Origin of the sequence: Amycolatopsis sp. NPDC049252 (genome assembly GCF_043197175.1) — a bacterium.
Taxonomy (GTDB): Bacteria; Actinomycetota; Actinomycetes; order Mycobacteriales; family Pseudonocardiaceae; genus Amycolatopsis.
The window spans coordinates 1-56,227 of sequence record NZ_JBICSQ010000016.1 but is presented as its reverse complement, the minus strand read 5'-3'; the positions used below and the strand labels follow the sequence as shown (position 1 = coordinate 56,227).

Below are 56,227 nucleotides of genomic sequence, written 5' to 3'. Positions count from 1 at the left end.
GCCGGCTGCGGTACCGAAGGGAAGACCTCCACCGAAGCCGGCAACGGCCCCAGGGCAGCAGGCGAAACGTGCTTTCCGAGCGACATCACGACGTGCCAGTCCGCGGCGAACGCCTCGACGCACGCGCGGTAGACGTCGAGCTGGTCGTTGTACGCCGTCCCGAACGACACCAGCAGCACCGGCCTCCCGGACGACGGCGGCTGCCACGAACGGTCGGCCAGCCGGGCCGGGTCCAGGCAGGGCCCGACGAACCGGACGTGCGGGCCGACGCGGTCCGCGTGCGGCTGCATCGCCCGGGGGATGAGCGACAGGACTCGCTCCGGGTGCCCGAGCCACGTCCACGGGTCCTCGAAGATCCCGTTCGCACGCAACCAGGAGGTGAACGCGGCGGCGTAGTCCACACCGGACGGTGACGCCTTGATCGGGCCCATCACCTCGGCCATGTCCTCGTCGTAGCCTTCCCAGGCGACCAGCGTCGGCGACAGCTGCACGGCGGGGACGCCGTACCGCCGCCCGAGCACCGGCGCGCCCAGCCCGCCGATGTCGTACAGCAGCAGGTCGGGGCGGTCTTCGTCGAAGACCGACGTCAGCCGCGGGTGGACGGCGATCGCCTCGTCGAGGAAGACGCGCATCGCGTCGGCCGGGTCGTCCGGCCAGACCGCCGCCTCGCCGAGCGGGAAGATCGTCGGGTGGTCGACCACCGTCGCGCCGGTCGGCGACACCAGCCCGGCCAGCGGCGAGCCGACGACGTAGGACACGCGGTGCCCGCGGCGCACCAGCTCACTGATGACGCCCAGCGACGGGTAGACGTGGCTGGGCGCGCTGCAGCCGACCATGACGATGTGTTTGCGCGGCATGAGTCTCCTTCAGGAGGAAGGGCAGACGGCGCGCAGATGAGGGGGACCGGCCCGGTACGCGGGCGGTCCGGCGGTCACGCCGTCTCAGGCGCGGCGGAGGCGGACGAAGTAGATCACGACCGGCACCGTACGGGATGTCCGATTCGGCGCGCCACCCGATTTCCTCCTTTCGTAGGGCATTCGCCGACGGGCAACCGTTTGCGGTACCTGCGGCCCGGAGGCGGGTCTAGGGTTCACCCGCTTTCGTCGGAGCTGAAAAGGGAGAAAACAGTGAGACGTGCCGTAATCGCCGCGGTGGCCGCCGCCGCGCTGGCGTCCGCGCTCGTGGCCGCACCGGCCGCGACCGCCGCGCCCGCGAGCCCGGCCAAGGCGACGATCGCCTGGGGGCCATGTACCGATCCGACGCTGGTGGCCGCCGGCGCCGAATGCGGGTACCTGGCGGTCCCGCTCGACTACTCCAAGCCGAACGGTGAGCAGGTCCAGCTCGCCGTCAGCCGCGTCAAGCACAAGGTCGCGGACGCGCAGTACCAGGGCGTCATGCTGACCAACCCGGGCGGGCCCGGCGGGTCCGGCCTGCTGCTGGCCACCCGCGGCCCGAGGGTGCCGAACCACGCGGGCGACGCCTACGACTGGATCGGCTTCGACCCGCGCGGGGTCGGCTCGAGCAAGCCCGCGCTGTCGTGCGACCCGAACTACATGACCTACGACCGGCCGGAGTACGTGCCGGTGACGCCGCAGCTCGAGCGGACCTGGCTGAACAAGGCCAAGGGCTACGCCGACGCGTGCGCCAAGAACAACTCGCACGCGCTGCTGCAGAACATGAAGACGACCGACACGGTCAAGGACATGGACTCCATCCGGAAGGCGCTCGGCCAGAAGCAGCTGAACTTCTACGGCTACTCCTACGGCACCTACCTCGGCCAGGTCTACGGCACGCTGTTCCCGCAGAACGTGCGCCGGATGGTCCTCGACTCGACCGTCGACCCGCGCGGGGTCTGGTACGGCGACAACCTGGACCAGGACGTCGCCTTCGACGTCAACATCCGGATCTGGTTCGGCTGGCTCGCCCAGCACGACGACGTCTACCACCTCGGCAAGACGCAGCCGGCGGTGCAGCACCTGGTGAACGAGCAGCTGCTGAAGCTGGCGCTGCACCCCGCGGGCGGGGTCATCGGCTCGGACGAGCTGATCGACGTCATCCAGCAGGCGTCCTACTACCAGCTGCGCTGGACCCTGCTCGGCGACGCGCTGTCGAAGTTCGTCAACAACGGTGACGTCGCGACGATGAAGTCGCTGTTCGAGGCGTTCGGCGGCCTCGGCGACGACAACGGCTACGCGGTGTACCTCGCCGTCCAGTGCTCGGACGTCCAGTGGCCGAAGAGCTGGAACCAGTGGCAGGCCGACAACTGGAAGACCTTCGCCAAGGCGCCGTACTTCACCTGGCAGAACGCCTGGTACAACGCGCCGTGCCTGTACTGGCCGGCGAAGCCGGGCACGCCGACGAAGGTCGACGGCCACGGGGTGCAGAGCGTGCTGATGATCGACGAGACCCTGGACGCGGCGACGCCGTTCCCGGGCAGCCTCGAGGTCCGCAGCCGCTTCCCCGGCGCGTCGCTGATCGCCGAGCCGGGCGGCACGAGCCACGCGATCACCCCGCGCGGCAACGCGTGCGTCGACAACAAGATCGCCGACTACCTGGCGACGGGCGCGCTCCCGGCCCGCAAGCCGGGCCGCACGGCCGACGTCGAGTGCGCCCCGCTGCCCCAGCCGACGCCCCCGGCGCCGGCACCGGCCGCATCCGCGAAGGCGGACACCCAGGGGCTGGTTTCGGGCCGGTTCGCCGGCTGACCTGCGTGAACCCTGCATGACGGGGTGTCGGGCCCAGTGCCCGGCACCCCGTTTTTCGTGCTTTCCGGCGCCGGGGGCTTTGTTCTTGCGCGGACTTTGTGTTACAAAGTGCGTACTGACTTTGCGATGCAAAGTCCACGAACGAAGGGAGAGCGCCATGACCGGGGGACCGGCGTTCACACTCCACGGACTGACCAAGCGGTTCGGCCAGCTCACGGCCGTCGACGGGGTGACGGTCGAGGTCACGCGCGGGGAGGTCGTCGCATTGCTCGGGCCGAACGGCGCGGGCAAGTCGACCACCGTCGACCTGCTGCTGGGCCTGACCAAGCCGGACGCGGGGGAGGTCACCGTCGCCGGCGGCACCCCGCGCGAGGCCGTCGACCGGGGGCTGCTCGGTGCGATGATGCAGAACGGCGCGCTGCTGCACGACGCCACGGTCGGCGAAATCGTCGACCTGGTCGTCTCGACGCACACGAAGCCGCTGCCGGCCGCCGAGGTGATCGCCCGGGCCGGGCTCGGGAACCTCGTGAAGCGCCGCTGCGGCAAGCTGTCCGGCGGTGAACGGCAGCGCGTCCGGTTCGCCCTCGCTCTCGCCGGCGACCCGCAGCTGCTCGTGCTCGACGAGCCCACCGCCGCGATGGACGTCGACGGGCGGCGCTCCTTCTGGACGTCCATCCGCGAGTTCGCCGGCACCGGCCGCACCGTGCTCTTCGCGACGCACTACCTCGCCGAGGCCGAGGACTACGCCGACCGCGTCGTGCTGATGCGCCACGGCAAGGTCGTCGCCGACGGCCCGGTCGCCGAGGTCCGGGCCGCGGTGTCCGGGCGGGTGCTGAAGGCCGTCGTGCCCGGCGCCGTCGAGGACGACCTGGCCGCGCTCCCGGGCGTGACCGGCGTGCAGATCCGTGCCGGCCGCGCCGAGCTGGCCTGCGCCGACTCCGACGCCGCCATCCGCGCCCTGCTCGCCGCGCACCCGCAGGCCGCCGACATCGAAATCACCGCGCTCGGCCTCGAGGAGGCCTTCCTGGCGCTGACCGCCGACGAGACCGAAGGGGCAGCCGCGTGAACACCACCTACCTGAGCCTGGAGATCAAGCGGATCATCCGGAGCCCGCAGTTCACGATCTTCACCATCGGCATGCCGGTGGCCATGTTCCTGCTGTTCGGCTCGATCTTCGGCAAGCTGATCACGCCGAACGGCCTCCCGGCGGACGTCCAGACCATGATCAACCTCGCCGCGTACGGCGCGAGCGGCGGCGCGCTGTTCACCGGCACGAGAGTGGCGCAGGAACGCACCGACGGCTGGCAGCGGCAACTGCGCCTGACGCCGATGCGCGGGCCCGGCTACCTGGTCGTCAAGATCATCTCGGCCATGGCGGTGGCCCTTCCGGTGCTCCTGGTGGTGTTCGCCGCCGGCCTGGCGACGGGGGTGCAGATGACCGCGGCGCAGTGGGGGCTCGTGCTGGTGTCGCTGTGGCTCGGGACGCTCCCGTTCGCCGTGCTCGGCCTGGCCATCGGCCTGTTCGGCAAGGGCGACACGGTCGGCGCGGTCACCGGCGCGCTGATGATGCCGCTGGGCATGCTCGGCGGCCTGTGGATCCCGCTGTACGTCCTCCCGGACTGGATGGCCACGCTCGCCCACTTCTTCCCGACGTTCTGGCTCGGCCACGTGGGACTGGAACCCTTGGCCCACGCGGGCGGCACGGGCACGGCGGTGCTGGTGCTCGCGGGCTGGCTGATCGTCCCGGCCCTGATCGTGGTGCGCCGGTTCCGGCTGGACACGGCGCGGCTGTGAATGCGTGTTAACTTCCGTGCAGTACTGAGGGGTCTGCGCGGGCGGAGGGCGGAACAGGTGGACGACGAACCGTTGTCGGCGGAGGAGTCGCTGAACCTGATCGCCCAGCAGAACCGGCGGATGCGCCGGGAACTGGGCGGGGGCCCGGCGCGGATGCTCGCGGCCTGGGCTCTCGCCTGGATCGTCGGCTGGGGGTTCACGTACTTCGCGACGCAGACCGAGAGCGTCCCCGGCTGGGTCGGCGGGGTCGTCGTCGCGGTGCTGTTCGTCTTCGCGATCACCTACACCGGCTACGTCAGCGCCCGGGCCGGCCGGGGGATCCGCGGCCCCTCGCGGACCACCGGCGCGATGTACGGCTACAGCTGGGCGCTCTCCTCGATCGGGCTGAGCGTGATCGACATCCGGATCACCAGCTTCGGCTCGCTGTCCTCCGATCAGGTGTCGCTCCTGTGGTCCGGCACCTGGCTGCTGCTGACCGGCGTCCAGTACCTCGCCGGCGGCATGCTCTGGCAGGACAGGCTGATGTACGGGCTCGGCGGCTGGATGATCGTCTCCGCCGGGCTCAGCGTGCTGGTCGGGTTCCCGGCCAACTTCCTCGTGCTGGCGATCTGCGGCGGTGGTGGGTTCCTGCTCGCCGCGATCGTGTACTTCGTGCGCGAGAAACGCGGGCGCCGATGAACGACCTGCCTCAGCTCGACCCCGTCATCCACGCCCAGGCGCGGCTGCGGGTCACGGTCGCGCTCGCCGGGTTGCACGCGAGTGACCAGATCACCTTTCCGCGGTTGCAGCAGCTGCTCGACATGACGGCCGGCAACCTTTCGACGCACCTGCGCAAGCTCGAGGACGCCGAGTACGTCGAGATCACCAAGGCCTACGAACACCGCACGCCCGTCACCCTGGTCCGGCTGACCGCCGCCGGGCGGGCCGCGTTCGAGAGCTACACCAAGGCGCTGCACCAGCTGCTGGACGCCACCGGCGGGGACTGACGTGGGCCGCTGGGTGATCCACCTCGACCTGGACGCCTTCTACGCCTCGGCCGAGCAGCTCACCCGGCCGACGCTGGCCGGGCGTCCGGTGCTGGTCGGCGGCGCGGGGCCACGCGGTGTCGTCGCGGGCGCGAGTTACGAGTCCCGCGCGTTCGGCATCCACTCGGCCATGCCGATGGCGCAGGCGCGGCGGCTGCTCCCGGCGAACGGCGTGATCGTGCCGCCGCGGTTCCGGGTGTACGAGCGGCTCAGCCAGGAGGTGTTCGCCGTCGTCACGGCGGCGGCGCCGGTGCTGGAGCGGATCTCGCTGGACGAGGCCTTCGCGGAACCGCCTTCGCTCGTCGGGGCGTCGCTCTCCGCGGTCACGGAGTTCTGCGCTTCGCTGCGCGCCCGCATTCGCGAGGAGACGGGGTTGGTCGCGTCGATCGGCGCGGGCAACGGCAAGCAGATCGCGAAGATCGCCTCCGACGAGGCCAAGCCGGATGGGCTGCTGGTCGTGCCGCAGGGCACCGAACGCGAGTTCCTGGCGCCGCTGCCGGTCCGCGCGTTGTGGGGGATCGGCCCGGTCGCCGAGGGGAAGCTGCGGTTCATCGGCGTCCAGACCCTCGGGCAGCTGGCGGCACTGTCCGAAAAGGACGCCGTCGCGACGCTCGGCGGCGTGGTCGGGCGCGACCTGCGCCGCCTGGCCACCGGTTTCGACGACCGCCCGGTGGCCGACCGCGGCGAGACCAAGCAGGTCAGCGCCGAGACGACGTTCGACGTCGACATCAAGGACCTGGCGACGTTGCGCGAACAAGTGCGGCGGATCGCGGTGGGTGCGCACCAGCGGCTGGTGAAGGCCGAGCGCGTGGCCCGGACGGTGGTGATCAAGCTGCGGCACACCGACATGCACACGGTGACCCGGTCCGAGACGATCTCGGCGCCGACGGACGACCTGGCCGAGCTGTCCGCGACGGCGGAACGGCTCCTGCTGGACCCGGCGGAGTTCGGCGGCATCCGCCTGGCGGGCGTCGCCTACAGCGGCCTTTCGGTACCGCACCAGGACGCGCTGTTCACCCTGGCCGCCCCCGCGGCGGCCCCGGCGTCGACGGTGGTTTCCGCCGCCCCGGCCACCCCGGCACCGCCGCCTTCGACGTGGCGCCAGGGCGACGACGTCGTCCACGAGGAGCACGGCACAGGCTGGGTCCAAGGGGCCGGCCACGGCCGCGTCACGGTCCGCTTCGAGCACCGCTCCTCGGGTCCGGGCGCCGCCCGCACCTTCCCCCAGGACGACCCGGCCCTGCGCCGCGGCGACCCCGGCGACTGCCTGCGTTAAAGCCGTGAATGTCGCATTGAGGGACTCTAAGTCCCTCAATGCGACATTCACGGACCTTGGACCTACTCGGCTGAGCAGCCTTGGAGTTTGGCGACTTCTTGGCCGGCTAGCAGGAACGCGCCGACGCCGTAGGCGGCGGTGTCAGAGGGTTTCGCGGTGGCGGGGCGGTCGCCGACGTTTTGGACGTAGCCCACCAGGCCGCTCGGCTGCAGGGCCTTCGTCGACAGCGCCGTCCACGCCTTGTCGACCACCGGGCGGTAGTGCCTGGCGTCGAGGATGCCCGCGTTGACGCCCCAGCCGATGCCGAACGCGAAGAACGCCGTGCCACTGCTTTCCGGGCCGCCGTGGTCGAACGGGTTCAGCAGGTCCGAGTTCCAGAAACCGTCACGCCGCTGCAGCAGGGACAACGAGAACGCCATCTTCTGGTACACGCGCAGGTATTCCGGGCGGTGCGGGTCGGTGGCGGGCAGGGCCTGCAGCACCTTCGTCAGCGCCGCCAGGGCCCAGCCGTTGCCGCGGGACCAGAAGACGCCCGAGCCGGTGAACCGCGCGTCGCGGTACCACAGGCCGGTGAACTCGTTGAACAGCTTGTGCTCCGACGTCCGGAACAGCTGGTCCATCGCGTCCACATAGGACGGATCATGGTCGATGACGCTCATCCGCGCGAACGACGGCATCGCCATGTTCAGCGCGTCGACGTAGTTCCAGTAGTCCTTGTGCCCGGCGTTCACCGAAGCGACCTCGTCGCGAATCCGCGTGCGGATCGAGTCGAGCGGGATCTCCGGGTGGAAGTACGTGTAGAGGTCGAGGTACGCCTCGCCGGCGGCTTGGTCGTCCGGGAAGAACGGCCGGTTCGGGTCCTGCGGCAGCTGGTAGTTCGCCGCCTGCGCCCAGGGGAGCGTCTTGTGGTTGGACTGGCCGGTGGTCCGGACCAGCGCCAGGTTGCCGACGTGGAACGTCGCGTTCTGCCAGTCGATCGCGTCGAGGTTCGTGCCGTTGGCGACCCAGTAGTTGCCGGCGGAGACCATCTGGTCCGCGACGGCGCAGTCCGCGGCGGCCGCGGTGGCGGCCGGCGCCGTCAGCAGCCCGCCGGTCAGCGCCACGGCCGCGAGCGCGCCGAAGCCACGAATTCCTGGGAAACGCATGGAAGCGTCCTCCTCAGCAGGTCATGGCGGCGGGTGGGTCGCAGCGAGTGTTCAGGTTTCCCGGTGGACGTGTCAAGGTGCCGGTGAGCGGTACGGCGCAACGGTTTCCAGCAACCGGCGCGACGCGGATTCGGCCCCGTCGGCGTTCTTCGCCAGCACCAGGGTGAGCACGCGGGAGTGGGCGACGAGCTCCAGCGGCTCGCCGTGCGCCCGCAGTGCCGCGACGACCGGTACTTGCAGCTGCGCGATGAGCGCGTTGCCGGAAGCGCGGATCAAGGCCGCGTGGAACTCCGCGTCGGCGTCGTGGAAGGCCGCGGTGTCCTGGCGTTCCACCGCGTCCGCCATCCGTTCGTAGGCCGCGGCCATCGCCGAGAGCTGGCCCGGACGCCGGTGGTGCGCGGCCAGCCGGGCCGCCTGCGGCTCGATGGTCAGCCGCAGCTCCAGCAGCTCGTGCAGGTGCTCGCGGCCGTCGGGCCCGTTGACGCGCCACGCGATGACGTCGGGGTCGATCGCGTCCCACGCCTCCGGTGGCAGTGTCCACGTGCCGACGCGCGGCCGCGCGGTCACCATGCCCTTCGACTCCAGCACGCGCAGCGCTTCGCGGACCACCGTCCGGGAGGCGGAGAAGCGGCGTCCGAGCTCCTCGGGGACGAGCGGCTGCCCGTCCCCGAGGACGCCTTCGACGATGAGCCTGCCCAGCTCGTCCACTATCCGGGCGTGGAGGTTCACCGCTACTCGGGCAGGCCGACGCGGCGCTCTCCGCTGCGCAGCTGCTGCAGCACGACCGCGATCACCAGCAGGGCGCCGTGCGCGACGTTCTGCCAGAACGGGTTGATGCCCAGCCCGGACATGCCGTTGTCCAGCACGCCCAGGATGATCACCGCGAGCACGGTGGAGATGATCGACCCGCGCCCGCCCTTGAGCATCGTGCCGCCCAGCGCGGCGCCGGTGACGGCCTGCAGCTCCAGGCCCTCGGACCCGGACACCGGCTGGCCCGAGCCGGTGCGCGCGGTGATCAGGACGCCCGCGACCGCCGCGACCACACCGGCCAGCGCGTAGACGCCGATGATGTACCGGTTGATGTTGATGCCGGCCAGCCGCGCGGCGGTGTCGTTGCCGCCGATGGCGTAGACGTTGCGGCCGATGTCGGTGTACTTCAGCAGGAAGTGCAGCGCCGCCGCGACGATCAGGAACACCCACACCAGCGAAGGCAGGCCGGCGATCGCGCCCTTGGCCAGGAAGATGAACAGGTCGTCGCCGCCGGTGTAGCCCTGCGACTTGCCGTCCGAGATGACCTGCGCGATGCCCTTGTAGGTGGCGAGCATGGCCAGCGTCGCGACCACCGGGTTGACCCGGCCGAAGATGATGATCATGCCGTTGACCAGGCCGCAGAGGATGCCGACGCCGACCGCGGCGAGGATGCCGACCTCCGCGTTGCCGCTGGAGGTGAACACCATCGCCGAGACGACCGAGGCGAGCCCGGCCATCGAGCCGACCGAGATGTCCAGTGCGCCCAGGATGATCACCAGGGTCTGCACCAGCGCGAGCAGCCCCATGATGGTGATCGCGCTGCCGATCAGCAGCAGGTTGTTGGTGCGCAGGAAGTTGTCGTTCAGGATGCTCAGCAGGATGATCAACGCGATCAGCGTGATGATCAGGCTCGAGTTCTGCACGCCGATGCCGGTCAGCACCCGGCGTACCACCGAAGGCTGCTGCGGCGCGGCCGGCTCCGAGGACATCGCTTTCTCCTGTGTCGGGGTACTCATGCGCCGACCTCGCTGACGCTCAGTTCGGCCTGAGCGGCGAGCGCTGTGTTGAATGATTCGTTCGCAAGCTCACTCATGCGCCGATCTCCTGCTGCTCTTCTACTGCGGGTTCGGTTTCGGGGATGGCGAGGGTCAGCACGGCTTCCTCGGTCGCGTCGGCACTGGCGATCTCGCCGGCCAGCCGCCCGGCGCGCATCACGAGGATGCGGTCGGCCAGCGTCAGCACCTCGGGCAGGTCGGACGAGATGACCAGCAGCGCGATGCCCTCCGCCGCGAGGCCGTCGATGATCCGGTAGATCTCGGCCTTCGCGCCGACGTCGACCCCTCGGGTCGGCTCGTCGAGGATGAGCAGCTTCGGCCGCCGCGCGAGCCACCGCGCGAGAACGGCCTTCTGCTGATTGCCGCCGGAGAGCTTGCGGATCTCCTGCTCCATCGACGGCGTCCGCACGCGCAGCTCGCGGAGGTACTCCTCGACGAGCGCACGCTCCTTCGCACGCTTCACGACGCGGAAGCGGCGAAGGCGGTCGAGCACGGAAATGGAGATGTTGTCGCGGACGGACCGCTGCATCAGCAACGCGTCCGTCTTGCGTTCTTCGGGCGCGAAGCCGATGCCCGCCTTGACGGCGACGCCGGGATTGCCCGCGCGCAGCCGTTTCCCGGCCAGTTCGACGGTCCCGGAACGGATCGGCAGGTCACCGACGATCGCGCGGGCCAGCTCGGAGCGCCCGGCGCCGACCAGCCCGGCCAGGCAGACGACCTCGCCCGCGCGGACCTGCAGCGAGATGCCGGTGACGTCGTCGGTGGTGACGTCGTCCAGCTTCAGCACGACTTCGCCGGTGTCCTGCGTGACGCGGCGTTCGAGCGCCGACAGGTCGCGGCCGATCATCATCCGGACCAGGCTGGCCTCGTCGGTCTCCGCGGCCTGCTGGACGCCGACGAGCTTCCCGTCGCGCAGCACCGCGACGCGGTCGGCGAGCCGGAAGATCTCCTTCATCCGGTGCGAGACGTAGACGACCGCGACGCCGTTGTCGCGCAGCCGTCCGATCAGCCGGAACAGCGCGTCCACCTCGTGCTCGGACAGCGACGACGTCGGCTCGTCGAAGGCGATCACCTTCGGCGGGGTGGCCGCGGTGAGCACCCGGAGGATCTCGACGATCTGCCGTTGCGCGGCCGAGAGCGCGACGCCGAGCGTCGCCGGGTTGAGCACGCCTTCGAAGCCGTACTCGGCCAGCGCGTCCTGCGTCGCCTTCAGCAGCGTGCGGCGGTTGAAGACCCGCGCCTTGGCCGGGAGTTCGCCGACGAAGACGTTCTCCGCGACGGAGACGTGCGGGATGATCTCGGGTTCCTGGTAGATCACGCGCACCCCGGCGGCCATCGCCGCGCGCGGGGTGTCGAAGGTGACCTCGGTGCCGTCGAGCAGCAGGCGGCCGTCGTCGGGGCCCTGGTCGCCGGAGAGCACACGCAGGAGCGTCGACTTGCCGGCGCCGTTCTCGCCCATCAGCGCGAGCACCTCGCCGGAGCGGAACTCCAGGGAGACGTCGTCGAGGGCGGTGACCCCGGAGAAGCGCTTGCCGATGCCCTCGACGGCGAGCGCGGGAGCAGAGCTGGACATGATCGCCCTTCGAGCGGTGGAACCCGCGGGCGGCGCGAACCGCACCGCCCGCGGGAGTTCGGTCAGGTGCAGTTGACGCCGGCCTGCTTGTAGTTGTCCTTGTTGACGATCGTGGTCTTCGCGATCGTCTCCGCGGGCAGCGCCTTGCCGTTCTTCACCTTGTCCACCAGCACCTGGATCGCCGAGCGGCCGACCTCGGCGCCGGAGATGTAGAGCGCGGACTTGTTGCCGGTGTCCTTGCCGGCCGCCCAGTCCTTGCAGGTGAGGTACGCGCCGAGGCCGACACCGATGATGTTGTTCGCCTGCACGCCGGAGTTGGCCAGCGCGGTCACGACACCGGTCTCGTTCTCGTCGTTGCAGCCCCAGACGACCCAGTGCTTGACGCCCGGATTGGAGCCGATCACCGCGCCGGCGCGGTTCTGCGCGTCGACCGGCGAGTTGTCCGTGCCGACGTTGATCACCTGGACGCCCGGGTCGCCGGCCTTCGCGAACGCCGCCTTGGCGGCGTTGACGCGGTCGGTGCAGACGGTGAGGTCCTGCTTGAAGGCGCTGATGATCTTCGTGTCGGCGGCGGCCCAGCCGGCGGCCTTGAACAGCTTCCCGGCCTCGGTGCCGACCGAGTCGCCCATCTGGCTGCCGTTGAAGCCGACGAACGGGGCCGGCGCGCCGGTGCCGTCCTTGATGATGTCGTCGGAGGCGATGATCGGGATGCCCGCGCCCTTCGCCTTGTCGATCACCTGCGGGCCGATGGCCTGGTCGGGGACGACGATGGCGACGCCGTTGGCGCCTTGGGCGACCGCGGCGTCCAGCTCGGTGATCGCCTTGTTCGCGTCCTGGCCGAGGTTGACGACCTTGAGCTCGACGCCGAGCTCCTTCGCCTTCTCCTGCGCCCCCTGCGCCTGCTCGACGAAGTACTGCTGGTCGCCCTGTTTCTGCAGGTAGTACAGGGTGATCTTGCCGTTGGCCGGCGCCTGCTGCGAGGCGGGTGCTTCAGTCTTGCCGGAGGAGCAGGCGGCCAACATGACACCAGCAATCAAACAACAACCAACAACGCTCCAGGTCCGTGACCTGTGCGGGTATGTGGACATCGAGTGCTCCCATGGGGGCCGTGGATGAGTGTTGCGGGCGCGTGAACGCCGTGTGACTGGTATTACAAGACACTCGTTCGTGGGACGTCAAGAAGGTTCTGCCAGGCAGTTAGCGGAGCGAGATCTACTCTGCGTGATCGACCAGCTCCGAGGACTACGCCATTTATCGTATTATTTAGCGTCCAACCTGGGCGTTGACCGGTTTCTGTCTTGTGCGAGTGTGCTGATCGGTGTTGTCGACTGTTGCGCTGGTTCCTGTGTATCGGCGCCCGCGTAATGCCGGATTCGCCCGACTGGGAGGATGGCCCGACGACCACCACTTGGGGGACCGATGTCGCGTACGAGCCGCCGCGCCGCCGCGCTCGCCGGCGCCGCCGTCCTGCTGGCCGCCTGCAGCAACCCGCCGCAGCAGGGTCCGGCGCCGACGCCGTTTCCGGAGTCTTCGGCCGCGCCGAGCGCCGCGCCGGCACCCGACGGCTCGTTCACGGTCGTCGCGACCGGGGACGTCCTGATCCACCCGGCGCTGTCGGACCAGGCCGAGGCCGACGGGCACGGCAAGTTCGACTACCGTCCGTTGCTGGCCGGGATCAAGCCGCTCGTCTCCGGCGCGGACCTCGGCATCTGCCACCTCGAGACGCCGCTGGCGCCGGAGGGTGGGCCCTACAGCGGGTACCCGTCGTTCAGCGCACCGCCGGAGATCGCGGCCGCGATCAAGGACACCGGCTACGACACCTGCTCGACGGCGTCCAACCACACGATCGACCAGGGCGCCGACGGCGTGAAGCGGACGCTGGACGCCCTCGACGCGAACGGCCTGAAGCACACCGGCTCGGCCCGGTCGGCGGCCGAGGCGGCGAAACCGCTGATCCTGGACGTCCACGGCGTCAAGGTCGCGCAGATCTCCTACGCGTTCGGCTTCAACGGCATCAAGGTGCCGTCCGGGAAACCGTGGCTGGCCAACCAGATCGACGTCGACGACGTGCTGGCGGCGGCGCGCAAGGCGCGGGAGGCCGGGGCCCAGGTCGTGATCGCGAGCCTGCACTGGGGCGTCGAGTACCAGCACGACGCGACGGCCGAGCAGCGCAGCCAGGCCAAGAAGCTGCTGGGGTCGGCCGACATCGACCTGATCGTCGGCCACCACGCGCACGTGGTGCAGCCGTTCGAGAAGGTGGGGGACAAGTGGGTGGCCTACGGCCTCGGCAACAGCGTCGCCCGCCACTCCGACCCGCGCGGTGACACGGAGGAGGGCACGGCGGCCCGGTTCCGCTTCGTCCGCGACGGCGACCGCTGGAAGGTCGACAAGGCCGAGTACGTCCCGACCCTGATCAAGCTGGACACCCCGATCCGCCTTCTCGACTTGTCGACATCCCCAGCGTCAGCGCAGGTCACCAAGGCCCTGTCCGACACGGACAAGAACGTCCTGGCCCTAGGAGCCGACAAGGACGGCCTCACCCGCCCCAGCAAGTAGCCGTACCCGAACGGACGACACGCGTACCCGGACGGACGACATGCGTACTTGCGCGGACGACACGCGTACGCAGCCGGACGACACGCCGGGCTGGGCACGTGCCCGCCGTGTCGTCCGTCCAGGTACGCGTGTCGTCCAGTCCGGTACGCGTGTCGTCCGTTCGGGTACGGGTCAGTGGGTGCGGGTGGTGACCAGGCGGGCCAGGGTCGTGAGTTCGGCGGCCGGGCGGGGGGCCGGGTTCACCGCGGACAGGTCGCGCAGCGCCTTGGCCAGCAGGGCCTCCGCTTGGGCTTGGCTCCACTGGCGGCCGCCGGCCTCGTCGACGAGGGAAGCCGCGCGGGCCAGCGAAGCCTCGTCGAGCGGGTCCTGCCCGGCGTAGAGGCGGAACAGCTCGGCGCCGGCGGGCGTGCCGGAGCACAGGGCCGTCACCACCGGCAGGGACTTCTTGCGGTTCTGCAGGTCCGAGAACACCGGCTTGCCGGTGACGGCCGGGTCGCCCCAGATGCCGAGCAGGTCGTCGATGTGCTGGAACGCCAGGCCGATCGACCGGCCGAACGCGCCGAACCGCTCCGCGACGTCCGGCTCGCTGCCCGCCGACAACGCCCCGAGCGCGCACGCCGCGCCCAGCAGCGCCGCCGTCTTGCCCTCCGCCATCCGGACGCACTCGCCGGGGGTGACGTCGTCGCGCTGCTCGAAGTCGAGGTCCGCGGCCTGGCCGTCGAGCAGGTCGAGCACCCCGGCCGACAGCAGCCGGGTGCTCGGCGGCCCGCTCGGCGCGAGGAGCTCGAACGCCAGTGACAGCAACGCGTCCCCAGCGAGCACCGCGGCGCCGGTGCCGAACACCGTCCACGCCGTCGGGCGGTGCCGCCGGGTCGTGTCGCCGTCCATGACGTCGTCGTGCAGCAGCGAGAAGTTGTGCACCAGCTCGACCGCGACGGCGGCGGCGACCGCGTTCGCGGGGTCACCGCCCGCCGCCTCCGCGCACAGCAGCACCAGCGCCGGCCGCAGTGTCTTGCCGCCGTCGGCCTGGATCGGCTCGCCGTTCTCGTCCCACCAGCCGTAGTGGTACCCGGCGATCCGGCGCATCGACTCCGGCAGCCGCTCGGCCGCCGTCCGCGTCGCCGGGTCGACGAGTCCCTTGCTCCAGGCCAGGACGTCGGTGAGCGAGCGGGCCGCGGTGCGCGTGTCCAAGGTCGTCATCAGCGCCCGACCTCGACGTCGCCGAGCACGCCGAGCGCGTCCGGCACCAGCACGGCCGCCGAGTGGTACGCGCTGACCAGGTACGACGTCACCGCGCGCTCGTTGATGCCGAGGAACCGCACGTTCAGGCCCGGCTGGTACTCGTCCGGCAGCGACGCCGGCCGCAGCCCGATCACGCCGGCGTCGTCCTCGCCGGTCCGCATCCCGATGATCGACGTCGTCCCGGCCTCGGTGACCGGGATCTTGTCGCTCGGCAGGATCGGCACACCGCGCCACGCCGTGACGCGCTTGCCGTCGAGGATCTTCGTCGCCGGGTAGATCCCGCGGGCGGTGCACTCGCGGCCGAACGCCGCGATCGCGCGCGGGTGCGCCAGGAAGAACCGGGTCTTGCGGCGCCGGGTCAGCAGGTCGTCCAGGTCGTCCGGGGTGGGCGGGCCGGTGCGGGTGGTGATCCGCTGCTTGAGGTCCGCGTTGTGCAGCAACCCGAATTCGGTGCTGTTGATCAGCTCGTGCTCCTGCCGCTCCCGCAACGCCTCCACGGTGAGCCGCAGCTGCTGCTCCAGCTGGTTCATCGGCTGGTTGTAGAGGTCCGTGACGCGGTTGCTGACGCGCAGGATCGTCTGCGCGACGGCGAGGTCGTACTCCCGCGGCGAAGGGTCGTAGTCGACGTAGGTGCCGGCGAGGATCGGCTCGCCGTCGTGGCCCGCGGACAGGTCGATGCTCGCCTCGCCCCGGGCGTTCTGGGGTTTCCGCTCCTGCCGTGACGTCTCGGCGACGTGCGCCCGCAGCGACTCGGAACGGCCGTTGAGCCGGGCGTACGCGGCCGCCGGGAGGATCAGCGCGATGACGCGGGTCTTGGCGCGGGCGGTGAACTTCCACGTCGCGTCGTCGCGGGCGAGCAGGTCGGCGCCGAAGTGGTCGCCGTCGGTGACGGTGCCCAGCAGCGTCTCGTCGCCGTACTCGCCGCGGCCGTGCTGGGTCACCTTGCCGTGCGCGATGAGCACCAGCGTGTCGAGCGGCTCGCCGACGGTGGTGATCGTCGCGCCCGGTTCGTACTCGCGTTGCTCGAAGGCGTCGGCCAGCGCGGACAGCGCCTGGTCGTCGCCGAACCCGCGCAGCAGCTCGAGTTCGGTCAGTTCCGCGGGCACGACCTGGACGCGAGCGCCGGTGGTGAAGAAGCTGAGCTTGCCGTCGCCGATCGTGTAGGTCAGGCGGCGGTTGACGCGGTAGCTGCCCGCCGGGACCTCGACCCACGGCAGCTGCGAGAGCAGCCACCGCGGGGTGATGCCGCGCATCTGCGGGAGCGACTTGGTGGTCGTGCTGAGCGTGCGGGCCGCTTTGGTGCCGAGTGACAGCTGCGGCGGCGCCGGTTCTTCGGTGACGGTCAAGGTTTCACGCGCCGTTCGGGTTCGGGAGCTTCAGGGGGACGGACGCCCGCGGGCTTCGGCACGATCCGGGCGGCGGCCGTGCCCAGCCCGGTCGGCCCGAAGGCCGACGGGGGCAGGCCGGAGCCCGGACGCGGGGGCTCCGCGTCCGGCTTCCGGGGTGGCGTGGCGGGTTCGGGCATCAGCCCTCCCGGCCGATCTCGGCGCTCTCCAGGACGGCGAGCGCGTCCGGCACGAGGACGGCGGCGGAGTAGTAGGCGCTGACCAGGTAGGAGATGATCGCCTGCTCCGAGACGCCCATGAAGCGGACGTTCAGGCCCGGCTGGTACTCGTCGGGCAGCCCGGTCTGGTGCAGCCCGACGACCCCCTGGGCCTGCTCGCCGGTGCGCATCAGCAGGATCGAGCTGGTGCGGGTTTCGGTGACGGGGATCTTGTTGCACGGCAGGATCGGGATCCCGCGCCACGCCGGCACCTGGTGCCCGCCCATGTCGACGGCGTCCGGGTAGATCCCGGCCTTGCTGCACTCGCGGCCGAACGCGGCGATCGTCTTCGGGTGCGCCAGGAAGAACCCGGGGTCCTTCCACACCAGCGAAAGCAGGTCGTCGAGGTCGTCCGGGGTCGGCGGGCCGGTGCGGGTCGGGACGCGCTGGGCGAAGTCGGCGTTGTGCAGCAGCCCGAAGTCGGTGTTGTTGATCAGCTCGTGTTCCTGGCGCTCCCGCAGGGCTTCCACGGTCAGGCGCAGCTGCTGCTCGATCTGGTTCATCGGCTGGTTGTAGAGGTCCGCGACGCGGGAGTGCACCCGCAGCACGGTCTGCGCGACGCTCAGCTCGTACTCCCGCGGCGCGCTGTCGTAGTCGACGAACGTGCCCGGCAGGGCCGGCTCGCCGTCGTGGCCCGACGCCAGCGAGATCTCCGCTTCGCCGTGGTCGTTGCGGGCCGACGCGCCACCCTCGACGAACGCTTCCAGGTGCGCCTGCAGCGTTTCCGAGCGGCCGCGCACCTCTTCGAACGCCTGGCGCGGCAGGCTGAGCACCGTGCACCGGGTGACGGCCTTCGCCGTGAACTCCCAGATCCCGTCGCCGCTGATCAGCGAGCCCTCGCCGAAGTAGTCGCCGTCGGCCATCGTGCCGAGCACGGTCTGGTCGCCGTAGGCGCCGGTGCCGACCTTGGTGATCTTGCCGTGCGCGATGAGGAAGACGTGGTCGGCCTGGCTGCCGAACTCGACGAGCGCGTCACCCGGCTCGTACTCGTGCTGGCCGAAGCGGCTCGCCAGCTCGTTGAGGACCTCTTCGTCGTCGTACCCGCGCAGCGGCGCCAGTTCGCCGAGCTCCGGCGGGATCACGCGGACCTCGGCGCCGGTCGAGGTGAACGTGACCCGCCCGTCGCCGACCGAGTAGCTCAGCCGCCGGTTGACGCGGTACGCGCCGCCGGAGACCTCGACCCACGGCAGCAGCTTCAGCAGCCACCGCGACGAGATGCCCTGCATCTGCGGGACGGACTTCGTCGTCGTCGCCAGGGTCCGGGCCGCGGCCCGGCCGAGGCTCAGAGGTGCCTGTTCCGCGGTCGCGGAGTCCACCGGGTCGGTGACAGTCACAGCGAGAACCACCCAATCGTTCGGAGTCGGTGCGCGTCCGCCCTGGGGCGCGCGGAGTTGTGACCTGCGATTTCTCGTTAATGTGCGGGTTGACGGCGCCGCGAAATCAACATAGCAACCGGGCGGTGCCACACAATGACACGATCGGGTCACCGGGATATTCGCCGGGCCGCTGTCCGCCCATTCCGGACATTGTCTGCCACGGCCCGTCACGGCGGGTGCCTGCGCGTCACTCTGTCGGGAAAGTTCCCTGCTCATAAGGGGAATTAGCAGTAGCCGGACGAGGGTGTGGTACTGGCCGCGGACGCGGTCCACTGGGCCGAACCGGCGATATTCGGAGGCCGGGTGCGGCCACCTGGATGATTCTCACAATGCTAAGTTGTCCGCCCGGAAATGGGTGACTAACTTGAGCGGGTCCCGGACGCGGAATTCACCGGGTGGCTCGTCCCGCGTTCGGCGGGTGAAAGGACTCGGATGAACATCTTCCTGGCCGGCAGTCTGTGGGTGGTCGGCGCGGCGCTCGTCGGCGCCGTGATCGGGTACCTGGTCCGGCGCTTCGGCTGGGACGAGGGGCGGCCCGACAACAACGACGCGGCCGGCCAGGTGTTCACCATCGTCGGCGGGCTGCACGCGGTGCTCGTCGCGTTCGTGCTCATCTCGCTCTACGACTCGGTCGGCGGCGCGGCCCAGGACGCGCAGACCGAGGCCGACAGCCTCGTGGCGGCGACCTGGGCGGCCGACGCGCTCCCGGCCGACACCGCGGACCGCGTCCGGCAGCTCGCCGTCGCCTACTCGCAGACGGTCGAGAAGGAGGAGTGGCCGCGCCTGGCCGACGGCGGCGAGATCCCGGCCACGGGTTGGTCGCAGCTGGACCAGATGCGCAAGGCCGTCGCGGCCGCCGACGTCGACGGCGACTGGCAGATCGACCGCAAGACCGAGGCGAGCAACCAGCTCTGGTCGGTGTACCAGTCCCGCACCGAGCGGCTGAACAACGCCGGTGGTGGCGGGGTCGGCGCGGTCGTCTGGTTCGCGCTCATCCTCGGCAGCATCATCACGGCGATCCTGCTGCCCAACCTCTTCGGCGGCACGCGGCTCGCCGCGCACATCATCATCGTGTCCACATTGGCCGGCACGATCACGTTGCTGCTGTTCGCGATCTACCAGCTGCAGAACCCGTTCAGCGGCGGTGCGACCATCCCGCCGGACGCGTTCACCTCGGCGCTGGAAAGGCTGGCTTGACCGGCGGGAGGGCCCGCTGGGCGGCGATGCTCGGCGTCGCCGCGGTGGTTTCGGCGCTGCTCGCGGCGACGGGGTGGCTCGCGCCCGCGTCACCGAAGCGCCCGGCGGCCCAGGAACAGAACGGCTGCACGATCCTGCAGGCCGAGAACCAGCGCGGTGGTGCGCCGACGACCCTGCGGCTGCTGTCCCTGCCCAGCGGGCTGACCCAACGCCTGACCGAGGTCGGGTACTGGATCAACGCGATGGGCTACTCGGCCGCGCAGGACGTGGTGTACGGCGTCGCCGACGGCACCCGCGCCGGCCGCTACCACGACGGCGCGCACGCGGTGCGGATCAGCCGTGACGGCGCGGTCACCGACCTCGGCGTGGTCGGCAGGGCGGGCCCGCGGCGCCCGGTGTGGAGCCAGGTCACCGGCGCCACCGCCGGGGCGATCGCCGGGAACCACTGGTACGTCCGGCAGCACAGCGATCTGTACACAGTGGACATCGACCCGGAGAGCGACGACTACGTGCGCGTCGTGCACCGGACGTCGCTGCGGCCGGTGGCGCTGGCGGACGGCGTCGACGACTTCGCCTACGACCCGTCGGACGGACTGTTCTACGGCGTCTCGACGTCGTCGCGCGGCGACAACTCGGTAGTCACGCTGGACCCGGCGACCGGGAAGGTCGTGGTGGTCCCGGGGCTGCGCTTCCCGGACGGCGGAGCGTACGGCTCGGTGGTCCTCGGACCGGGTGTGATCTACGCGACGGCCAACCGCGCCGGGCACCGGAGCGTGACCTACCGCCTCCCGCGGGACGGCTCGGGACCGGCCGTCGAGCTGTCGAGCGGGCCCGCGCTGGCCAGCGGCGACGCGGCCGGGTGCTACACCGAGGCGACCCCGCCACCACCACCCCCGCCGCCGCCGACCACGACGTCGACGACACCACCCCCGCCGACCACCACCCCGACGACTCCTGCTCCCACACCGGAACCGACGCCGACTCCGGAACCGACCCCGACTCCGACGACCCCGGCGCCCGAGCCGCCGCCCCCGTCGCAGCCGCCGCCGGTGGAGGAGCCGGTCGCCGTGGCCCCGGCACCGATCCCCGCCCCGGCGCCCCGCGACGAGCCCACGCCCGCCGCTCCGCCGCCGACCACGCCGCACGCGCGGCCGACGGAGAAGCCGAAACCGGTGGCGCAGGACACCGGGCTGCGGACCGAGGAGAAACGCCGCTGGGGCCTCACGACCCTGATCCTGGTGCTCGGCGCGGGCGCGGTGGCCGCGGCCCGGCGGCACCGCTAGGGGTCGTGAGTGGCAATGGGGGTTAGAACACTCTTTGCCACTCACGACCGGCCGCGGCTGGCCACCCGGCGGCACCGTTAACGCCACGGCCTCCTCGAAGACGGGCGTTGTCCACTTCGGCCACGAAGACTCCTCCTCCGGCGCAGCCACGCGCCGGAGGAGGAGAAACCGATGAAGCGGGTACGAATCGCCCTGGTGGCCACGGTCCTGGCGCTGCCGCTGGCCGCCGCCGGGCCGGCCTCGGCGCACGAGCACGGGCCGCGGGCGAAGGACGACCACTACCGCGTCCGCGCGGGGCACGTCCTGCAGGACACCGTGCTGGGCAACGACCACGACGCCACCGCCGTCGTGCGGCACACCGCGGCCGCGCACGGCACCGTCACGATCGGCGCCGACGGCACGTTCCACTACACCCCGGCGCCCGGCTTCCACGGCCGTGATTCCTTCACCTACACCGTTTCCGACGCCGTGAAGCTCTACCCGACCAACCTCGAACCCCTCGCCACGATCGGCGGCGTCCCGATCCGGGCCGGCGCCTACGGTTCCGCGCTGACCCCGGTCCCCGGCGAGCGTGCCGAGTTCTACGGCCTCACCGACCGCGGCCCGAACGTCGACGCGCCCGACGGCGGCAAGATCGAGCCGCTGCCCGCCTTCACCCCGGCCATCGGGAAGTTCCGGCTCCGCGACGGGAAGGCCGTGCTGGAAAAGACGATCCCGTTGCGTGCCGAGGACGGCACGCCCTACAACGGCCAGGTCAGTCCGCAGGCCGACACCGGGGAGAAGATCGTCGACCTGAACGGGAACGTCCTGCCGAAGTCGGCGAACGGTTACGACTCCGAAGGCCTCGTCGCGCCGAAGGACGGCACGTTCTGGGTGTCCGACGAGTACGGCCCGTTCATCACGCACTTCGGACGCGACGGCCGGGCGATCGAGCGGCTCTCGCCGTTCGACGGCTCGCTGCCCGCCGAGCTGAAGTACCGCGTGCCGAACAAGGGGATGGAGGGCCTCGCGCTGACCCCGGACGGCCGGACGCTCGTCGGCGTCATGCAGTCCGCGCTGCAGCAGCCGGACCTGACGAAGAAGCCGGGCAACGTCACGACGCTGCGGATCGTCACCGTCGACCTGCGGACGCGCGCCACGCACGAGTACCTGTACCTGCTGGACGACCCGGACACCACGGGCACCGCGGTCAGCGAGATCACCGCGCTGTCGGCCACCCGCTTCCTGGTGGACGAACGGGACGGCAAGCCCGAACCGGGCGCGTTCAAGAAGCTCTTCGAGATCGACCTGTCCGGCGCCACCGACGTCGGCCCGCGGGCGGCGGGTTACGACGCCGTCAAGGGTGGGGTGCTCGTCGGCGGCAAGACCATCGACGCCTACGTCGGCAAGGACACCACGGCCGCCGCGACCAAGGACCTGGCCGCGGCGGGGATCACGCCGGTGAGCAAGAAGCTGCACCTGGACCTCGGCGCCCTGGTCACCACGCTGGACCCGAGCGGCGGCTTCTTCGGGCACGACAAGGTCGAGGGGGTCGCCACCACCGACGGCGGCCGGACCCTGGTGATCAGCAACGACAACGACTTCGGCATCGACGGCGTCACCAACGCGGCCCCGCCGTACGCGCTGCACGTCAAGACGCTGCCGGACGGCCGGCAGGACGACGGCGAGTACCTCGCGGTCGACACGACCCGGCTGCCGGCGGTGACCAGCACCGCGACGGTCACCATCGACGTGCGGTAGCCGTCAGTACTTGAACTGGTCGACGTTGTCGGCGGTGATGAGCAGCGGATCGCCCAGCAGGACGGTCTTCGACGTGACGTCGTACTTCACCGCCGGCAACTCCAGGCTCACCTTGTTGACCGGGCTCAGCGGCTTGCCGTCGGCGACCTGCTTCGCCGTCCAGGCGGTCAGCCAGCCCAGCGACTCGACGTTCCACAGCACCGACTCGGAGCACGAGCCGTCGAGCAGGTACGGCTTGATCGACTGCGGCGTGCCGACGCCGACGGTGAAGACCTGGCCGATCTTCTCCGCGTCCTTCACGGCCTTCGCGACGCCGGGAGCCGACGTCGTGCACTCGCCGACCAGGCCGGTCAGGTCGGGGTGGCGGGCCATCAGTTCCCGGGCCATCGTCGTCGCGGTGGCCTCGTTTTCACCGGCGTAGACGGTCTCGACGAGCTGGGCCTTGGGGTAGTGCGCGGCCGCGTACTCCTTCTGGACCGAGATCCAGGTGTTGAGGTTCGCCGCGGCCGGGCCGCACGACACGATCGCGTACTTGCCGGTGCCGCCGGTCTTCGCCATCAGCGCGTCGGTCAGCGCGGCGCCGATGCCCTCGGCGGTGGCCTGGTTGACGAACACCTCACGCTGCGTGCCGGGCGCGTCGGTGTCGGAGGTGAGCACGTGGATGCCCTTCGCGCGGGCTTCGGCGATCACCGGCGCGAGCGCGGCGGGGTCGTTCGGGGCGACGACGATGACGTCGACCTTCTGGGTGATCAGGGACCGCAGGATGGTCACCTGCGCGGCCGGGTCGACGGTCTTCGGGGCGCTGGTCGTCCACTGCACGCCCAGCTGCTTCGCCGCCTCCACGCCGCCGCTGGTCATCGCCTGGAAGTACGGGATGCCGTCGATCTTGGGCACGAACGCGATCCGCGTCGGCGTCGGTGCCGGCGCGTCGCCCAGCTGTTCCGAGCAGCCGCCGAGCGCGAGCGCCGCACCCAGCAGCAACGTCGCGACCAGCCGGAACGTCTTCGTCGGCCCTCGCATCCCCACCCATTCCTCACGGCTCTCGAACGGTCTGCGCACGGTGGAGACCCACGGCGAACGTAGGGCTCCGCGTAACTGTGGTCAACGGGATGTGCGCAAAGGGTTACGGAAGTGAGTTCTACATCGTGGGTTTCTGGCGGGAAGACACCGGGTGGTCGCGGCCGTCCCGGGTGTGACCGGTATGACTGGCCGTATGTACCCCCCAGGGGTATGGTCGCCGGCATGAGCGAACAGCACGGGGCTTCGTGGGCGACAGCGGTTCAGGCGACGTTGCACTGCCTGACCGGCTGTGCCATCGGTGAGGTGCTCGGCATGGTCCTGGGCACGGCGTTCGGCCTGCACAACGCGGCGACGGTGGTCCTGTCGATCGTGCTGGCCTTCGTCTTCGGCTACGGCCTGACCATGCGCGGCGTGCTCAAGTCGGGCCTGGACCTGGCCGCGGCGTTCAAGGTGGCGCTGGCCGCGGACACGGTGTCGATCGCCGTCATGGAGGTCATCGACAACACGGTGGTCGTGGCGATCCCGGGGGCGATGAACGCGGGGCTGGCCAGCGCGCTGTTCTGGCTTTCGCTGGTGCTCTCGCTGGCGATCGCGTTCGTGGTCACGGTGCCGGTGAACAAGTGGATGATCGGCCGCGGGCTCGGGCACGCGAAGGTGCACGCCCACCACCAGCACTGACGCGCTCGGGGAGGTGGCGGCCTCCCCGGGGTGCGGCTACAGGCTGGACAGGTCGACCGCGCGGTCGACCTTGGCGCGGTCGAGCACCCGCAGGACGCCTTCCAGCAGGTAGTAGTCGGCGTACGGGAGCGAGATCTCGACGCCGTCCTCGGCCGGGCGGTTGCGGGTGCAGCGCGCGACACTCGCCTCGGCCCGCGTGGACTTCGTCGTCAGGCACGTCCGGGACGTCGCGGCCAGGATCCGCAGCGCGCTGTCGCGGTACTGCGGGCGGTGCGTCTGCTCGGCCAGGTCGAGCAGGCCGCACGCCATGATCACCCCGGCGGAGGCGTCCTTGACGTCGTTCGGCGCCTGCGGGGCGAGATAGTCCCACACTGGCACGTTGTCCGGCGTGAGCTTGGACAGCGCGTAGTCCGCGAGCCGCCGGGCCGTCGTCAGGAACTCCTTGTCGCCCGTGCGGCGGTAGATCGTGGTGAACCCGTAGACCCCCCACGCCTGCCCGCGCGACCAGCACGACGCCGGGCTGTACCCCTGCACGGTGTTCGGCCCGATCGGCGCGCCGGTGACGGGGTCGAAGTCGAACACGTGCGGCGTCGAGCCGTCCGGGCGCACGAAGTTGTGCTGCGCCGTCTTCGCGTGGGCGACGGCGATGTCCAGGTACTGCCGGTCGCCGGTCTGCTTGCTCGCGAAGGCCAGCAGATCGAGGTTCATCATCGTGTCCATGATGACGCGGCCGGCGTCCTTGGGATCGGTCAGCGCGCCCCAGGCGCGGATGAACTTCCCGGCCGGGTTGTAGCGCTTGATCAGCGACGCCGCGGCCTGGATCGCGCCCGCCCTCCACTTCTCGTCGCCGGTGAGCCGCCACGCGGTGACCCACGACGGGGAGAAGAGGAAACCGAGGTCGTGCGTTCCGGTGTCGAACTGCCGCGGCGCGAGTTTGTCCGCGGACGCCAGCGCGAGCGTCTTGAATTGTTCGTCACCGCTGTGCAGGTACGCGAGCCACAACTGACCCGGCCAGAATCCGCCGACCCAGTCGCCATTCTGCGAATAAGCCCATTTCTCGAACTTCGTCCCGGTCGGAAACGCGGTGACCCCGGGGGCCACCGCGCGGAGCTTGGCCACCGCGTAATCGGCCGCTTGGCGGAGCGTCCGGGTGACAGATGCCTGGTCGGAGACATCAAGAGGGGCCGCGTTCGCGGCTGTGGGGGTGCTGGCGCTCACCGCCACCGCGGCACCGGCCGCGGTGGTCAGCAGGGTTCTCCGGGTAACGCTCACAGGTGCCCGCCATTCCGTGTGGGGAAATGCTCCAGGTGCCGGAAGTTTTACACAACGGACACGTGGTTGTACACCCGGCGGATCGTCGTTCACGGTTGTGAATTGATGTCCCGGAGAGCGGAATACGCACTGCGCGAAATGGGCGAATGTGCGGCGTTGCGGTGCTCGCGGCGCGGCGTTGGGCCCGGCTGGGGCTCGGCCGGCCGGCGGAGGCGGAAAAAGGGCGAAGGCCCGGCAGGGGAGGCCGGGCCTTCGCTTTATCGCGGGGGTGAGGGCAGTCAACCACGCGATGATCAAGGCTCACTCGAGCCGCGGTCCGCGCTCAGCAGAGCGGGGCGACCGGGCTGTCGGAGCCGGTCTGCAGGTAGGTGTCCGACACGTAGTGGCCGGGGCCGATGCGGTCCCAGATGTTGCTCGTGCCGAACTTGCCGGTGACGGTGTCGCCCGTGACGTAGCACTCGATGCTCACCTTGGCGTAGTTCGCCGCGAGGCCCTTGACCGCCGCCGACGTGCTCGCGCTCGCCCGAACGTTCATCGGGTCGCCCGCCGTGCTGACCACGCCGGTCGGGCCCGAGCCGGTCCACAGGTAGGTGACGTTCACGTAGCCGTTGTCGGACATGCCGAGGCCGTCCCAGAAGACGCCGTCGGCGAGGTCGATGCCGGCCGGGTTCTGCACCGTGCGGCCGGAGTCGTCCTTCTTGCCGTTGTAGCCGTCGAGGTAGGCGGCCTGCGCTTCGGGCTTGCCCTGCGGCAGGTCCTTGAACTCCGAGCGGACCGACGCCGGGTTCCAGTAGTCGTCACGCTCGTTCCACGGGCCGATCTCCCACACCGGCGCGTACTCGCACTTGCTGCCGTCGGTGCGGCACACCCGCGCGGTGTAGTTGCCGGTTCCCTTGGGGGACACGGACTTCCCCGACGGGAATGAGACGAAGTGGTCGTGGCTCACGATCTTGTGGCCGTTGGCGGTGGTGCCGCCGACCAGACCCTCGCGGGTGCCGTAGACCTTGTAGGTCAACGCCGTTGTCGCGGCCAGCGCGTTGACCTGCGGGGCGGAGTCCGCGCTGAGCGCGACGCTCCGCACCGCCGGGCGGACGCCGTCGGTGTCGCTGTGCAGGCTGATCCGCACCTGGACCGAGCCGACGTCCGCCCGCAGGGTCGTGCCCGCGGGTGTCCACTCCGTCCAGTCGTTCACCCCGGTCCGGCCGCGGACGTCGACCTCGACGCTCGTGCCCTTCGGGGTGTCGGCGGTCAGTGCGGCACTGACCCGGTTGGCCGGTGCACCCAGCGCGTGCTCCGCGAGGAGCAGGCTGCCTTCACTGCCCGCGAACACCCGCGCGGTTCGGTGCCACGCCGCGTCGGCCAGCGTGAGCGTGCCGCCCGCGCCGGTGACGTTGACGTCGTCTCCGTCCACAGTGGACAGATCGGCGGTCCAGCTTCCCGTCGCCGCGGTCGTCGCGGCCTGGGCGGGGGCTCCGGCCAGCGCCGTGACCGCTCCCGCGGCCAGAACCACCGCGGTCACGCGGCCGGTCTTCCTGATCCGGATCATCCCCGGACTCCCTTCGCATTCGTTCACTCGAACGTGGCGAAGACTGCCGGGGCGTCGTACATGATCCGTACAAAGCCGCTCGAGCCCGAACCGGACCTCAGGCGGACACGGTGTGCGGCGGCTCCGAAGGGGGCGCGGCCGGGTCCTTCGGCCGCGTGGAGAGCTCGCGCCAGATCGCCAGCGCGCGCTCCGAATACGTCCGCGACCGCTCCGGCTGCGCCAGCGCCCGGTGCAGCTCGCCGAGCAGCTGGGACACCTCCGCCTCCGAGCGGCGGTCGCCGTTGCGGCGGTGCACCGACAGCGAGTTCACCAGCAGCAGCTGCGCGTGCGCGAAGTCGCCGCTGTGCAGGCACAGCTCGCCGAGGTTCTGGTTCGCGTAGCCGACGCAGTGGTCGTCGCCCAGCTCGGTGAAGATCGCGATGGCCTGGTCGACGTGCTCGCGCGCCGCCGCCAGATCGCCCTGGTGCTGGTGGAGCAGGCCGAGCCGCTTGAACGCGTGGGCTTCGCGGTGCCGGTCGCCGATAGCCGCCGCCAGTTCCAGCGCGTCGGTGAACCAGCGCTTCGCCGCCGCGTAGCAGCCGCGCGACATCCAGACCGCACCCGCGCTGATCCGGGCGACGGCCTCGCCGTGCGGGTCGTCCGCCTCGGCGAACAGCTTCAACGCCTCGTGACAGTGGTCGAGCGCGAGGTCGTCCTCACCCTCGATGCGCAGGATCGTGGCGAGCCCGGTCAGCGCGATGCCGACCCCCTGGGCGTCGCCGACCCGCTCGAACAGCGCCTTCGACTCGTCGAACGCCACCCGGGACTCGGCGTATTCGTCCTGGTAGAGCAGGTACTGGCCGAGGTTGCGCTGGACGATCGCCTCGGCGCGCAGCGAGCCGGTGCGCCGGGCCGACGCGAGGGCGACGATGTGCGTGCTGTGCCAATCGTCCTGGTGGCCGCGCAGGTCGAAGTACGGCGTCAGCGCGGACGCCAGCTGCCAGGCCAGGTCGTCGAACCCGTGCTCGGCGGCCAGCGAGACCGCCGCGACGCTGGTGTGCCGCTCGGCGGCGAACCACGCCGCGGTCTCGTCCGGCAGGACGTCGGCGGGCAGCTGCGGCCGGGTCAGCTCGTCGTCGCAGTACATGCCGAAGAAGTGCAGCGGCATGCGCCGCGCCGCTTCGAGGGCGAGCGCGAGGTAACCCTCCAGCACCCGCCGAAGCCCGGCGCGCGTCTTCGCGGCGTCACTCTGCTCCGCGAGTTCCACGGCGTACACGCGCAGCAGGTCGTGCAGCCGGTAGCGCGGCTGCCCGGCGGAGTCGGAGCCGACCAGCTCGACGAGGTGGCCGTCGACCAGGACGTCGAGCACGTCGTCGGCCTCCCGGCGGCCCAGCACCGCGGCGACCGCCCACGCCGGGAACTGCACCGGCCCGAGCAGCCCGAGCCCGCGGAACGCCGTCGCCGCCGACATCGGCAGCAGGTCGTAGGACAGCGTCACGCTCGCGCGGACGGCGAGGTCGCCGACGCGCAGTTCGTCGAGGCGACGGCGCTCGTCGCGCAGCCGGTCGGCCAGCAGCCGCAGCGTCCAGCCCGGCCGGTGGGTGAGCTTCGCGCCGGCCACCCGGATCGCCAGCGGCAGGTGCCCGCACTGGCGCAGGATCGCCGCGGCGCTCTCCGGCTCGGCGGCCACCCGCTCGGCGCCGACGATGCCCTCCAGCAGCCGCGCGCCCTCGGCCTCGGGCAGCAGGTCGACGTCCACCGGCTTCGCCCCGGCGAGCCCGGGCAGCCGGAGCCGGCTGGTCACCAGCACCGCGCACGCGCCGGCCCCGGGCAGCAGCGGGCGCACCTGGGCGGCGCTGCCGGCGTCGTCGAGCACGACGCACATCCGCCGCCCGGCCAGCCGCGAGCGCAGCAGCGCGGCGCGTTCGGCCAGCTCGCGCGGCAGGCCGGCGTCCGGGATGCCCAGCGCGTGCAGCAGTTCGGCGAGCACGCCCATCGGTGCCCGCGGTGACGACGACGTGCCGGCCAGGTCGACGTGCAGCTGCCCGCCGGGGAAGTCGTCGCGGACGGCGTGGGCGACGCGGACCGCGACCGCCGACTTGCCGACGCCGGGGGCGCCCGACAGCACGATCACCGCGGGGGTGCCCGAGTCCGCCCGTTCCCGCATCAGCGCGACGACCTCGCGGATGACGTCGTCGCGGCCGGTGAAGTCCGGCAGGTCGAGGGGCAGCTGGCAGACCGGGGCGACGTCCGCGGCACGCGTGGCCGGCCCGCTCTCGGACACCACCAGCGTCGCGCGCAGCTCCCGCAGCCGGGCGCCGGGCTCGGCGCCGAGCTCCTCGCGCAGCACCCGCTCGGCCGATTCGTACGCCTCGACGGCGTCGGCGGTCCGGCCCGCGGCGCGCAGCGCGACGATCAGCTGCGCCCACAGCTCTTCCCGCAGCGGGTGCTCGGTGACCAGGCCGCGCAGCTCGGCGACGGCCTCGCCGCAGCGGCCGAGGTCGATCCGCGCGCGCAACCGCTGTTCCTGCACCGAAAGCCGGAGCTCGGCGAGCCGGGCGACGGTGGCGCCCCAGCTGTGGTCGTGGGGGAGTCCTTCGAGGACTTCGCCGCGCCACAGGGCGTCGGCCCGGTCGAGCACCTTGAGCGCGCTCTCGGCGTCGCCGCGGTCGAGCGCTTCCTGGGCTTCACCCGCCGCCGCGGTGAACGCGAGGTGGTCGAGTTCGCCCGGCGACGCGGTCAGCAGGTAGCCGGAGGCCCGGCTGCTGATCCGCTCGCCGAGGTCGGGGTCGATCTCGGCGAACCGTCTTCGCAGCGAATGGACGTACGTCCGGATGTTCGCCGCGGCCGAGCGCGGCGCCGAATCCGGCCACAGGACCTCCACCAGCACGTCGGTCGACACGACGACGTTCGGCTGCAGGGCCAGGGCGGCCAGCAGCAGCCGGGGCTTCGGGCCGCCGAGCGGGATCACCCGCCCGGCGGCGGTGACCTCCAGCGGACCGAGGACGCGGATGGTAAGCGAGGTGGCCTCAACCTGCCCGATGAGTTCCCCCATGCCCGGATGTTATTTCCCCACCACCTCGGCCGATAGATCCATTCGGAGTGTCTGTGCGCAGGCCAGGGCCTTTGTACGAGACGTGTACGGCCCGAAGTCACGCTGCCGCCATGAAGCGTTTGAACCTCCGGCGTAGCGCCGGGATCGGGGTCGTCCTCGCGGCGGTCGCCACGCTCGTGGTCGGCGGTGCGGTGGCGGCGTCCGCCGCGGCGACCGGCACCGTCAAGACCGCGGGTGACCCGCTGAACGTCCGCCGGGCGCCCACCGCGAGCGCCACGGCCGTCAAGACCGTCGCGAACGGCGCGTCGGTGACCATCGACTGCCAGACCGCCGGCACGTCGGTGACCGGGACCTACGGCACGAGCACGTTGTGGGACTACGTGCCCGCGCTCGGCGGCTACATCTCGGACACCTACGTCTACACCGGCTCCGACACGCGGATCGCGCCCGACTGCGGCACCGGCACGGGCAGCGGCCAGTGCGCCGACGCCTGCGCCGGCGAGGGCCAGTACCGCTCGTCCGACTCGCACTTCCTGGTCTACGACACCGACGCCGACGGCTACTCCGCGGTCGTCGCGTACTGGCTCAAGGGCGGCGCCGGCCCGTTCTACGTCTGGAACTCCGGCGGCGAGGGCACGACGGTCGACAAGGCCGTGACCGTCGCGAAGGGCGGCTGGGTCTTCTACAAGGTCTGCGTCGCGAACTACACCACCGCCAAGCCGGACCTGAAGTCCTGCAGCGACGGCATCACCGACTTCGCGGCCTGACCGCTTCTCCCCTCCCCGAAAGGACTTCCGACATGAGTCAGGTCAACCGGCGCCGGGTGCTCCTCGGCGGGCTCGCCGCGGTCACCGCCACCGCGGCCTCGGCGGCGCTGCCGTCCTGGGCGAACGCCCGCACCACCGCGGCCGCGCCCGCCATCCACGACCCGTTCCAGCTCGGGGTCGCCTCCGGCGATCCGCTGCCCGACAGCGTGGTGCTGTGGACGAGACTCGCGCCCGCGCCGCTCGACGCCGACGGCTTCGGCGGCATGCCGGACGCGACGTACGCGGTCGACTGGGAGATCGCGAACGACGCCGCGTTCAGCTCGGTCGTGCAGAGCGGCTCGGTGAGCGCGGTCCGCGCGTCCGCGCACAGCGTCCACATCGAACCGGCCGGCCTGCAGCCCGCGCGCGAATACTTCTACCGCTTCAAGACCTCCGGCTACATCTCGCCGGTCGGCCGGACGCGCACCGCGCCCGCCGCCGGGGCCGCCGTCAACCAGCTCAAGTACTGCTTCACCTCGTGCCAGCACTGGGAGGAGGGCTACTACCACGCGTACAAGGGCGTCGTGGCCGACGACCCGGACCTGGTGCTGTTCCTCGGCGACTACATCTACGAGAAGAAGTCGGGCCGCGCCGCGGCGGAGCGCAACCCGCGCAGCCTGGCCGTCCCCGAAGACACGACCACGCTCGCGCTGTACCGCGCCCGCCACGGCCAGCACAAGACCGACGCCGACCTGCAGGCCGCGCACGCGATCGCGCCGTGGATGGTGGTGTTCGACGACCACGAGGTGATGAACAACTGGAACGGCACCACCTCGCCCGCGTCCACGGCCCGCAAGTCCGCCGGCTTCCAGGCCTTCTACGAGCACACCCCGATCCGGTCGACGGCGAAGCCGAACGGCGCCTCGATCCAGCTGTACCGCCAGTTCGTCTGGGGCAACCTCGCCCGCTTCCACATGCTCGACACCCGGCAGTTCCGCAACGCCCAGGTCGCGGACCCGTCCGGCTCGACCGGCCCGGCGTGCACCGACATGCGCAACACCTCCCGCAGCATCCTCGGCACCGCGCAGGAGGCGTGGCTGCTCAAGCAGTTCGAGTCGCACCCGACGACGTGGGACTTCCTCGGGCAGCAGGTCTTCTTCGCCACCCGCGACGGCGACGGCGACAAGGCCACCTGCGAGAGTCCCGACTCCTGGCAGGGCTACGAGGCCTCGCGCGACCGGATCGCCAAGGGCTGGGTCGACCGGAAGGTGGCCAACCCGGTCGTGCTGACCGGCGACGTCCACCGGCACTGGGCCGCCGACCTGCGCCTGGACTACTTCGACCACAGTGACCCGATCATCGGCTCGGAGCTCGTGACGACGTCGGTGACGAGCAACAGCGACACCGCGACCCCGCCCACCGCGGCGTGGCTGGCGAACAACCCGCACGTCAAGTACTGCAAGGGCGAGCGCGGCTACGTCCGCGTCACGACCACGCCGTCGCAGACGCGGGCGGACTTCATGACGACGTCCGACACCAGCGTCTACGACCCGGCGAAGGTGGTCATCAAGAACGACGCCAGCTACGTAGTGCAAGCGGGGACGCCTGGCCTGCGGAAGGTCTGAGGTCCGGCGCTACGCTGAGTGACGTGACCGATGAACTGGGCCTGCGGGAGCGCAAGAAGCTCCGCACGCGGGCGGCGATCTCGACGGCGGCGATCACGCTCTTCCTGGAGCGCGGGTTCGACGCCGTCGGGGTCGCCGAGGTGGCGCGGGTGGCCGAGGTGTCCAAGCGGACCCTCTTCGCCTACTTCCCGACCAAGGAGGACCTGGTGCTGCACCGGTTCGCCGACCACGAGACGGACGCGGCGGACGTCGTCCGCGCGCGCCGCCCGGGGCAGGGCGCGCTGGCGGCCCTGCGGGAGGCGTTCCTGCGGGGCCTCGCCGAGCGTGAGCCGGTGACCGGCCTGTGCGACGCCCCCGAGGTCGTCGCGGTGTTCCGGCTGGTCACCGGGACCCCGGCGCTGGTGGCGCGGCTGGCGGAGTTCAGCTCGACGGGGGAGGCCGCGCTGGCCGGGGCGCTGGCCGAGGCGGGCGTGCCGGCCCCGGACGCCGAACTGGCGGCGGCGCAGATCGCGGCCGTCCGCCGGCTGCTGGCCACCGCGAACATGGACGCCGTCGCGGCCGGGATCCCGGCCGCGGAGCGCCATCCGGACGCGGTCGCCGCCGCCGATCGGGCGTTCGTGCTGCTGTCGTCCGGCGTAGGGTTCGCCTAGTGCCCGATTCATGGTCCGGACCATGAAAAATGCACGTTTGCCCGGGACGTCGTGAAGGTAGACTGCGAAAATCCTGACAGGACACCGGAGTCGGCAGGCTCTTCGGTGTCCGTCCCGGTCCGCCGCCGCGGAAACCGGAGCACCTGCCGCACCGAACCTCGGGGGACCCGCACCCGGCTGGGGGTGGTGCGGGTCCCTTGGGCAGGCACGGAATCCGCCGTTCCGGGCGATCTTGACAGTTCGCTCGCCACGCTCGTAATCTGAGTGTTCCGCCGTCATGCCGAGTTTTTCCGATTCCATGACGACAAGGCGGTCTCACGGTGAAAGCGAAAAGGAACAGCCTGCTGGTCACCTTCCTGGTGGCGGGTCTGGTGGTGGCCGGTGCCGGCGTCGGCGCGGCGGCACCCGGCGGCGTTTACGACGTCAAGGACTACGGCGCCAGGGGAAACGGTTCTGCCAACGATTCCGGGGCGATCGACAAGGCGATCACGGCGGCCAACGCGGCCGGCGGCGGCACCGTCCGGTTCACGCCGGGTAACTACAAGTCGGCGAACACCGTCCACCTCAAGAGCAACGTGACGATCCAGCTCGACGCCGGCGCGACGATCACCGGGTCCGGTGCGGACAGTTACGACAAGCCCGAATCGAACCAGTGGGACGCCTACCAGGACTACGGCCACAGCCACTTCCACAACGCGATGTTCTTCGGTGACAGGCTGGCGAACATCGGCTTCACCGGCGCCGGGACCATCGACGGCGGCGGCAACCTGATCACCGGCAACCCGAAGTCCGGCGAGGCCGACAAGATCCTGTCGATCACGCGCTGCGACGGGCTCACCCTGTCCGGGATCAAGCTGCGCCGCGGCGGGCACTTCGCGGCGTTGCTCAACGGCTGCAAGAACGTCGTCTCGGACAAGCTGACCATCGACACCGCGAGTGATCGCGACGGCTGGAACATCATCAGCACGACCGGTGTCACGATCACCAATGCGAACATCGCGGCGAACGACGACGCACTCGTGTTCAAGAGCGACTACGCGCTCGGCGCGAAACTGCCGAACGGCAACGTGACGGTGCACAACGCGAAACTGTCGGCGCAGTGCTGCAACGCGCTGATGTTCGGTTCCGAGACGTGCGGTGACTTCACCGGTTACCAGTTCTCCGGCATCACGATCACCGGCGCGCACAAATCGGGGATCGGCATCGTTTCGATGGACGGCGCGAAGATTTCCGACGTCCACTACCGCGACATCACGATGTCCGGTACCTATTCGCCGATCATGATGAAGATCGGCACCCGCAAACGCTGCGGGAACAACCCCGGCGTCGGCACGATCAGCGGGATCACGTTCGACAACGTCACGGGCACGCACACCGGCACGAACTTCAGCCCGACGATCTGGGGCGCGGACAGCGGGCACCGGGTCTCCGACGTCACCTTCACCGGCGTCAAGCTGTCGGTTCCGGGCGGCAACGGCACGATGGGCACCGGCGTCCCGAGCAACGACGCGTCGGACTACAACCCGAAGAGCATCGGCACCCGCCCGTCGTACGGCTGGTACCTGCACTACGCGTCCGGCATCCGGTTCGTGGACAGCTCGGTGGAGTTCGCCGGGGACGACGGCCGCCCGGCGAGCATCGTCAACAACAGCACCGACATCACGTTCGACCACTTCACGGCGGAGAAGGGCACGAAGAGCCCGTTCGACGTCGGCTTCCAGTCGGTGACGGGCTACTGCGTCAAGAACTCGGCGTTGCGCGTGAACACGACAGGCTCCACCTCCACCTGCTGACCCGCACACACGAAGGGGCCCCGGCTCTTGAGCCGGGGCCCCTTCCGCGGCGCGCCTCGTGGTCAGTGCCGGTACTGCTCGTTCATGATCAGGAACGCGCCGAGGCCGTGGAAGTCGTTGGTCTTGCGGGCCCGGGCGTAGTAGTAGGACAGGTCGCCGACGTTGGTGCCCTCGCAGATGTCGGTGATGTTCGTGAGGCCGTCCGGGCCGACGGAGATCTTGTCCAGGACTCCGGCGTAACCACGGTCCGCCACCGCCTGGTACGACGCCGGCAGGTAGCCGCGCTCGACACCCCGGGCCATCGTGAACGTGTACATCGACGACGCCGACGTCTCGAGCCAGTTCTTCGGGTCGCCACCGCGGTCGACGACCTGGTACCAGCGGCCGGTGTTCTTGTCCTGGTACCGCTGGTAGCCCGCGGCGAGGAACCGCACGATCTCGACGAGCGCCGCGCGACGCGGGTGGTTCGCCGGGAGCACTTCGAGGATGTCGATCGCGGCCATGCCGAACCAGCCGATCGCCCGCGCCCAGTGGTACTTCGAGTGGTGCCCGGTGCCGGACGCCCACGACTCGGAGCCGTCCTCGTCATAGGCGTGGTACAGCAAGCCTTTCGCGGGTTCGCGGAGGTGGCCGAAGTAGACGACGAGGTTCTTCGCCGACTCCTCGAAGCTGTACGCGCCGTCGTCGAACGCGGCGCCGTAGAGCGCGAGGAACGGCTGGGCCATGTAGACGCCGTCGCCCCACAGCTGGCCGACCTTGCTGGTGGCGTGGAACATGCCGCCGTCGGAGGTGCGGGGGTAACTCGGGAAGCGCTTGCGCAGCTGGTCGGCCGCGGTCTTGTACTTCTTCCGGCCCGTCTCGGCGTACAGCAGCGGCAGCAGCTGGCACGAGCGCATCGAGTCGAGGTTGGTGAAGCTGGTGGAGATCCCGCTGTCGGTGATGAACCGGTCGTACCAGGCGACGATGTAGTCGAGGTACTTCTGCTCGCCGGTGCGCCGGTAGCACAGGTACTGGCCGTAGAGGTACAGCCCGAGGGTGTACCCCCAGCCGCCGAGCCCGTCCGGGGTGTAGCGCGTCATCGTCGAGTCGATGACGGCCCGGGACCAGTCCGGCGGCGGCGCCGCGTCGCCGATCGGGGAGGCCGCCCGCGCGACGGGACCCGCCGCGGCGAGTGCGCCGAGGGCGCCCAGGGTGCCGGCCAGGACCGCGCGCCGGGTCGGGCGAAGGGGGTGCTCGGACATTCGTCGTCCTTTCGTGCACTGGCCCCGGTGGTGCGGGCGGTCGCGTGCGGGACACCCGCTGAAGGTGTCCCTCACGCGACGAAGGTGGCCGGGATGCCGATCCGCCGTCCGTCGGCATCCCGGCCGGCTCGGGGGCGCGGCGTGCTGCCCGTGTCGCCGGAGCGGTGGTCGTCGAGCGAAACGCTCTCCGGGGAGAACATCTACTCGCCTCCGCTCGGCTCAGTCAAGCCGGGATCGGATCTCTCGTGTCATATATTAGATACTTAACCCGAATGGCTACTTCCGTGTACCGCCAGTCGAAACACGCGAAAAAGGTGGACCAGACCACTGGTGGTCGTCCTCCGCATGACGACGACGGCCCGGTGCGACCGCCTCCTGATCACCGGACCCGTGCCAGGACGTCGGGCCGGCCGGCCTGTGCGATGGCGGTGTCCAGGGTCCGGTGCCGCTCACCCGAGCCGGGTGTCGCGAAGTGGTGCGGCAGGTCGGCGCGATCGAGCGTGACCGGGCCGAGCAGGTACGGCGAGTGGAGGATCAGGCTGTGCGGACCGGGATCGGCGCGCGGCACGGTCATGTCGGGGAACCCGGCCGCTTGGTGGACGTCGAAGCGGCGTGGCGCTCCTTGAACCGGGCGGCCCCTTCGCCGGCCGGACCGAGCAGGACGCAGCGGTGGGTTCCGCCGCGCCGGAGGAACTCGCGGTAGACGGCGGGCCGGTCGGTCGTGGCCAGCCGGGTGGAGCCGGAGTTCAGCGTGGTGCCCAGATCCGGCAGCTCCCGCGACGCCGCGCCGACCAGCTGGGCCTTGTGCTGCCGGTCGGCCCAGTGGCGCGCAGCCACGCCCGCCGGCCCGGTTCGGCACCGTCGGCGGCGAGCACGAGGTGGATCTGCTGCTTCTCGAAGACCCCGACCCAGGCGAACCGGTCGGTGAACGGGGCGGCCACCCGGTGCACCGCGCCGGAGACGGCCGGCCGGTCCGGTGGTACCACTTCCGCCAGGTGGGCGGCGAAGTTGACGCGTTCCGGTCACCGGGCAGCCGGACCGCGCCCTCGTGCACCGCCGTCCGCAGCCGCGGTTCGCCGTCCGCGAGTTCTTCCCGCAGCCGCGGGACGTCCTCGGTGAGGATCGCGTGCCCGGCCGTGAGCGCGACGCGGTCCCGCGGATCGCGGCCGACGATGCTCGAACACCCGCGGCGTCGAGGAACAGCAGGTACGCGTCGTCGTAGGTCACGTCGGCCTGGAACGAGTCCGCAGTCGTGGTCCCAGCACACCACAATCGCGGCGGCCGGCCCGCCCACCCGCCCCCGACGCGGCTGGGCGGGCCGCCCGTCAGTCCTGTGTGGACATCAGGTCCACGGTCAGCGCCGCGGTCCAGCCGAACGACCGGGCGCCGTGGCCGGTGCCGGTGAACGGGTCCGCGTACTCGGCGAAACCGGTGCCCGTGGCGGTTTCGACGAGGTCGTCGCGCAGCCACGCGGCCAGCGCGTGCTCACCGTGGTGCAGCAGGCCCCGCCGGACCAGCCAGCCGACGTTGAACCACGACGGCCCGCGCCAGTAGCGGCCCGGGTCGAAGTCCGCCGCGGTCAGGTCGTAGCTCGGCACGCCGTGCACCTGACCGAGCCGGAACCGCGGCCCGGTGGCCGTGGCCAGCAGGGCGGGCGCGACGGCCAGGTCCGGCAGCACGAGCGGCAGCAGTCCGGCGCACGTGTACTCGCGGGTGCGCTCGCCGGTGCGGACGTCGCGGGCGAAGAAGAAACCGGACGCGCTGTCCCACAACGTTTCCTGCAGCGCCTTGGCGACCCGGGCCGCGCTCTCGCGGTGCGTGGCGGCGGCCGCGGGCAGGCCGAGCACGTCGGCGATTTCGGCCAGCGCGAGCTCGGCGTCGGCCAGAAGGGCGTTGAGACCCGGGTCTTCGACGGTGAAGCCGCCGTCGACGTCGGCCCAGCGCTCGTCGAGGTAACCGCAGTCGCGGTAGGCCGAGGCCAGCCGGACGTACCGGCCGTAGTCCTCGTCGCTCGGGCGGTCGGCGGCGTGGCCGTGCTGCAGGTCGCGGCGGACGAAGCCGGCCGGGTCGGCGGGCGTGACGCGCGACAGCGGGCCGTCCCACGCCGGGCTGTTGTCCATCCCCGACTCCCACGGGTGCACGATCGAGGCGAGCCCGCGCCCGCCCGCGTCGCGGTAGGTCCGCAGGTAACCGTGCCAGGCCTTGAGCTTCGGGTAGAGCGTGGCGAGGAACGTCTCGGCGCCCGACCCCGCCGGGTCGGCGCGGTGGACGGCGAGCACGGCGCGCGCGTGCACCGGCGGCTGGATCAGCCCGGACGTCCGGCCGGCGCGCCAGAACGCGGGGCCGGGGAAGTACGCCTCGGGCGGGGTGTCCGGGTTGAAGAGGATGTGCGGGACGCGGCCGTCGCGCCACTGCGCGGAGAACAGCGTCACCAGCTCACGCCGGGCGCGCTCCGGCGCCAGGTGGCGCAGGCCGAAGGCGATGAAGGCGGAGTCCCAGCTCCACTGGTGCGGGTAGAGCCCGCGCGACGGCACGGTGGACGCGCCGATCCAGTTGTCGGCGAGGACAGCTTCAGCGGACCCCCATGTTACGTCCATGTGTCCAATCTATCTCCTACTTATGTCTTGTCAATGGACAAAAGTAAGCCCTGGGATGATGCGGGCCACAGCGAAGGGGGCCCGTGATGACAACGCCGACCAGCGCCGGCGAGCTGTTGCGGCTGGTCCGGACCGGCCAGGCGACCACGCGGAAAGCCCTGCTCACGCGCAGCGGGCTGTCCCGATCGACGCTGACCGCGCGGCTCGACCTGCTCCAGGCGGCGGGCCTGCTGGCCGAGGGCGGGCAGGAGGACTCCACCGGCGGACGCCCGGCGCGGCACCTGAGGTTCGACGACCGGCACGCCGTCGTCCTCGCCGCGAGCGTCGACACGATGCACGCGGAGGTCGCGCTCACCGACCTGTCCGGCCGCCGGCTCGCGCACCGCGAGGGCCCGCTGCGCGTCGCCGACGGCCCGGAGCCGGTGCTCGGCCGGATCGCGGAGTGGTTCGAGGCGATGCTGGCCGAGGCCGACGTCCCGGTCTGCGGCGTGGGGATCTCCGTGCCGGGGCCGGTCGAGCCGGGCCAGGCGCGGGTCACGCAGCCGCCGATCATGCCGGGCTGGGACCGCTACCCGATCGACGAATACCTGGGCGCGCGCTTCGGCGTCCCGGTGCTCGTCGACAACGACGCGAACCTGATGGCCCTGGGTGAACACCGCGCGCGGCACCCGGAGTCGCGCGCGCTGGTCGTGGTCAAGGTGTCGACCGGGATCGGCGCCGGCCTGGTGATCGGCGGCGAGGTGTACCGCGGCGTCGACGGCGGGGCGGGCGACATCGGGCACATCCGGCTGCCGGGCTTCCCCGAGGCCCGCTGCATGTGCGGCTCGATGGGCTGCCTGGCGGCGGTCGCCAGCGGCGGCGCGCTGGCCGCGCGCCTGACCGAGCAGGGCCTGCCGACGACGTCGGGATCGGGCGTCCGCGACCGCCTCCTGGCGGGCGAACCGGCCGCGGTCCGGCTGGCCGGGTTCGCCGGCCGCCAGGTCGGGGAAGTCCTTGCGACGCTGGTGTCGGTGGTCAACCCGGGCGTGCTGGTGATCGCGGGAGACCTGGCCGAGCCGCATTTCGTGGCCGGCGTCCGCGAGGTGCTGTACCGGCGGGCGCTGCCGCGGGCGACGCAGAGCCTGCGGGTGGAGATCGGCGGCACGGGCCTGGCGGTGGGCGGCGCGGTGGCGATGGTGGTGGAGTCGGTGTTTTCCCCGGCCGAGGTGGACCGCCGGTTGACGACGCAGGCCTGACGCCGGCCGGATCCGGTCGGCGTGGCGGTGGGTTCGCGACGCTGGTGCCGGTGGTCGACCCGGGCGTGCTGGTGATCGCGGGAGACCTGGCCGAGCCGCATTTCGTGGCCGGTGTCCGCGAGGTGCGGTACCGTCGCGCCCTGCCGCGCGCGACGCCGGTTGACGACGGCCTAAGTGCCGTCACGCCCGGACTGTCCGGAGTGGACGGAGCGACCGACTTTCGTAGGTGGCGAACGCCCCCTCGGCGTGGTCCGTAATACGGCCACGAACCGGACTTACCGCGCATCGGGGAACAATCCTCGCGTATTTCGCGAGACAAATCGGATTTCCGTACCGCGGACCTGACCCCGTGAATTCGCGACCAGATAACGGTTCCGCAAGTACTTCCCCGGAAGCGGAACCCCGATCTAGTCTCGTCCGGTGTTCCAGGTCCTTTACTGGGGGCCGATTCAAAAGAGGGAGATTTCTGTGCGAAGAAGCTCCACCCTGCTCCTTTCGCTCGCGGTCGTGGGTGGTCTCACCGCAGCCATGCCCGCGGCGGCGTCGGCGCAGGGACGTCAGGACATTCCGCAGTCGCACCCGCTGTGGGCGAACGCGCAGGCGAAGGTCGCCGACACGGCGCCCGCGGCGAAGCTGAGCTTCCGCGTCTACCTGAACCAGCGCGACAACGCCGGTGCCGAGGCGCTGGCCCAGGCCGTGTCCGACCCGGACAGCAAGACCTACCGCCAGTACCTGAGCACCGACCAGGTGCGGGACCGCTTCGCCGCCAGCGACGCGACCGTGAACGCCGTCAAGGCGTGGCTGACCGGCAGCGGCTTCAGCATCGGGGACATCCCGTCGAACCGCGCCTACGTCGAGGCCACCGGCACCGCCGACCAGACGCAGAAGGCCTTCGCCGTCAAGCTGGGCAAGTACAACGTCAAGGGCCAGACCCTCCGCGCCGCCGACAAGAACCTGTCGGTGCCCGCGAACCTGGCGAGCGACGTGCTCGGCGTCGTCGGCGTGGACCAGGCGACCAACCTGTTCAAGCCGGACCACACGGACGGCATCGACTCCGGCAAGGCGGCCAAGTCCGTCCAGCCGTCGGACGTCGCTCCCGGCCCCGGCTTCCGCAACGCGCCGCCGTGCAGCTCCTACTACGGCGAGAAGATCGACACCACCGATCCCGCCTACAACGGCAAGCAGCTGCCCTACGCGCCCTGCGGTTACACCCCGGCCCAGCTGCGGTCGGCGTACGGCATCGACAAGGCCGGCGCGGACGGCAAGGGCACCACGATCGCCATCGTGGACGCCTTCGCCTCGCCGACGATCTACTCCGACGCGAGCACGTACGCGAAGAAGAACGACCCGCAGCACCCGCTGAAGCAGAGCCAGTTCTCGCAGCACATCTTCCCGCCGGACCCGGTGCTCGAGCAGCCGGACCAGTGTGACGCGGCGGGCTGGTACGGCGAGGAAACCCTCGACGTCGAGGCCGCCCACGGGCTCGCCCCGGGCGCGAACATCCTCTACGTCGGCGGCACGTCCTGCGAGGACAACGCCCTCGACGAGGCGTTGAACTACGTCATCGCCGGCCACAAGGCCGACATCGTGTCGAACTCCTACGGCGACACGGGCGAGGACATCCCGGCCGACGAGGTCAAGGTCTTCAACCAGATCTCGCTGCAGGCGGTCCTCGAGGGCATCGGCGTCTACTTCTCCTCGGGCGACAACGGTGACGAGGTCGCGCGCCTCGGCACGCCTTCGCCGGACTTCTCCGCCTCGGCGCCGTGGATCACCGCGGTCGGCGGCACGTCCATCGCGATCGGCAAGAACGGCCAGAAGCTCTTCGAGACCGGCTGGGAGACCAGCAAGTCGACGCTGACCAACGGCGTCTACGGTCCGGCCGCGTACACGTCCGGTTCCGGTGGTGGCACGAGCCGCCTGTTCGCGCAGCCCTTCTACCAGAAGGGTGTCGTGCCGGACGCGCTGTCCACGAAGAACCAGACGGCCGGGCACAAGGGCCGCGTGGTTCCGGACATCTCCGCGGTCGGTGACCCGAACACCGGTTTCCTGGTCGGCCAGACGCAGACCTTCCCGGACGGCGCCTACTACGACCAGTACCGGATCGGCGGCACGAGCCTCGCGTCGCCGGTGTTCGCCGGCATCATGGCGGTGGCCGACAGCTTCGACCACTTCCACCACGGCTTCATCAACCCCGTGATCTACAAGCTGACCTCGCGCACCAAGGCGATCAGCGACGTGCAGCACGTGGACAACGCCGCGGTGGCCCGGGTCGACTACGCCAACTCGGTCGACGCCTCGGCCGGCCTGCTCCGCTCCGCGCGGACGCTGGACTACCAGGGCCTGACGATCCACACCACCAAGGGCTACGACGACGTGACCGGACTCGGCTCGCCCAGCGGGCTGCTGTTCCTGCTGCTCGTCTAGTTTCGAGGTCCGTGAAGGCCTCCTTACCGGCTCTTATGGCCGGTAAGGAGGCCTTCACGGCGTTTCGGACCGGTGCGCCGAGGTACGCCCGCATGTCGTGGTCGTCGTGGTGTGGCGGCGCGCACTCGCGGCCGTCACCAGGGCATCCGCGCCCTAAGGTGGCCTCGATCAGCCGAGTGGAGGCAGGACATGAGCGGACGCGGTCTCGACGCCGAGGTCTTCGGCGGGCGGATGCCCGCCGGGGGCTCGGACCTGGCGATCGAAACCCACGGCATCACCCCGGTCCCGGAGGGCAACCGGTTCGGGCGGCCGTGGCGGCAGTTCAGCGTGTGGTTCGCGCCGAACCTGACGATGACCGCGGTCTTCACCGGCACGCTCGCCGCGTCGCTCGGCCTCGGCTTCTGGACGGGCCTGGTCGCGATGCTCGCCGGCACCGTGCTCGGCTCGCTGCCGGTGGCGTACCTGTCGACCTGGGGCCCGCGCACCGGCACCGGCCAGCTGCCGCTGGCGCGCCTGCCGTTCGGCGGCGGGGTGGTGCTGCCCGGCCTGGTGCAGTGGCTCGGCTCGATCGCCTGGGACGCGCTGGTCGGGCTGTTCGGCGGCGAGGCGCTGGCCGAGCTGACCGGGCTGCCGTTCTGGGCCGCGGTGCTGATCGTGCTGGTGCTGCAGTGCGCCCTCGGCGTGTTCGGCTACGCGCTGATCCACCGCGTGCAGGCCGTGATGAGCGTGCTGCTGGTGCTCGCGTTCGCCGCGCTCGCGGTGAAGGTCCTTTCCGGACACCCGATCGCGACGGCCGACACCGCGACCGGCGGCGACCACACCGGCGCCGTCGTGCTGTTCTCGACGATCGCGTTGTCGCTGGCCATCTCCTGGGCGCCGTACGCCTCGGACTTCAGCCGCTACCTGCCCGCGGAGACGTCGTCGCGCGGCGTCTTCTGGTTCACGCTCCTCGGGCTGACGGCGTCGTACGCGATCGGCGAAGGTCTCGGGCTGGCGCTCGGGACGTCGCTCGGCGACCAGACGGCGACGGGTGTCGCGGCGCTGCTCGGCGGCGGGTTCCTCGGTTCGCTGGCGCTCGCGGTGATCGCGCTCGCGGCGGTGTCGTCCAACGCGATGAACGACTACAGCGGCTCGCTCGCGCTGCAGACCGTCGGCGTCCGGCTGCGGCGCCCGGTGTCGGCGGTGCTCGTCACGGTGCTGGCGTTCGCGCTGATCCTCTGGATGCACAGCGGCGAGCTGGCGGCGAAGTTCCAGAACGTGCTGCTGTTCGTCAGCTACTGGATCCCGCCGTTCCTCGGGGTCGTGCTGCCGGACTGGCTGCGGCGGACCCGCGGTGGCGAGCGCGTCGACGTCCGGGCCGCGACGATCGCGCGTCCCTGGGCCGCCGTCGTGGCGTTTATGGTCGGCTTCGCGGCGGCGGTGCCGTTCATGAACACCTCGCTCTACACCGGCCCGGTCGCGGCGGCGCTGCACGGCGCCGATCTCGCGTACTACGTCGGGCTCGTCGTTTCGCTGGCCGCGTATTTGCTGCTGCGCGGCCGGCCCGCGGTTGACCTCGAGTAATGTAGAGGTTCAACGATGGTGTGGTACCCCTGCAAGGAGGAACCATGCCAGTCGCACTGATCACCGGCGCCTCGGCGGGGCTGGGGAAGGCCCTCGCCGCGGCCCTGGTGAGTCGCAAGTGGACGGTCGTCGGCGACGGCCGGGACGCGGCCGCGCTGACCGCCGCCGCCCGGGAAGCCGGGTTCACGCCCGTCCCGGGCGACGTCGCCGACCCGGACCACCGCGCCGATCTCGCCGCCGCTGCCGGGCCTTCGCTCGACCTGCTCGTCAACAACGCCGGCACGCTCGGCGTCAGCCCGCTGCCGCCGCTGGGCCGTTATCCCTTGGCACAGCTGGAAGACGTCTACCGCGTGAACGTCTTCGCGCCGCTCGCGCTCACCCAGCTGCTGCTGCCCGCCCTGACGAAGGCCGGCGGCACGATCGTCGACGTCAGCTCGGACGCCGCGGTCGAAGCCTACGAAGGCTGGGGTGGTTACGGTTCCGCGAAGGCCGCGCTCGACCAGCTCACCGCCGTGCTCGGCGCGGAACACCCGGACCTGGCCGTGTACGCGGTCGACCCCGGCGACATGCGCACCGCGATGCACCAGCTCGCCTTCCCGGGCGAGGACATCTCCGACCGGCCGCTGCCCGGGACGTCCGTCCCGGCGTTCCTGCGGCTGCTCGACGAACGCCCGGCCAGCGGCCGCTACCGCGCCGCCGACCTGCTGGTGCCCGCATGAGCGTCCGGTTCGACCTGCCTGACGAACTCTCGGCCTCGGCACCGCCGGAGGCGCGCGGCCTGGCCCGTGACGAGGTCCGCCTGCTCGTCGCGGACCCGGCCGGGGTGCACCACACGGTCTTCAGTGCCCTGGGCGACCACCTGCGGGCCGGCGACCTGCTGGTCGTCAACACGTCCGGGACGCTGCCCGCGGCGATCGACGCGCGCCGCGGCCGGCAGCAGGTCGTCGTCCACTTCTCGACCGAGCTCGACGACGGCGCGTGGGTGGTCGAGCTGCGCGCGCCCGGCGGCCCGCTGCTCGACGGCCGGCCGGGGGAGCGGCTGGCGCTGCCCGGTGGCGCGTCGCTGACGCTGCTGGCCGCGTACGTGCCGGGGCAGGCGCGGCTGTGGCGGGCTTCGGTGTCCGTCCCGGTGCCCGGGTTGCTGGCCGCGAGCGGACGTCCGATCCGCTACGGCTACGTCCCACGTGCCTGGCCGCTGGCCGACTACCAGACGGTGTTCGCCCGCGAGCCCGGCAGCGCGGAGATGCCGTCGGCGGCCCGGCCGTTCACCGACGCGTTGGTCACGCGCCTGGTGACCGACGGAGTGCTCTTCGCGCCGCTGCTGCTGCACACCGGGGTGTCGTCGCTGGAGACGGGTGAGCCGCCCCAGGCCGAGCGCTTCCGCGTGCCCGCGACGACCGCGGCGCTGGTCGCGTGGGTCCGGGCCCGCGGCGGCCGGGTGGTCGCGGTGGGCACGACGGCGGCCCGCGCGCTGGAGTCGGCCGCCGACGGACCCGCCGAAGGCTGGACGGACCTGGTCCTGAGCCCGGACCGCCCGGCCCGGGTCGTCGACGGCATCGTCACCGGCCTGCACGCGCCGGACGCGTCCCACCTGCTGCTCCTGGAGGCCGTGGCCGGCCCGGAGCTGGTCCAGCGGGCCTACGACGCGGCGGTGGAGCGCCGCTACCTGTGGCACGAGTTCGGTGACGTCTCCCTGCTCCTGCGCCGCTGAAAAGCCGTGAAGGCCTCCTTACCGGCTCTTAGCGCCGGTAAGGAGGCCTTCACGGCTTTGAGCTACTGGCGCGCCGGTTCGCGGGCGTCGTCCTGGCGGCGGGCCCGGTAGAGGCCGGCGACGGCGACGACCGTGATCCCCAGGCCGACGCCGCTGACGATCGAGGCCACCAGGCTCGCCGTGCCGGTCGCGAGGCCGAACAGGCCGGTCAGGTAGACCGGGATGCACAGGCTCACCGGCAGCCACGTCCGCAGCGCGAACGCGCGGTCCGACGCCAGCCACAGCACCAGCGTCACGGCCGCGGCGGTGACGACCGGGATCGCCCAGACGACCAGGCTCGTCACGGCGTCCATGCCGAGTGACCGGAGCCACTCGAACGACGCCTGGCCCAGCCCGACGAAGAGCACGACCAGCGCCACGCGGATGGTGGCCCCCTGGCCGGTGCGGTGTGCGGTGCTCGTCATGTCATCCCTCCGAATCCGTGGTCACCTCTACCACGTTCGGATGACGCGACTGGTTGCCCGCATTTCGCAATCGGACGATGAGCAGCAGAAACGCCATCGCCGCCGGGACCGAAACAAAGATCGACACGAACAGGTGACCCCGGGACGCAGCGCCGGTGACCAGGCCGGTCAGGCCGAGCGCGCTCGTCGGAAGGCACATCCAGAGCGGCAGGAACCGCAGCCAGGCGGGCCGTCCCCGTCCGGTGAACAGCCAGCACAGGCCGCCGGCCAGCAGGACGGCGAACGGGACCGTGGCCACCACCCACACCGCGGGCCACTCGCCCAGGCCGGCCGTGGCCAGCCAGTCGGCCCCGATCGGGCCGAGCGCCGAGAGTGCCCACGACATGAGCACTGACACGATGACGGCCCGGATCTCGTGCGCTGTCTTCATCGGCTCCCCCTCAGAGGTCGTCGGGAGAACCACGCCTGAACCGGCCGGCCGGTTGCGTCTAGGCGCCGGAATCACCGATGTCAAGAAATCTCACCGGATTTCCCGGGATGCGGATGGCTATGCGCCCGGGTGGGTGACCGTGCGAACCTCGCCCGGACATCGACCCCGCGAAAGGCGACGCTGACGTGCGCACCCACCACAGAACCCGCTTCCTGGCCTCGGCGCTCGCCGCCCTGACCGTCGTGGGCGTGCTCGCCGGCTGTTCCCGCGCCGCGGAGACCGCTGCCCCCGCCGCCAACGCGGGTGCCGCCACCGAGGTCCGCCTCGGGTTCTTCCCGAACGTCACGCACGCCCCGGCGCTGATCGGCGTCAAGAAGGACTTCTTCAAGCAGGAACTGGGCTCGACCAAGCTCACCACCCAGACGTTCAACGCGGGCCCCGAAGAGGTCAACGCGCTGCTGGGCAACTCGCTCGACATCGCCTACATCGGCTCCGGCCCGGCGATCAACGCCTTCACCAAGTCCAAGGGCACCATCCAGCTGATCTCGGGCGCCGTCTCCGGCGGCGCGCAGCTGGTCGTCAAGCCGGACATCGCGAGCGTCGACGCGCTCAAGGGCAAGAACATCGCCACCCCGCAGCTGGCCAACACCCAGGACGTCGCGCTCAAGAAGTTCGTCGCGGGCAAGAACCTCACCGGCCAGGTCAAGATCACCAACCTGGACAACTCGAAGACGCTCGACGCGTTCAAGAAGGGCGAGGTCGACGGCGGCTGGCTGCCCGAGCCGTGGTCGTCGCGGCTGGTCCTCGACGCCGGCGCGAAGGTACTGGTCGACGAAAAGGACCTGTGGCCCGGCGGCCGGTTCCCGACGACCGTGATCATCGTGCGCACCCAGTTCCTGCAGGAGCACCCGGACACCGTCCGCGCCGTGCTGAAGGGCCAGCTGGCCGCGATCGACTGGGCGAAGGCCAACCCGGCGGACGCCAAGACCGTGGTCAACGGCGCGCTCAAGGAGCTGGCCGGCAGCAGCCTGAGCCCGGCCGTCATCGACCGCGCGTTCTCGAACATCGAGCTGACCACCGACCCGATTCCCGCCGAGTTCCCGCAGCTCGCGCAGGACTCGGTGACCGCGGGCGTGGTGAAATCGGCTGTAGCCCTGAAGGGCTTCGCGGACTTCGGCCCGCTGAACGACGTCCTCAAGGGCCAGAACCAGCCCGCCGTGAACGCCCCCGAACTCGTGAAGTGATCCGGAGAGGCAGCCAACGATGACCACCACCCTCCCGACCGGCCGGAGCAACTACACCGGCGCGACCGCGGTGCGTCTCGACGGCGTCCGCAAGGTGTTCGGCCCGGCCGGCCGCGCGGTGGTCGCGCTGGACGGTGTCGACCTGACGGTCGCGCCCGGCGAGTTCGTCTGCCTGCTCGGCGCGTCCGGCTGCGGCAAGACGACCCTGCTGAACCTGGTCGCGGGCCTCGACGCGCCGTCGGCGGGGGAGATCACGCTCACCACGTCCCGGCCGGCGGTGATGTTCCAGGAGGCCGCGCTGATGCCGTGGCTGACCGCCGCGCGCAACGTCGAGCTGCCGCTGCGGCTGGCCGGGTTCGGCCGGGCCGAGCGCCGGGAAAAGGCCGCCGAGCTGCTGGACCTGGTCCGGCTGACCGGCGCGGGCGCCAAGCGGCCGCACGAGCTGTCCGGCGGCATGCGCCAGCGGGTCGCCCTGGCCCGCGCGCTGGCCGCCACCCTGCGCGTCGGCGGCGACCCGGAGCAGGCGCTGCTGCTGATGGACGAGCCGTTCGCCGCGCTCGACGCCATCACCCGTGACGTCCTGCAGGGCGAGCTGCTGCGCGTCTACCGCAGCACCGGCACGTCGGTGCTGTTCGTGACCCACGACGTGCGCGAGGCGGTCCGGCTCGGGCAGCGCGTGGTGCTCCTGTCGTCGCGGCCCGGGCGGGTCGTGCGCGAGTGGGTGGACGTGCCGCTGGCCGACGCCGAGGAGCTGACCGAAGAGATCACCGGGCACCTGCGAGAGGTGATCAGCACCCATGCCGCAGCTTGACCGGCCCGCCAGGGACAGCACCGACGTCGAGGACCTCGACGCGGTCGGCGCCGGACTGGACTCGCTCGACGCCCCCGTGGGCGAACGCCGTCCAAGTTTCTGGAAGCGGTTCGCCTGGGGGTTCCTGCCGCCGGTGCTCGCGCTGGTCCTGCTGATCGTCGTCTGGCAGCTGCTGTGGGCCGCGGCGTTCTGGCCGGAGGCGCAGCTGCCCGCGCCGCTCGCGGTGTGGGACGAGTTCTGGAGCCACGTCGTCACCGGCGAGGTGTTCGGGTTCGTCTGGACGTCGGTGCACCGCGCGGCGCTCGGGTTCCTCGCGGGTGTCGTCCTCGGCACGCCGCTGGGCCTGCTCGTCGCGAAGGTCCGCGTGGTGCGGGCCGCGATCGGGCCGCTGCTGACCGGGCTGCAGAGCCTGCCGTCGGTGGCGTGGGTGCCGGCCGCGATCCTGTGGTTCGGCATCAACGACGGCGCGATCTACTTCGTCGTGCTGCTCGGCTCGGTGCCGTCGATCGCGAACGGCCTGGTCTCGGGCATCGACCAGATCCCGCCGATCCTGCCGCGCGTCGGCCAGGTGATGGGCGCGGGACGGCTGTCGTCGGCCCGGCACATCCTGCTGCCCGCGGCGCTGCCCGGCTTCCTGGCCGGGCTCAAGCAGGGCTGGGCGTTCTCGTGGCGCTCGCTGATGGCGGCCGAGCTGATCGCGCTGTCCCCGCAGCTGGGCGTCGGCCTCGGCGCGTACCTGAACCAGGGGTCCTCGCTCAACAGCATCGAGACGGTGATCGCGGCGATCTTCCTGATCCTGCTGGTCGGCGTCGGGATCGAGCTGATCGTGTTCCGCCCGCTGGAGCGCGCGGTGCTGCGGGCGCGCGGGCTGACGTCGTCGCTCTAGAAAGTTTTCCGCCCGGCATGTCGAAGCGCCGCTGACGGCGTCGACGTCCCCTTCGCAAGCAGGTCCTACGCGAAGGAGAGTCCGATGGGTGTCGTGGCTGTGCTGGTGGCCTCGGTGGCGGGGTTCGTGGTGAGTACCGCCTGGTACCTGGCGTTCGGGACGGTTTGGGCCGGCCTGAGTACGGCGGCGCTCGAGCGGCCCGCGCCGTGGAAGATGGCCGCGGAGTTCGTCCGGACGCTGCTGCTGGTGACCGTGTTCGCCGGGTTGCTGACCGCGGTGGGCGTCGACGGTGTCACGGGCGCGCTCGGCCTGGCGCTGGTGCTCTGGGCGGGGTTCCCGGTGCTGATCCTGGCCGGGTCGGTGCTGCACGAGAACGTGCCGGTGCGGCTGGCCGCCTTGCACGCGGGCGACTGGCTGGTCAAGATCCTGGTCGTGGCCGTGATCGTGGGGGTGTGGCGATGACCGGGGTGCTGCTCGAGGGGATCGCGTTCGGCGAGTCGCCGCGCTGGCACGACGGCCGGCTGTGGTTCGCCGACTGGCTGGCCCACGAGATCGTGGCGGTCACGCCGGCGGGGGAGCGGGAGGTCGTGTTCCGCGCGGACTTCCCGACGATGCCGATGTGCTTCGACTTCTCCGATAGCGACCCGCTGATCGTCTCGTCGTCGCAGGGACTGCTGCTGCGGCTGTCCGGGGACGGTTCCGTGTCCACCCACGCCGAGCTGGGCGGAACGGGCTTCAACGAGATCGTGGTGGCCGCGGACGGCGGCTGCTACGTCAACGGCGGCGGCTTCGACCTGATGGCGGGCGAGGCTTACCGGCCAGGGGGGATCTGGCACGTCTCACCGGGCGGGGACGTGCGCGAGGTCGCGGACGGCATCGCGTTCGGCAACGGCATGGCCCTGACCCCGGACGGCGCGACGCTGATCGTGGCCGAGTCGTACGCGAACCGCCTGACGGCGTTCACGGTGTCCCCGGACGGCTCGCTGAGCGACCGCCGCGTGTGGGCGGACCTCGGCGACGGCGTCCCGGACGGCATCGCCCTGGACCCCTCCGGCGCGATCTGGGTGGCGGACGTCCCGGGCAAGTCGTGCACGCGGGTGCGTGAAGGCGGCGAAGTCCTGGACCGGGTGACGCTGGACAGCGGGTGTTTCGCGTGCGCGCTGAGCGAGGACACGCTGTACCTGGTGACCCAGGAGTGGCACGGCCTGGACGGCGTCGGAACGGGCCCGCGGACGGGCCGGATCCTGACGGTGCCTATTCCTCGGTAGCCACTTCGAGCGAGAGCTGCTGAAGGGCCTCGAGCACGTCGGGCCGGGCCTCGTCTTCCTCGTAGGCTTCGACGATCTTGACGAACCCCATGAGCAGCCCGCGCATGACGGCCTCCTGCCGGTGCGCCAGCTGGTCGACGGCCTGGTTCACGATCTGCTGAACTTCGGCGATGTGCTCTTCGGGGAGGGTGAAGTCGGCCGTCATGGTGAAGTCGAGCGCCCCTTCGAGCAGCTCGGGATACCCGCTGGCGCCGGGCTCGCCGGTCCCGTCCCGCAGGTTCTGCCGAAGGCGGTAGACCGACGCCAGCAGCCCGATGCCGGTCTGCACCAGTTCCGTGTCCTCCATGCGGCGAGCATGACACGCGGGCCGCCCCGACGCCGGACCGGCGAGGGGTACCGACAAAACACGACCCCGGGCACCCGGCCCGGGGTCGTGTTGTCAGCTGGCAGTACCGCGATCAGCGGCCTCGGCGCCCACCCGCGCGGGTGCCCGAGGAGAACGCCGCCGCGCCGCCGCTGGAACGGCCGGCTCCCGCGGCGGGAGCTCCGCCACGGCGGCCGCCGCCGGACTTGCCGGCCGCGGCCGCGGCCGGGGCGCCCGAGCGGCGGGCGCCACCCGAACCACCGGAACCGCCCGGGGCACCACCACGACGGCCGCCGCCGGCGGACCGGGGCTGCTGGTCGTCACGGCGGGACTGGGCCGCCGCCGCGCGGGAACGCTCGCCGCCGCGGTTGTCCTTCGGGGTGGCCGGGGCGCCGCGGCGGCCGCGGCCGCCGCCCGGTGCCGCGCCCGAGGCCGTGACCTTCTTCGGGCGGTTGTCCACCGGCGGCCGACTCGGTGACGCCGTGAACGACCGCTCGCCCGGGGCCAGCTCCGCCAGCAGCGGGTGACCCGGGCCGAGCTGGGTGGTGGTCGGCTTGATGCCGGCCTTGCGGGTGAGGTCGCGGACGTCGCGGACCTGCGCGTCGGTCATCAGCGTGACGACCGTGCCGGACGCGCCGGCGCGCGCCGTGCGGCCGGAGCGGTGCAGGTACGCCTTGTGCTCGACGGGCGGGTCGGCGTGGATGACCAGCCGGACGTCGTCGACGTGGATGCCCCGCGCCGCGATGTCGGTCGCGACCAGCGTCTTGGCCGCGCCCGAGGAGAACGCCTCGAGGTTGCGCGTGCGCGCGTTCTGGCCGAGGTTGCCGTGCAGCTCGACGGCCGGGACGCCGGACGCCACCAGCTTGCGGGTCAGCGCCTTCGCGCGGCTCTTCGTCCGGGTGAACACCAGCGTGCGGCCCGGCGCCGCGGTGAGGTCGACCAGCACCGGCAGCCGGTGGGTCTCCTCGAGGTGCAGCACGTGGTGCTCCATCGTCGAGACCGGCGACTGCGCCGAGTCGACGCTGTGCGTGATCGGGTCGCTCATGAAGCGCTTGACCAGCACGTCGACGCCGTTGTCCAGGGTCGCGGAGAACAGCATCCGCTGCCCGCGCGACGGGGTGGCGTCCATGATCCGCCGCACCTCGGGCAGGAAGCCCAGGTCGGCCATGTGGTCGGCCTCGTCGAGCACGGTGATCTCGATGGCGTCGAGCTTCACGTGCCCGGAGCGCATGTGGTCGGCGAGCCGGCCGGGGCAGGCGACGACGATGTCGACGCCGTCCCGCAGCCGGGTGATCTGCGGGTTGGCCGAGACGCCGCCGAAGATGGTGGTCGTGCGCAGGCCCAGCGGCTTGGCCAGCGGCAGGATGGACGCTTCGATCTGCGTCGCGAGCTCACGGGTCGGCGCCAGGATCAGCGCGCGCGGACGGCCGGGCCGGCGTCGCGTCGGGCCCGCCGAGAGGCGCGCCAGCACGGGCAGCACGAAGCCGTAGGTCTTGCCGGAGCCGGTCCGGCCGCGGCCGAGCACGTCACGCCCGGCGAGGGTGTGCGGCAGGGTCGCCGCCTGGATCGGGAAGGGCTCGGTGACACCCTGTGCGGCCAGCGCGTCCACGATGGTGGTGGGCAGGCCGAGTTCAGCGAAAGTGGTCATAAGTGCATGCGGGCGCAGGGGCGCCCTGGTCTCCGTTACCTGAGAAGGGTTGTCCTGCCCGGCGCAGACCGGTCAACGGCCGCGGCGCGTGGTAGTCGACAACAGCAGCGGGCCGAGGCAGAACTGAGCGGCCCGCAAGATCAGTGTACCCAACGCGAGTGACGTACCCCTAGTGAGATTGCCCGCACTCGGATCGTCTTGCTAAGTTACCGGTCGGTAATCAAGGAGGCCCACCCATGCTGCTGAACCCGCACGAGTACGACCCGGCCCACTTCGACGCCGAGACGCGCCGGCTGCTCCGGGCCACCATCGACTGGTTCGAGCAGCGCGGCAAGGCGAAACTGACCGAGGACTACCACGCCCGCACCTTCTACGCGGACTTCATCGAGTTCGCCGGCAAGGAGGGCCTCTTCTCGACCTTCCTGACGCCCGCCGCGAACGCCGACGGCAACCCCGACAAGCGCTGGGACACCAGCCGCGTCGCCGCGCTGTCGGAAATCCTCGGGTTCTACGGGTTGAACTACTGGTACCCGTGGCAGGTCACCATCCTCGGCCTCGGCCCGGTGTGGCAGAGCGGCAACGACGTCGCCCGCAAGCGCGCCGCCGACGCGCTGGACGCCGGCGGCGTCGGCGCGTTCGGACTGTCCGAAAAGGACCACGGCGCCGACATCTACTCCTCGGACATGGTGCTCACCAAGGACGGCGACGGGTACCGCGCCACCGGCTCGAAGTACTACATCGGCAACGGCAACGTCGCCCGCACGGTCGCCGTGTTCGGCCGGATCGACGGTGTCGAGGGCCCGGACCAGTACGTCTTCTTCTACGCCGACTCCGAGCACCCGAACTACCACGTGGTCAAGAACGTCGTGCCGTCGCAGATGTACGTCGCCGAGTTCCGGCTCGAGGACTACCCGGTGCACGCCGAGGACATCCTGCACGTCGGCGCCGAAGCCTTCAGCGCCGCGCTGAACACCGTCAACATCGGCAAGTTCAACCTCTGCTTCGGCGGCATCGGCATGGCGACGCACTCGCTGTACGAGGCCATCACCCACGCGCACAACCGCGTGCTCTACGGGAACCCCGTCACCGACTTCCCGCACGTGCGGCGCGAGTTCGTCGAGGCCTACGCGCGGCTGACCGCGATGAAGCTGTTCTCCGACCGCGCCGTCGACTACTTCCGCAGCGCGCACGCCGAGGACCGCCGCTACCTGCTCTACAACCCGATCACCAAGATGAAGGTGACCACCGAGGCGCAGAAGGTGATCGGCCTGGTCGCCGACGTCGTGGCGGCCAAGGGTTTCGAGGCCGACACCTACCTCGCGATGGCGAAGAACGACATCGACGGCCTGCCGAAGCTCGAAGGCACGGTCGCGGTGAACCTCGCGCTGATCGCGAAGTTCATGCCCGCGTACCTGTTCGCGCCGCAGGAGTACGCGCCGGTGCCGACGCGCACCGACGCCGCGGACGACGAGTTCCTCTTCCGCCAGGGCCCGGCGCGCGGCCTGTCGAAGGTCCGGTTCCACGACTGGAAGGCCGCGTACGCGCAGGCCTCGCACATCCCGAACGTCGCGCTGTTCACCGAGCAGGCCGGGGCGCTGCTGGAGCTGCTGACCCAGGCCGCGCCGGACGAGGCCCAGCAGGCCGACCTCGACTTCGGGCTCGCGCTCACCGAGCTGTTCACGCTCGTCGTCTACGGCCAGCTGATCCTGGAGCAGGCCGGCAGCACCGGGCTCGACGAACAGGTCGTCGACCAGATCTTCGCGGTGCTGGTGCAGGACTTCAGCGTCGCGGCGGTGGACCTGAACGGGAAGTCGAGCTCGACCGAAGCCCAGCAGGCGATCGCGCTGGCGGCGCTGCGCAAGCCGGTGGTCGACGCGGCGCGGTTCGACGCCGTCTGGGCGCTGGTCCGCGACCTTTCCGGGGCCTACGCTATGCATCCGTGATGGCCAGGGAGTACCGGCTGGGAACGCTGCGGAAGACCGTCAACGCGCTGGTGAAGCCGCTGCTCGCGCGCGGCGTCCCGGCCGCGGGCAACGGTGGCGTGCTGCTGACGACGAAGGGCCGCAAGAGTGGCCTCGACCGCACGACCCCGGTGAACGTCGTCGAGGTCGGCGGCGACCGGTGGCTCGTCGCGCCCTACGGCGCCGTCGCCTGGGTGCACAACCTGCGGGCCGACGCCGTCGCCCGGCTGAGCCGCGGCCGCAAGACCGAGACGTGGGAGGTCGAGGAGGCCGACGCCGCGACCGCGGCGCCGGTGCTGCAGGCCTACGTGCGGCAGATCCCGGTCACCGCGCCGTACTTCGACGCCAAGGGCAGCGGCCCCGTCGAGGCGTTCGAGGCGGAAGCCGATCGACACCCGGTGTTCCGGTTGGCAAGATCACGGGCGTGAAGCACGAGCGGGCGGCGGAGCTGCTCTGGGACGCGTGGCGGACCGGCGAGCGGCTGGACGGGCTCCCGGCGGACGTCCGCCCGCGGGACGCGGCCGAGGGCCGCGCGGCGCAGGCGGCGCTGGCCGAGCTGGCCGGCCCGGTCAGCGGCTGGAAGATCGCCGCGACCACGGCGTACGCCCAGCAGCACCTCGGCGTCCCCGGCCCGTTGCCGGGCGCGCTGTTCGAGCGGTTCCACCAGCTCGAGGGCGCCCCGGTGCCGGCCGACACGATGACGATGGGCGTCGCCGAGCCGGAGTTCGCCTTCCGGATGAAGGCCGACCCCGGCCCGGGGCCGTCGCTGGGCGGGGTGCTCGACGCGGTGGACACGATGTTCCTCGCGCTCGAGATGCCGGACAGCCGCTACACCGACCACCAGCACGCGGGCGGCCCGCAGCTGCTGGCCGACGTCGCGTGCGCGGGCCGGTTCGTCGAAGGGCGGGCCGTCCCGGACTGGCGCGACCTCGACCTGCCGGGCCAGGCGGTGGTCCTGCACGCCGACGGCGCGGAGTTCGCCCGCGGCCACGGCGGCCTGGTCCTCGGCGACCCGCGGCTGGCCCTGCACTGGCTCGCGACGGAACTGGCCCGCACCGGCCACCGTCTCCGCCCGGGTGACGTGGTGACGACGGGCACGGCGACCACCCCGTGCCCGATCCACGCGGGCGGCCACGTGGTCGCCGACTTCGGCGCGCTGGGCAGCGTCGAAGCCCGTTTCGCCTGACTAGAGTGATCACGTGCTGACGATCCGTGCCGGGTTCCTCGTGCTCGCCGTGGTCGTCGCGGCGCTCGACGTGGGGTGCTGGCTGTTCACCCGCGCCCAGCACCAGACGAGCGCGCGGATCGGGTTCCTCGTCGCGTTCGTCCTGCTGCTGGCCCTGCTCGCGGCGAGCGCGGGCCTGGTGCGCTGGGAGGTCGCGGCGCCGCTGGGCGCGGCTTCGACGTCGGGCCTGTTCTTCGTCGGCGCGGCCTCGATCTTCAGCGTGGGCCTCGGCTTCCTGCTGACGGCGGTCGTCGAGGCGGCGCTCGTGCGCGGGATGGTGCTCGACGCGGCCCCGGCCGGCCGGCGCGGCGGGACGTGGCTGATCAGCCTGTCGGCGGCCGTCGTCCCGGCGGGCCTGTTCGTGGTCGGCCTGGTCGCGCTGAAGTGAGCCGTGAAGGTCACATCGAGGGACTCAGAGTCCCTCGATGTGACCTTCACGGATCTTGGTCCTACTTGCCGAAGCCGGCC

General features: G+C 71.3%; 52 protein-coding genes (1 of these 52 cut by a window edge). 30 read left to right on the top strand and 22 right to left on the bottom strand.

Annotation, left to right across the window (positions count from 1 at the left end):
* On the bottom strand, positions 1 to 857 hold the 5' portion of the coding sequence (locus tag ACGFMK_RS20110; protein ID WP_392765080.1) for a macrolide family glycosyltransferase. Its footprint begins 316 nt before the window's first position; the window shows 857 of its 1,173 coding nt (coding positions 1-857); the start codon lies at positions 855 to 857; its stop codon lies off the left edge, out of view.
* A 270-nt stretch (positions 858 to 1,127) separates the two neighbouring features.
* Between ACGFMK_RS20110 and ACGFMK_RS20105 the strand changes: the two genes are divergently transcribed.
* The 6 genes from ACGFMK_RS20105 to ACGFMK_RS20080 all read left to right on the top strand — a co-directional run bounded on the left by ACGFMK_RS20105 (position 1,128) and on the right by ACGFMK_RS20080 (position 6,800).
* Positions 1,128 to 2,705: an alpha/beta hydrolase gene (locus ACGFMK_RS20105; protein ID WP_392765077.1), complete on the top strand. Its 1,578-nt coding sequence runs from the start codon at positions 1,128 to 1,130 to the stop codon at positions 2,703 to 2,705.
* A gap of 157 nt (positions 2,706 to 2,862) precedes the next feature.
* A complete protein-coding gene (locus ACGFMK_RS20100; protein ID WP_392765075.1) occupies positions 2,863 to 3,771 on the top strand; it encodes an ABC transporter ATP-binding protein in 909 nt (302 codons plus the stop codon).
* Positions 3,768 to 4,499: an ABC transporter permease gene (locus ACGFMK_RS20095; RefSeq protein WP_392765072.1), complete on the top strand. Its 732-nt coding sequence runs from the start codon at positions 3,768 to 3,770 to the stop codon at positions 4,497 to 4,499. The genes ACGFMK_RS20100 and ACGFMK_RS20095 overlap by 4 nt, the downstream gene beginning before the upstream one ends.
* Positions 4,500 to 4,556: 57 nt before the next feature.
* Positions 4,557 to 5,177 carry a hypothetical protein gene (locus tag ACGFMK_RS20090; RefSeq protein WP_392765070.1) on the top strand — a complete coding sequence of 207 codons (621 nt, stop codon included), beginning with the start codon at positions 4,557 to 4,559 and terminating at the stop codon, positions 5,175 to 5,177.
* The gene (locus ACGFMK_RS20085; protein WP_392765068.1) at positions 5,174 to 5,485 is read left to right on the top strand and encodes a transcriptional regulator; all 312 of its coding nucleotides are present in this window, start codon (positions 5,174 to 5,176) and stop codon (positions 5,483 to 5,485) included. The genes ACGFMK_RS20090 and ACGFMK_RS20085 overlap by 4 nt, the downstream gene beginning before the upstream one ends.
* Before the next feature lies 1 nt (position 5,486).
* Complete coding sequence (locus tag ACGFMK_RS20080; RefSeq protein WP_392765065.1) at positions 5,487 to 6,800, top strand: DNA polymerase IV; 1,314 nt, start codon at positions 5,487 to 5,489, stop codon at positions 6,798 to 6,800.
* Between the two features lie 62 nt (positions 6,801 to 6,862).
* Here ACGFMK_RS20080 and ACGFMK_RS20075 read toward each other — a convergent pair whose 3' ends face one another.
* The 5 genes from ACGFMK_RS20075 to ACGFMK_RS20055 form a co-directional block, all read right to left on the bottom strand.
* Positions 6,863 to 7,945 carry a glycoside hydrolase family 88 protein gene (locus ACGFMK_RS20075; protein WP_392765063.1) on the bottom strand — a complete coding sequence of 361 codons (1,083 nt, stop codon included), beginning with the start codon at positions 7,943 to 7,945 and terminating at the stop codon, positions 6,863 to 6,865.
* Between the two features lie 72 nt (positions 7,946 to 8,017).
* On the bottom strand, positions 8,018 to 8,674 hold the full coding sequence (locus ACGFMK_RS20070) for a FadR/GntR family transcriptional regulator (RefSeq protein WP_392765060.1): 657 nt from the start codon (positions 8,672 to 8,674) through the stop codon (positions 8,018 to 8,020).
* A 2-nt stretch (positions 8,675 to 8,676) separates the two neighbouring features.
* Positions 8,677 to 9,711: an ABC transporter permease gene (locus ACGFMK_RS20065; RefSeq protein ID WP_392765057.1), complete on the bottom strand. Its 1,035-nt coding sequence runs from the start codon at positions 9,709 to 9,711 to the stop codon at positions 8,677 to 8,679.
* 73 nt (positions 9,712 to 9,784) lie between these two features.
* A complete protein-coding gene (locus ACGFMK_RS20060) occupies positions 9,785 to 11,323 on the bottom strand; it encodes a sugar ABC transporter ATP-binding protein (protein ID WP_392765055.1) in 1,539 nt (512 codons plus the stop codon).
* Between the two features lie 62 nt (positions 11,324 to 11,385).
* Complete coding sequence (locus ACGFMK_RS20055; RefSeq protein ID WP_392765052.1) at positions 11,386 to 12,360, bottom strand: substrate-binding domain-containing protein; 975 nt, start codon at positions 12,358 to 12,360, stop codon at positions 11,386 to 11,388.
* Between the two features lie 382 nt (positions 12,361 to 12,742).
* Between ACGFMK_RS20055 and ACGFMK_RS20050 the strand changes: the two genes are divergently transcribed.
* On the top strand, positions 12,743 to 13,879 hold the full coding sequence (locus tag ACGFMK_RS20050; protein WP_392765049.1) for a CapA family protein: 1,137 nt from the start codon (positions 12,743 to 12,745) through the stop codon (positions 13,877 to 13,879).
* Positions 13,880 to 14,050: 171 nt separating this feature from the next.
* Here ACGFMK_RS20050 and ACGFMK_RS20045 read toward each other — a convergent pair whose 3' ends face one another.
* From ACGFMK_RS20045 to ACGFMK_RS20035, 3 genes are all read right to left on the bottom strand, one after another.
* Entirely contained in the window at positions 14,051 to 15,079 is a 1,029-nt protein-coding gene (locus ACGFMK_RS20045; RefSeq protein WP_392765047.1) for a family 2 encapsulin nanocompartment cargo protein polyprenyl transferase, read from the bottom strand.
* Positions 15,079 to 16,467 (bottom strand): family 2B encapsulin nanocompartment shell protein, encoded by a 1,389-nt coding sequence (locus ACGFMK_RS20040; RefSeq protein ID WP_392765044.1) that lies wholly within the window; start codon positions 16,465 to 16,467, stop codon positions 15,079 to 15,081. The genes ACGFMK_RS20045 and ACGFMK_RS20040 overlap by 1 nt, the downstream gene beginning before the upstream one ends.
* 178 nt (positions 16,468 to 16,645) lie before the next feature.
* Positions 16,646 to 18,058 (bottom strand): family 2B encapsulin nanocompartment shell protein, encoded by a 1,413-nt coding sequence (locus ACGFMK_RS20035; RefSeq protein ID WP_392765041.1) that lies wholly within the window; start codon positions 18,056 to 18,058, stop codon positions 16,646 to 16,648.
* A 474-nt stretch (positions 18,059 to 18,532) separates the two neighbouring features.
* Here ACGFMK_RS20035 and ACGFMK_RS20030 point away from each other — a divergent pair, with 474 nt between their 5' ends.
* The 3 genes from ACGFMK_RS20030 (at position 18,533) to ACGFMK_RS20020 (ending at position 22,320) form a co-directional block, all read left to right on the top strand.
* Positions 18,533 to 19,297 carry a hypothetical protein gene (locus tag ACGFMK_RS20030; RefSeq protein WP_392765038.1) on the top strand — a complete coding sequence of 255 codons (765 nt, stop codon included), beginning with the start codon at positions 18,533 to 18,535 and terminating at the stop codon, positions 19,295 to 19,297.
* On the top strand, positions 19,294 to 20,580 hold the full coding sequence (locus ACGFMK_RS20025) for a DUF6923 family protein (RefSeq protein ID WP_392765036.1): 1,287 nt from the start codon (positions 19,294 to 19,296) through the stop codon (positions 20,578 to 20,580). Before ACGFMK_RS20030 ends, ACGFMK_RS20025 begins: the two co-directional genes overlap by 4 nt.
* Positions 20,581 to 20,751: 171 nt before the next feature.
* On the top strand, positions 20,752 to 22,320 hold the full coding sequence (locus ACGFMK_RS20020) for an esterase-like activity of phytase family protein (protein ID WP_392765033.1): 1,569 nt from the start codon (positions 20,752 to 20,754) through the stop codon (positions 22,318 to 22,320).
* A gap of 3 nt (positions 22,321 to 22,323) precedes the next feature.
* On the opposite strand, the gene ACGFMK_RS20015 is transcribed toward ACGFMK_RS20020, so the two are convergent.
* Positions 22,324 to 23,340 carry an autoinducer 2 ABC transporter substrate-binding protein gene (locus ACGFMK_RS20015; protein WP_392765031.1) on the bottom strand — a complete coding sequence of 339 codons (1,017 nt, stop codon included), beginning with the start codon at positions 23,338 to 23,340 and terminating at the stop codon, positions 22,324 to 22,326.
* Positions 23,341 to 23,562: 222 nt separating this feature from the next.
* On the opposite strand from ACGFMK_RS20015, the gene ACGFMK_RS20010 reads away from it, so the two are divergent.
* Positions 23,563 to 24,018, top strand: coding sequence for a DUF4396 domain-containing protein (locus tag ACGFMK_RS20010; protein WP_392765028.1), 456 nt, complete (start codon positions 23,563 to 23,565; stop codon positions 24,016 to 24,018).
* Between the two features lie 36 nt (positions 24,019 to 24,054).
* Here the strand turns inward: ACGFMK_RS20010 and ACGFMK_RS20005 are convergent, their stop codons facing one another.
* From ACGFMK_RS20005 to ACGFMK_RS19995, 3 genes are all read right to left on the bottom strand, one after another.
* Positions 24,055 to 25,290, bottom strand: coding sequence for a glucuronyl hydrolase (locus ACGFMK_RS20005; RefSeq protein WP_392765027.1), 1,236 nt, complete (start codon positions 25,288 to 25,290; stop codon positions 24,055 to 24,057).
* 322 nt (positions 25,291 to 25,612) lie between these two features.
* The gene (locus tag ACGFMK_RS20000) at positions 25,613 to 26,836 is read right to left on the bottom strand and encodes a hypothetical protein (RefSeq protein WP_392765024.1); all 1,224 of its coding nucleotides are present in this window, start codon (positions 26,834 to 26,836) and stop codon (positions 25,613 to 25,615) included.
* 97 nt (positions 26,837 to 26,933) lie between these two features.
* Positions 26,934 to 29,870: a BTAD domain-containing putative transcriptional regulator gene (locus tag ACGFMK_RS19995; RefSeq protein WP_392765021.1), complete on the bottom strand. Its 2,937-nt coding sequence runs from the start codon at positions 29,868 to 29,870 to the stop codon at positions 26,934 to 26,936.
* Between the two features lie 110 nt (positions 29,871 to 29,980).
* Between ACGFMK_RS19995 and ACGFMK_RS19990 the strand changes: the two genes are divergently transcribed.
* The 4 genes from ACGFMK_RS19990 (at position 29,981) to ACGFMK_RS19975 (ending at position 34,684) form a co-directional block, all read left to right on the top strand.
* Entirely contained in the window at positions 29,981 to 30,637 is a 657-nt protein-coding gene (locus ACGFMK_RS19990; protein WP_392765019.1) for a hypothetical protein, read from the top strand.
* Positions 30,638 to 30,669: 32 nt separating this feature from the next.
* Positions 30,670 to 32,241 carry an alkaline phosphatase D family protein gene (locus tag ACGFMK_RS19985; RefSeq protein WP_392765017.1) on the top strand — a complete coding sequence of 524 codons (1,572 nt, stop codon included), beginning with the start codon at positions 30,670 to 30,672 and terminating at the stop codon, positions 32,239 to 32,241.
* Between the two features lie 23 nt (positions 32,242 to 32,264).
* The gene (locus ACGFMK_RS19980) at positions 32,265 to 32,891 is read left to right on the top strand and encodes a TetR family transcriptional regulator (protein WP_392765015.1); all 627 of its coding nucleotides are present in this window, start codon (positions 32,265 to 32,267) and stop codon (positions 32,889 to 32,891) included.
* Between the two features lie 320 nt (positions 32,892 to 33,211).
* Positions 33,212 to 34,684 (top strand): glycoside hydrolase family 28 protein, encoded by a 1,473-nt coding sequence (locus ACGFMK_RS19975; RefSeq protein WP_392765012.1) that lies wholly within the window; start codon positions 33,212 to 33,214, stop codon positions 34,682 to 34,684.
* Between the two features lie 62 nt (positions 34,685 to 34,746).
* On the opposite strand, the gene ACGFMK_RS19970 is transcribed toward ACGFMK_RS19975, so the two are convergent.
* From ACGFMK_RS19970 to ACGFMK_RS19955, 4 genes are all read right to left on the bottom strand, one after another.
* Positions 34,747 to 35,925: a glycoside hydrolase family 105 protein gene (locus ACGFMK_RS19970; protein ID WP_392765010.1), complete on the bottom strand. Its 1,179-nt coding sequence runs from the start codon at positions 35,923 to 35,925 to the stop codon at positions 34,747 to 34,749.
* Between the two features lie 71 nt (positions 35,926 to 35,996).
* The gene (locus ACGFMK_RS19965) at positions 35,997 to 36,125 is read right to left on the bottom strand and encodes a hypothetical protein (protein ID WP_392765007.1); all 129 of its coding nucleotides are present in this window, start codon (positions 36,123 to 36,125) and stop codon (positions 35,997 to 35,999) included.
* Between the two features lie 179 nt (positions 36,126 to 36,304).
* Entirely contained in the window at positions 36,305 to 36,499 is a 195-nt protein-coding gene (locus tag ACGFMK_RS19960; RefSeq protein ID WP_392765004.1) for a hypothetical protein, read from the bottom strand.
* On the bottom strand, positions 36,496 to 36,762 hold the full coding sequence (locus tag ACGFMK_RS19955) for a hypothetical protein (RefSeq protein WP_392765001.1): 267 nt from the start codon (positions 36,760 to 36,762) through the stop codon (positions 36,496 to 36,498). The genes ACGFMK_RS19960 and ACGFMK_RS19955 overlap by 4 nt, the downstream gene beginning before the upstream one ends.
* Positions 36,763 to 36,973: 211 nt before the next feature.
* Here ACGFMK_RS19955 and ACGFMK_RS19950 point away from each other — a divergent pair, with 211 nt between their 5' ends.
* On the top strand, positions 36,974 to 37,147 hold the full coding sequence (locus tag ACGFMK_RS19950) for a hypothetical protein (protein WP_392764999.1): 174 nt from the start codon (positions 36,974 to 36,976) through the stop codon (positions 37,145 to 37,147).
* A 103-nt stretch (positions 37,148 to 37,250) separates the two neighbouring features.
* Here ACGFMK_RS19950 and ACGFMK_RS19945 read toward each other — a convergent pair whose 3' ends face one another.
* On the bottom strand, positions 37,251 to 38,522 hold the full coding sequence (locus ACGFMK_RS19945) for a trehalase family glycosidase (protein ID WP_392764997.1): 1,272 nt from the start codon (positions 38,520 to 38,522) through the stop codon (positions 37,251 to 37,253).
* An 86-nt stretch (positions 38,523 to 38,608) separates the two neighbouring features.
* Between ACGFMK_RS19945 and ACGFMK_RS19940 the strand changes: the two genes are divergently transcribed.
* The 5 genes from ACGFMK_RS19940 (at position 38,609) to ACGFMK_RS19920 (ending at position 45,458) form a co-directional block, all read left to right on the top strand.
* Positions 38,609 to 39,757 carry an ROK family protein gene (locus ACGFMK_RS19940; protein ID WP_392764995.1) on the top strand — a complete coding sequence of 383 codons (1,149 nt, stop codon included), beginning with the start codon at positions 38,609 to 38,611 and terminating at the stop codon, positions 39,755 to 39,757.
* A gap of 468 nt (positions 39,758 to 40,225) precedes the next feature.
* Positions 40,226 to 42,184 (top strand): protease pro-enzyme activation domain-containing protein, encoded by a 1,959-nt coding sequence (locus ACGFMK_RS19935; RefSeq protein ID WP_392764993.1) that lies wholly within the window; start codon positions 40,226 to 40,228, stop codon positions 42,182 to 42,184.
* 189 nt (positions 42,185 to 42,373) lie between these two features.
* A complete protein-coding gene (locus ACGFMK_RS19930) occupies positions 42,374 to 43,747 on the top strand; it encodes a purine-cytosine permease family protein (RefSeq protein ID WP_392764990.1) in 1,374 nt (457 codons plus the stop codon).
* 44 nt (positions 43,748 to 43,791) lie between these two features.
* Positions 43,792 to 44,466, top strand: coding sequence for an SDR family NAD(P)-dependent oxidoreductase (locus ACGFMK_RS19925; protein ID WP_392764988.1), 675 nt, complete (start codon positions 43,792 to 43,794; stop codon positions 44,464 to 44,466).
* Positions 44,463 to 45,458 (top strand): S-adenosylmethionine:tRNA ribosyltransferase-isomerase, encoded by a 996-nt coding sequence (locus tag ACGFMK_RS19920; protein WP_392764985.1) that lies wholly within the window; start codon positions 44,463 to 44,465, stop codon positions 45,456 to 45,458. Before ACGFMK_RS19925 ends, ACGFMK_RS19920 begins: the two co-directional genes overlap by 4 nt.
* 62 nt (positions 45,459 to 45,520) lie before the next feature.
* On the opposite strand, the gene ACGFMK_RS19915 is transcribed toward ACGFMK_RS19920, so the two are convergent.
* Entirely contained in the window at positions 45,521 to 45,922 is a 402-nt protein-coding gene (locus ACGFMK_RS19915; RefSeq protein ID WP_392764982.1) for a hypothetical protein, read from the bottom strand.
* A 1-nt stretch (position 45,923) separates the two neighbouring features.
* Positions 45,924 to 46,352 carry a hypothetical protein gene (locus ACGFMK_RS19910; protein WP_392764979.1) on the bottom strand — a complete coding sequence of 143 codons (429 nt, stop codon included), beginning with the start codon at positions 46,350 to 46,352 and terminating at the stop codon, positions 45,924 to 45,926.
* A gap of 185 nt (positions 46,353 to 46,537) precedes the next feature.
* On the opposite strand from ACGFMK_RS19910, the gene ACGFMK_RS19905 reads away from it, so the two are divergent.
* The 5 genes from ACGFMK_RS19905 to ACGFMK_RS19885 all read left to right on the top strand — a co-directional run bounded on the left by ACGFMK_RS19905 (position 46,538) and on the right by ACGFMK_RS19885 (position 50,561).
* Positions 46,538 to 47,596, top strand: a complete 1,059-nt coding sequence (locus ACGFMK_RS19905; protein ID WP_392764977.1) for an ABC transporter substrate-binding protein — start codon at positions 46,538 to 46,540, stop codon at positions 47,594 to 47,596.
* A gap of 19 nt (positions 47,597 to 47,615) precedes the next feature.
* Positions 47,616 to 48,407, top strand: coding sequence for an ABC transporter ATP-binding protein (locus tag ACGFMK_RS19900; protein WP_392764974.1), 792 nt, complete (start codon positions 47,616 to 47,618; stop codon positions 48,405 to 48,407).
* Entirely contained in the window at positions 48,394 to 49,293 is a 900-nt protein-coding gene (locus ACGFMK_RS19895) for an ABC transporter permease (protein ID WP_392764971.1), read from the top strand. Before ACGFMK_RS19900 ends, ACGFMK_RS19895 begins: the two co-directional genes overlap by 14 nt.
* A gap of 84 nt (positions 49,294 to 49,377) precedes the next feature.
* Positions 49,378 to 49,755, top strand: a complete 378-nt coding sequence (locus tag ACGFMK_RS19890) for a DUF1761 domain-containing protein (RefSeq protein WP_392764969.1) — start codon at positions 49,378 to 49,380, stop codon at positions 49,753 to 49,755.
* On the top strand, positions 49,752 to 50,561 hold the full coding sequence (locus ACGFMK_RS19885) for an SMP-30/gluconolactonase/LRE family protein (protein WP_392764967.1): 810 nt from the start codon (positions 49,752 to 49,754) through the stop codon (positions 50,559 to 50,561). The genes ACGFMK_RS19890 and ACGFMK_RS19885 overlap by 4 nt, the downstream gene beginning before the upstream one ends.
* Here ACGFMK_RS19885 and ACGFMK_RS19880 read toward each other — a convergent pair.
* Together ACGFMK_RS19880 and ACGFMK_RS19875 are read right to left on the bottom strand one after the other, a co-directional pair.
* The gene (locus ACGFMK_RS19880) at positions 50,548 to 50,907 is read right to left on the bottom strand and encodes a hypothetical protein (RefSeq protein WP_323332427.1); all 360 of its coding nucleotides are present in this window, start codon (positions 50,905 to 50,907) and stop codon (positions 50,548 to 50,550) included. The two genes, ACGFMK_RS19885 and ACGFMK_RS19880, sit on opposite strands and share 14 nt — an antisense overlap.
* A 112-nt stretch (positions 50,908 to 51,019) precedes the next feature.
* The gene (locus ACGFMK_RS19875) at positions 51,020 to 52,573 is read right to left on the bottom strand and encodes a DEAD/DEAH box helicase (protein ID WP_392764964.1); all 1,554 of its coding nucleotides are present in this window, start codon (positions 52,571 to 52,573) and stop codon (positions 51,020 to 51,022) included.
* A 236-nt stretch (positions 52,574 to 52,809) separates the two neighbouring features.
* Here ACGFMK_RS19875 and ACGFMK_RS19870 point away from each other — a divergent pair, with 236 nt between their 5' ends.
* The 4 genes from ACGFMK_RS19870 to ACGFMK_RS19855 are packed head-to-tail and all read left to right on the top strand — an operon-like array spanning position 52,810 to position 56,147.
* The gene (locus ACGFMK_RS19870; protein ID WP_392764961.1) at positions 52,810 to 54,516 is read left to right on the top strand and encodes an acyl-CoA dehydrogenase; all 1,707 of its coding nucleotides are present in this window, start codon (positions 52,810 to 52,812) and stop codon (positions 54,514 to 54,516) included.
* Entirely contained in the window at positions 54,516 to 54,962 is a 447-nt protein-coding gene (locus tag ACGFMK_RS19865) for a nitroreductase family deazaflavin-dependent oxidoreductase (protein ID WP_392764959.1), read from the top strand. Before ACGFMK_RS19870 ends, ACGFMK_RS19865 begins: the two co-directional genes overlap by 1 nt.
* Entirely contained in the window at positions 54,959 to 55,720 is a 762-nt protein-coding gene (locus ACGFMK_RS19860) for a 2-keto-4-pentenoate hydratase (RefSeq protein WP_392764957.1), read from the top strand. The genes ACGFMK_RS19865 and ACGFMK_RS19860 overlap by 4 nt, the downstream gene beginning before the upstream one ends.
* A gap of 13 nt (positions 55,721 to 55,733) precedes the next feature.
* Entirely contained in the window at positions 55,734 to 56,147 is a 414-nt protein-coding gene (locus ACGFMK_RS19855) for a hypothetical protein (protein ID WP_392764956.1), read from the top strand.
* Positions 56,148 to 56,227: the final 80 nt, after the last annotated feature.

Coding starts and splice junctions, on each gene's coding strand:
- ACGFMK_RS20100 (WP_392765075.1), top strand. CDS start 2,863: ATGACCGGGGGACCGGCGTTCACACTCCACGGACTGACCAAGCGGTTC.
- ACGFMK_RS20085 (WP_392765068.1), top strand. CDS start 5,174: ATGAACGACCTGCCTCAGCTCGACCCCGTCATCCACGCCCAGGCGCGG.
- ACGFMK_RS20075 (WP_392765063.1), bottom strand. CDS start 7,945: ATGCGTTTCCCAGGAATTCGTGGCTTCGGCGCGCTCGCGGCCGTGGCG.
- ACGFMK_RS20065 (WP_392765057.1), bottom strand. CDS start 9,711: ATGAGTACCCCGACACAGGAGAAAGCGATGTCCTCGGAGCCGGCCGCG.
- ACGFMK_RS20060 (WP_392765055.1), bottom strand. CDS start 11,323: ATGTCCAGCTCTGCTCCCGCGCTCGCCGTCGAGGGCATCGGCAAGCGC.
- ACGFMK_RS20050 (WP_392765049.1), top strand. CDS start 12,743: ATGTCGCGTACGAGCCGCCGCGCCGCCGCGCTCGCCGGCGCCGCCGTC.
- ACGFMK_RS20045 (WP_392765047.1), bottom strand. CDS start 15,079: ATGACGACCTTGGACACGCGCACCGCGGCCCGCTCGCTCACCGACGTC.
- ACGFMK_RS20030 (WP_392765038.1), top strand. CDS start 18,533: ATGAACATCTTCCTGGCCGGCAGTCTGTGGGTGGTCGGCGCGGCGCTC.
- ACGFMK_RS20020 (WP_392765033.1), top strand. CDS start 20,752: ATGAAGCGGGTACGAATCGCCCTGGTGGCCACGGTCCTGGCGCTGCCG.
- ACGFMK_RS20015 (WP_392765031.1), bottom strand. CDS start 23,340: ATGCGAGGGCCGACGAAGACGTTCCGGCTGGTCGCGACGTTGCTGCTG.
- ACGFMK_RS20010 (WP_392765028.1), top strand. CDS start 23,563: ATGAGCGAACAGCACGGGGCTTCGTGGGCGACAGCGGTTCAGGCGACG.
- ACGFMK_RS20000 (WP_392765024.1), bottom strand. CDS start 26,836: ATGATCCGGATCAGGAAGACCGGCCGCGTGACCGCGGTGGTTCTGGCC.
- ACGFMK_RS19995 (WP_392765021.1), bottom strand. CDS start 29,870: ATGGGGGAACTCATCGGGCAGGTTGAGGCCACCTCGCTTACCATCCGC.
- ACGFMK_RS19990 (WP_392765019.1), top strand. CDS start 29,981: ATGAAGCGTTTGAACCTCCGGCGTAGCGCCGGGATCGGGGTCGTCCTC.
- ACGFMK_RS19985 (WP_392765017.1), top strand. CDS start 30,670: ATGAGTCAGGTCAACCGGCGCCGGGTGCTCCTCGGCGGGCTCGCCGCG.
- ACGFMK_RS19970 (WP_392765010.1), bottom strand. CDS start 35,925: ATGTCCGAGCACCCCCTTCGCCCGACCCGGCGCGCGGTCCTGGCCGGC.
- ACGFMK_RS19965 (WP_392765007.1), bottom strand. CDS start 36,125: ATGTTCTCCCCGGAGAGCGTTTCGCTCGACGACCACCGCTCCGGCGAC.
- ACGFMK_RS19960 (WP_392765004.1), bottom strand. CDS start 36,499: ATGACCGTGCCGCGCGCCGATCCCGGTCCGCACAGCCTGATCCTCCAC.
- ACGFMK_RS19945 (WP_392764997.1), bottom strand. CDS start 38,522: ATGGACGTAACATGGGGGTCCGCTGAAGCTGTCCTCGCCGACAACTGG.
- ACGFMK_RS19940 (WP_392764995.1), top strand. CDS start 38,609: ATGACAACGCCGACCAGCGCCGGCGAGCTGTTGCGGCTGGTCCGGACC.
- ACGFMK_RS19930 (WP_392764990.1), top strand. CDS start 42,374: ATGAGCGGACGCGGTCTCGACGCCGAGGTCTTCGGCGGGCGGATGCCC.
- ACGFMK_RS19925 (WP_392764988.1), top strand. CDS start 43,792: ATGCCAGTCGCACTGATCACCGGCGCCTCGGCGGGGCTGGGGAAGGCC.
- ACGFMK_RS19920 (WP_392764985.1), top strand. CDS start 44,463: ATGAGCGTCCGGTTCGACCTGCCTGACGAACTCTCGGCCTCGGCACCG.
- ACGFMK_RS19915 (WP_392764982.1), bottom strand. CDS start 45,922: ATGACGAGCACCGCACACCGCACCGGCCAGGGGGCCACCATCCGCGTG.
- ACGFMK_RS19910 (WP_392764979.1), bottom strand. CDS start 46,352: ATGAAGACAGCGCACGAGATCCGGGCCGTCATCGTGTCAGTGCTCATG.
- ACGFMK_RS19900 (WP_392764974.1), top strand. CDS start 47,616: ATGACCACCACCCTCCCGACCGGCCGGAGCAACTACACCGGCGCGACC.
- ACGFMK_RS19895 (WP_392764971.1), top strand. CDS start 48,394: ATGCCGCAGCTTGACCGGCCCGCCAGGGACAGCACCGACGTCGAGGAC.
- ACGFMK_RS19890 (WP_392764969.1), top strand. CDS start 49,378: ATGGGTGTCGTGGCTGTGCTGGTGGCCTCGGTGGCGGGGTTCGTGGTG.
- ACGFMK_RS19885 (WP_392764967.1), top strand. CDS start 49,752: ATGACCGGGGTGCTGCTCGAGGGGATCGCGTTCGGCGAGTCGCCGCGC.
- ACGFMK_RS19880 (WP_323332427.1), bottom strand. CDS start 50,907: ATGGAGGACACGGAACTGGTGCAGACCGGCATCGGGCTGCTGGCGTCG.
- ACGFMK_RS19875 (WP_392764964.1), bottom strand. CDS start 52,573: ATGACCACTTTCGCTGAACTCGGCCTGCCCACCACCATCGTGGACGCG.
- ACGFMK_RS19870 (WP_392764961.1), top strand. CDS start 52,810: ATGCTGCTGAACCCGCACGAGTACGACCCGGCCCACTTCGACGCCGAG.
- ACGFMK_RS19865 (WP_392764959.1), top strand. CDS start 54,516: ATGGCCAGGGAGTACCGGCTGGGAACGCTGCGGAAGACCGTCAACGCG.